The organism is Streptomyces sp. NBC_01214 (assembly GCF_026340975.1).
In the GTDB taxonomy this organism is placed as follows: Bacteria; Actinomycetota; Actinomycetes; order Streptomycetales; family Streptomycetaceae; genus Streptomyces.
In genome coordinates this window covers 1-57671 of sequence record NZ_JAPEOS010000004.1, presented here as the reverse complement: position 1 = coordinate 57671, position 57671 = coordinate 1, and the positions used below count along the sequence as shown (strand labels likewise).

The 57671-nt window shown below is 68.2% G+C and carries 49 protein-coding genes and 2 pseudogenes (1 of these 51 running past the window's edge); 23 read left to right on the top strand and 28 right to left on the bottom strand.

What is annotated here, in order from left to right; genetic code table 11:
• Positions 1-843, bottom strand: partial view of a DEAD/DEAH box helicase gene (locus OG594_RS46595; protein ID WP_266609039.1) — the beginning only. 2331 nt of this gene lie to the left of the window's left edge; 843 of the gene's 3174 nt are visible here — the first part of the coding sequence; its start codon is at positions 841-843; its stop codon lies off the left edge, out of view.
• A gap of 110 nt (positions 844-953) precedes the next feature.
• On the bottom strand, positions 954-1985 hold the full coding sequence (locus tag OG594_RS46590; RefSeq protein ID WP_266609037.1) for a hypothetical protein: 1032 nt from the start codon (positions 1983-1985) through the stop codon (positions 954-956).
• Positions 1986-2872: 887 nt separating this feature from the next.
• On the opposite strand from OG594_RS46590, the gene OG594_RS46585 reads away from it, so the two are divergent.
• Positions 2873-3916, top strand: a complete 1044-nt coding sequence (locus OG594_RS46585; RefSeq protein ID WP_266609035.1) for a hypothetical protein — start codon at positions 2873-2875, stop codon at positions 3914-3916.
• Positions 3917-4062: 146 nt separating this feature from the next.
• On the opposite strand, the gene OG594_RS46580 is transcribed toward OG594_RS46585, so the two are convergent.
• The 9 genes from OG594_RS46580 to OG594_RS46540 form a co-directional block, all read right to left on the bottom strand.
• A complete protein-coding gene (locus tag OG594_RS46580; RefSeq protein WP_266609033.1) occupies positions 4063-4548 on the bottom strand; it encodes a hypothetical protein in 486 nt (161 codons plus the stop codon).
• Positions 4549-4778: 230 nt separating this feature from the next.
• Entirely contained in the window at positions 4779-5864 is a 1086-nt protein-coding gene (locus OG594_RS46575) for a hypothetical protein (RefSeq protein ID WP_266609031.1), read from the bottom strand.
• Complete coding sequence (locus OG594_RS46570) at positions 5861-10507, bottom strand: hypothetical protein (RefSeq protein WP_266609029.1); 4647 nt, start codon at positions 10505-10507, stop codon at positions 5861-5863. The genes OG594_RS46575 and OG594_RS46570 overlap by 4 nt, the downstream gene beginning before the upstream one ends.
• Position 10508: 1 nt before the next feature.
• The gene (locus OG594_RS46565) at positions 10509-11285 is read right to left on the bottom strand and encodes a hypothetical protein (RefSeq protein WP_266609027.1); all 777 of its coding nucleotides are present in this window, start codon (positions 11283-11285) and stop codon (positions 10509-10511) included.
• Positions 11282-12862 (bottom strand): hypothetical protein, encoded by a 1581-nt coding sequence (locus OG594_RS46560; protein WP_266609025.1) that lies wholly within the window; start codon positions 12860-12862, stop codon positions 11282-11284. Before OG594_RS46560 ends, OG594_RS46565 begins: the two co-directional genes overlap by 4 nt.
• A 425-nt stretch (positions 12863-13287) precedes the next feature.
• Complete coding sequence (locus OG594_RS46555) at positions 13288-14373, bottom strand: ATP/GTP-binding protein (protein WP_266609024.1); 1086 nt, start codon at positions 14371-14373, stop codon at positions 13288-13290.
• A 25-nt stretch (positions 14374-14398) separates the two neighbouring features.
• Positions 14399-16570 (bottom strand): Mu transposase C-terminal domain-containing protein, encoded by a 2172-nt coding sequence (locus OG594_RS46550; protein WP_266609022.1) that lies wholly within the window; start codon positions 16568-16570, stop codon positions 14399-14401.
• Between the two features lie 38 nt (positions 16571-16608).
• A complete protein-coding gene (locus OG594_RS46545) occupies positions 16609-17322 on the bottom strand; it encodes a TnsA-like heteromeric transposase endonuclease subunit (RefSeq protein ID WP_266609020.1) in 714 nt (237 codons plus the stop codon).
• 540 nt (positions 17323-17862) lie between these two features.
• Positions 17863-19128, bottom strand: coding sequence for an IS701 family transposase (locus tag OG594_RS46540; protein ID WP_266601835.1), 1266 nt, complete (start codon positions 19126-19128; stop codon positions 17863-17865).
• 183 nt (positions 19129-19311) lie between these two features.
• On the opposite strand from OG594_RS46540, the gene OG594_RS46535 reads away from it, so the two are divergent.
• A complete protein-coding gene (locus OG594_RS46535) occupies positions 19312-19950 on the top strand; it encodes a hypothetical protein (RefSeq protein ID WP_266609018.1) in 639 nt (212 codons plus the stop codon).
• 162 nt (positions 19951-20112) lie between these two features.
• Positions 20113-22308: a transcriptional regulator gene (locus tag OG594_RS46530; RefSeq protein ID WP_266609016.1), complete on the top strand. Its 2196-nt coding sequence runs from the start codon at positions 20113-20115 to the stop codon at positions 22306-22308.
• Here the strand turns inward: OG594_RS46530 and OG594_RS46525 are convergent.
• Positions 22305-23354: a TniQ family protein gene (locus tag OG594_RS46525; protein ID WP_266609014.1), complete on the bottom strand. Its 1050-nt coding sequence runs from the start codon at positions 23352-23354 to the stop codon at positions 22305-22307. The two genes, OG594_RS46530 and OG594_RS46525, sit on opposite strands and share 4 nt — an antisense overlap.
• A gap of 116 nt (positions 23355-23470) precedes the next feature.
• Between OG594_RS46525 and OG594_RS46520 the strand changes: the two genes are divergently transcribed.
• The 5 genes from OG594_RS46520 to OG594_RS46500 all read left to right on the top strand — a co-directional run bounded on the left by OG594_RS46520 (position 23471) and on the right by OG594_RS46500 (position 27297).
• Positions 23471-24028 carry a hypothetical protein gene (locus OG594_RS46520; RefSeq protein WP_266609012.1) on the top strand — a complete coding sequence of 186 codons (558 nt, stop codon included), beginning with the start codon at positions 23471-23473 and terminating at the stop codon, positions 24026-24028.
• A 29-nt stretch (positions 24029-24057) separates the two neighbouring features.
• Positions 24058-25044, top strand: coding sequence for a hypothetical protein (locus OG594_RS46515; protein ID WP_266609011.1), 987 nt, complete (start codon positions 24058-24060; stop codon positions 25042-25044).
• Between the two features lie 118 nt (positions 25045-25162).
• Positions 25163-25618 (top strand): hypothetical protein, encoded by a 456-nt coding sequence (locus OG594_RS46510; protein WP_266609009.1) that lies wholly within the window; start codon positions 25163-25165, stop codon positions 25616-25618.
• Between the two features lie 6 nt (positions 25619-25624).
• Positions 25625-26962 (top strand): hypothetical protein, encoded by a 1338-nt coding sequence (locus OG594_RS46505; protein WP_266609007.1) that lies wholly within the window; start codon positions 25625-25627, stop codon positions 26960-26962.
• Positions 26963-27024: 62 nt separating this feature from the next.
• On the top strand, positions 27025-27297 hold the full coding sequence (locus OG594_RS46500; protein ID WP_266506122.1) for a hypothetical protein: 273 nt from the start codon (positions 27025-27027) through the stop codon (positions 27295-27297).
• Between the two features lie 176 nt (positions 27298-27473).
• Here the strand turns inward: OG594_RS46500 and OG594_RS46495 are convergent, their stop codons facing one another.
• On the bottom strand, positions 27474-28403 hold the full coding sequence (locus tag OG594_RS46495; protein WP_266506119.1) for a hypothetical protein: 930 nt from the start codon (positions 28401-28403) through the stop codon (positions 27474-27476).
• A 292-nt stretch (positions 28404-28695) separates the two neighbouring features.
• Between OG594_RS46495 and OG594_RS46490 the strand changes: the two genes are divergently transcribed.
• The 6 genes and pseudogenes from OG594_RS46490 to istB all read left to right on the top strand — a co-directional run.
• On the top strand, positions 28696-28959 hold the full coding sequence (locus OG594_RS46490) for a helix-turn-helix transcriptional regulator (protein ID WP_266609005.1): 264 nt from the start codon (positions 28696-28698) through the stop codon (positions 28957-28959).
• A 156-nt stretch (positions 28960-29115) separates the two neighbouring features.
• Positions 29116-29502 (top strand): annotated as a pseudogene (locus OG594_RS46485) (DUF6083 domain-containing protein); the annotation flags it as partial.
• Positions 29503-29757: 255 nt separating this feature from the next.
• Positions 29758-29976: a hypothetical protein gene (locus OG594_RS46480; protein WP_266609070.1), complete on the top strand. Its 219-nt coding sequence runs from the start codon at positions 29758-29760 to the stop codon at positions 29974-29976.
• A gap of 165 nt (positions 29977-30141) precedes the next feature.
• The gene (locus tag OG594_RS46475; protein WP_266609003.1) at positions 30142-31557 is read left to right on the top strand and encodes a UvrD-helicase domain-containing protein; all 1416 of its coding nucleotides are present in this window, start codon (positions 30142-30144) and stop codon (positions 31555-31557) included.
• Positions 31558-31615: 58 nt separating this feature from the next.
• A complete protein-coding gene (locus OG594_RS46470; protein WP_266609001.1) occupies positions 31616-31795 on the top strand; it encodes a hypothetical protein in 180 nt (59 codons plus the stop codon).
• Positions 31780-32445 (top strand): annotated as a pseudogene (gene istB / locus OG594_RS46465) (IS21-like element helper ATPase IstB); the annotation flags it as partial. The gene OG594_RS46470 and the pseudogene istB, both read left to right, overlap by 16 nt.
• Here istB and OG594_RS46460 read toward each other — a convergent pair.
• The 8 genes from OG594_RS46460 to OG594_RS46425 all read right to left on the bottom strand — a co-directional run bounded on the left by OG594_RS46460 (position 32433) and on the right by OG594_RS46425 (position 40214).
• Positions 32433-32861 (bottom strand): hypothetical protein, encoded by a 429-nt coding sequence (locus OG594_RS46460; RefSeq protein WP_266609068.1) that lies wholly within the window; start codon positions 32859-32861, stop codon positions 32433-32435. The pseudogene istB and the gene OG594_RS46460 overlap by 13 nt on opposite strands.
• Positions 32862-33737: 876 nt before the next feature.
• Positions 33738-34316, bottom strand: coding sequence for an ATP-binding protein (locus OG594_RS46455; protein WP_266608999.1), 579 nt, complete (start codon positions 34314-34316; stop codon positions 33738-33740).
• Between the two features lie 23 nt (positions 34317-34339).
• Positions 34340-35065 carry a class I SAM-dependent methyltransferase gene (locus tag OG594_RS46450; RefSeq protein WP_266608997.1) on the bottom strand — a complete coding sequence of 242 codons (726 nt, stop codon included), beginning with the start codon at positions 35063-35065 and terminating at the stop codon, positions 34340-34342.
• Positions 35052-36005, bottom strand: coding sequence for a glycosyltransferase family A protein (locus tag OG594_RS46445; RefSeq protein WP_266608996.1), 954 nt, complete (start codon positions 36003-36005; stop codon positions 35052-35054). Before OG594_RS46445 ends, OG594_RS46450 begins: the two co-directional genes overlap by 14 nt.
• Positions 36006-36010: 5 nt before the next feature.
• On the bottom strand, positions 36011-37213 hold the full coding sequence (locus OG594_RS46440; RefSeq protein ID WP_266608994.1) for an arylsulfotransferase family protein: 1203 nt from the start codon (positions 37211-37213) through the stop codon (positions 36011-36013).
• 56 nt (positions 37214-37269) lie between these two features.
• Positions 37270-38031: a creatininase family protein gene (locus OG594_RS46435; RefSeq protein ID WP_266608993.1), complete on the bottom strand. Its 762-nt coding sequence runs from the start codon at positions 38029-38031 to the stop codon at positions 37270-37272.
• A 34-nt stretch (positions 38032-38065) separates the two neighbouring features.
• Positions 38066-39019, bottom strand: a complete 954-nt coding sequence (locus OG594_RS46430) for a radical SAM protein (RefSeq protein WP_266608991.1) — start codon at positions 39017-39019, stop codon at positions 38066-38068.
• 16 nt (positions 39020-39035) lie between these two features.
• A complete protein-coding gene (locus OG594_RS46425; protein ID WP_266608990.1) occupies positions 39036-40214 on the bottom strand; it encodes a radical SAM/SPASM domain-containing protein in 1179 nt (392 codons plus the stop codon).
• Between the two features lie 271 nt (positions 40215-40485).
• On the opposite strand from OG594_RS46425, the gene OG594_RS46420 reads away from it, so the two are divergent.
• On the top strand, positions 40486-41808 hold the full coding sequence (locus OG594_RS46420) for an XRE family transcriptional regulator (RefSeq protein ID WP_266608988.1): 1323 nt from the start codon (positions 40486-40488) through the stop codon (positions 41806-41808).
• Positions 41809-42061: 253 nt separating this feature from the next.
• On the opposite strand, the gene OG594_RS46415 is transcribed toward OG594_RS46420, so the two are convergent.
• Complete coding sequence (locus OG594_RS46415; RefSeq protein ID WP_266608986.1) at positions 42062-42940, bottom strand: hypothetical protein; 879 nt, start codon at positions 42938-42940, stop codon at positions 42062-42064.
• A 20-nt stretch (positions 42941-42960) separates the two neighbouring features.
• On the opposite strand from OG594_RS46415, the gene OG594_RS46410 reads away from it, so the two are divergent.
• Positions 42961-43503: a hypothetical protein gene (locus tag OG594_RS46410; protein ID WP_266608984.1), complete on the top strand. Its 543-nt coding sequence runs from the start codon at positions 42961-42963 to the stop codon at positions 43501-43503.
• A 179-nt stretch (positions 43504-43682) separates the two neighbouring features.
• Here the strand turns inward: OG594_RS46410 and OG594_RS46405 are convergent, their stop codons facing one another.
• Both OG594_RS46405 and OG594_RS46400 read right to left on the bottom strand, forming a co-directional pair.
• Entirely contained in the window at positions 43683-44237 is a 555-nt protein-coding gene (locus OG594_RS46405) for an XRE family transcriptional regulator (RefSeq protein WP_266608982.1), read from the bottom strand.
• 6 nt (positions 44238-44243) lie between these two features.
• Positions 44244-46343: a DNA-binding transcriptional regulator gene (locus OG594_RS46400; RefSeq protein WP_266608981.1), complete on the bottom strand. Its 2100-nt coding sequence runs from the start codon at positions 46341-46343 to the stop codon at positions 44244-44246.
• A gap of 212 nt (positions 46344-46555) precedes the next feature.
• Between OG594_RS46400 and OG594_RS46395 the strand changes: the two genes are divergently transcribed.
• Positions 46556-46699, top strand: a complete 144-nt coding sequence (locus OG594_RS46395; protein ID WP_266608980.1) for a hypothetical protein — start codon at positions 46556-46558, stop codon at positions 46697-46699.
• 185 nt (positions 46700-46884) lie between these two features.
• Here the strand turns inward: OG594_RS46395 and OG594_RS46390 are convergent, their stop codons facing one another.
• From OG594_RS46390 to OG594_RS46380, 3 genes are read right to left on the bottom strand one after another with little or no spacing between them, the layout of a single operon-like run.
• On the bottom strand, positions 46885-48849 hold the full coding sequence (locus tag OG594_RS46390) for a DUF3732 domain-containing protein (RefSeq protein WP_266608979.1): 1965 nt from the start codon (positions 48847-48849) through the stop codon (positions 46885-46887).
• A 4-nt stretch (positions 48850-48853) separates the two neighbouring features.
• On the bottom strand, positions 48854-49333 hold the full coding sequence (locus OG594_RS46385) for a three component ABC system middle component (protein WP_266608978.1): 480 nt from the start codon (positions 49331-49333) through the stop codon (positions 48854-48856).
• Positions 49326-50510 carry an ABC-three component system protein gene (locus OG594_RS46380; protein ID WP_266608977.1) on the bottom strand — a complete coding sequence of 395 codons (1185 nt, stop codon included), beginning with the start codon at positions 50508-50510 and terminating at the stop codon, positions 49326-49328. The genes OG594_RS46385 and OG594_RS46380 overlap by 8 nt, the downstream gene beginning before the upstream one ends.
• A 358-nt stretch (positions 50511-50868) precedes the next feature.
• Between OG594_RS46380 and OG594_RS46375 the strand changes: the two genes are divergently transcribed.
• From OG594_RS46375 to OG594_RS46355, 5 genes are all read left to right on the top strand, one after another.
• Positions 50869-51723: a hypothetical protein gene (locus OG594_RS46375; RefSeq protein ID WP_266608975.1), complete on the top strand. Its 855-nt coding sequence runs from the start codon at positions 50869-50871 to the stop codon at positions 51721-51723.
• A gap of 9 nt (positions 51724-51732) precedes the next feature.
• On the top strand, positions 51733-52113 hold the full coding sequence (locus OG594_RS46370) for a hypothetical protein (protein WP_266608973.1): 381 nt from the start codon (positions 51733-51735) through the stop codon (positions 52111-52113).
• A 15-nt stretch (positions 52114-52128) separates the two neighbouring features.
• Positions 52129-52755 carry a YaaC family protein gene (locus OG594_RS46365; RefSeq protein WP_266608971.1) on the top strand — a complete coding sequence of 209 codons (627 nt, stop codon included), beginning with the start codon at positions 52129-52131 and terminating at the stop codon, positions 52753-52755.
• Between the two features lie 311 nt (positions 52756-53066).
• On the top strand, positions 53067-53426 hold the full coding sequence (locus OG594_RS46360) for a hypothetical protein (RefSeq protein WP_266608970.1): 360 nt from the start codon (positions 53067-53069) through the stop codon (positions 53424-53426).
• A gap of 87 nt (positions 53427-53513) precedes the next feature.
• Positions 53514-54313 (top strand): IS5 family transposase gene (locus OG594_RS46355; RefSeq protein WP_266603152.1). Its coding sequence is split into 2 segments (ribosomal slippage): positions 53514-53849 and positions 53852-54313, totalling 798 coding nucleotides; the frame shifts between segments, so codons are not numbered across the junction.
• A 51-nt stretch (positions 54314-54364) separates the two neighbouring features.
• Here OG594_RS46355 and OG594_RS46350 read toward each other — a convergent pair.
• Positions 54365-56866 (bottom strand): DEAD/DEAH box helicase, encoded by a 2502-nt coding sequence (locus tag OG594_RS46350; protein ID WP_266609066.1) that lies wholly within the window; start codon positions 56864-56866, stop codon positions 54365-54367.
• 337 nt (positions 56867-57203) lie between these two features.
• Here OG594_RS46350 and OG594_RS46345 point away from each other — a divergent pair, with 337 nt between their 5' ends.
• Complete coding sequence (locus OG594_RS46345) at positions 57204-57359, top strand: hypothetical protein (RefSeq protein ID WP_266608968.1); 156 nt, start codon at positions 57204-57206, stop codon at positions 57357-57359.
• Positions 57360-57671 lie beyond the last annotated feature (312 nt).

Sequence of the window (57671 nt, the reverse complement as noted above, 5' to 3'; positions counted from 1 at the left end):
AAGCCGGCGCCCGTCCTCCCTGAACGGTGTGGCAGTGAACAGCAGCACCTGCCGGTCGGAGAAATCCTCGATGACGCTTGCCCACGTGAGGGCGGGAGCGTGATGGGCCTCGTCCACGATCAGATGCGAGAACTGCCCCAGCAGCGCGGCCCTCACCTGCGGCGTGGCCCGGTTCAGGATGTTCGGGGTGGTCACCACGACATTGCACGCCCGCGCGAACCGCTCGGCCTCGGCCGGATCCCTGAAACCTTGCTCGAGCCGGCCCACACACGGCCGCAGCGCGCCAGCGGTCACGATCCGCTCCTGCTGAAGGATGCCGAGCGTTTCGAATTTGCCCGCGATCTGGTCCCGCAGGGCCGCACTGGGTACCAGCACCAACAACCGCTCAGGGCGGGCTGCGACGAGCAGAGCGAGCATGGTCTCCGTCTTGCCCGTCCCGGTGGGCATCACCACGATGCCCGGTTCCCCAAGCCCTGACGCCCAGTGGCCCATGACCGCATGCAGCGCACCGACTTGTGGGCGACGCAAGCTGTTGGGCTCGTCATGGTGGCGGAAACCGATGGCACCCCTGTAGGACTCGACGACCGTCTCCGGGACGTGGGCCTGCAGGCTCCCATGCCAGGCAACGTCGCCGTCTCCTGCCGGCAGTACCGCCGTCAGTGTCTCCGGGCCCGGCTCTTGCCCGGCAGGACAGGCCGACCAGCGGCCGAAGACGCTCGACACCTGCAGGGTCCTGTTCTGCCCGGAAACCTCAAGTCCACCAGCAGGAATCAGCAGCTGGCGAACCTTGTTCGCCTCGAATCTTTGATCATCGGCCCACATTGGGGGAGTGGTCACGTTCATTGGGCACAGCCTTCTGCTACGGGAATGGGGGAAGGGCCGGCTGACAGACCTCAGGGCCCCAGGAGCAGTGGCTGGGCCGCTCCCTAAGGGCAGGGAGCGGCCCGCCAGGGTCAGCGGCGGTATCCGCGGTCGGCAGCACGCGCGGGCACGTTGAGGAAGCCCTCGAACCAGTTGTCGGGCCTGAGCGCATCCGGGACGAGGGGCTGATCGCTGTCCGACGTCGCAGTGTTTTGGTTGTAGCGGCTGCTGAAGAGCCACAGAACGTCATGGTCCTGGAAAAAGAGGTCCGAGCAGGCGTCGAAGTCGTAGTCGTCGCGATGAGTGGGCAGAGCGGCGTGTGCCGGGTCCTCGTCCGCTGTCCCCACGTGATCGGGCGCGTCTTGGAGAGCGAGGTGGAGGACCATTTCCTCAGCCGCGCAGGTGGGCTGAGGCCAGCTTCCGCCCGCAAGGTCGCCGGCAAGGTCGTCGCAGGCGCGGGCCAGCCCGCGTCGCCACTGCATTCCCTGACTCCACGCCACCTTTGGTAGGCGGGAGAAGACTCCCCAGGTGCCGTCATCGTCCTCGGTCACTGGGCGCTCGCCTAACTCGGCTGCATCGTCATACGCCGACTCCGCCAGCCACACCAACGCGCTGTACAGCAGGTCTGCAGATCGTGGTGACAGCTGCCAGTCACACTTCCCGCAGTCCTCCTCGCCGCAGTCACAGGCAAGGGGCAAGGGGAACAGCGCTGCGAAGTCCGGAGACGGGGAATCGGGCCGGGCAGACGGCGCACTGTAGGGGCTTTGAGCCTGCCGAAGCCGCCAGCCGGTGCCGAAGTTGACGCGGATGGCCTCGGTGGACCAGTCGGCGACCTCGTCGCCCCGCGAAGGCAGCAGCAGACTGGCTTCCTGTGCGTCAGTGAGCCAGTCCAGGCCAGGCAGCTCGCCCGTTGTCTCCGCAGCGAACATCACCGCCCCCACGAGGTCCTTCGGATCGTCGTCCCCCAGCTCCTCATCCGGCATGGGCTCCCAGCCGCCGGCCGCAGCAGCTGCCAGGACCCTGTCCTCGTCGTAGATGTGGAACTCCCGCAGCTGGACGACCCGCACGACCGAGCCGGGCAGATCCGCAAGGCGGGCATCCTTCGGGGAACGGACCGCGGACACCGAAAGCTCAGTCCCAGGAGCGCCGTCCGCGCTCCCACCTGCCGACAGAGCGTTCGCCGACCAAGAGGAAAGGGCGTGCGGACTGGTCGGCCACTCCCCGGAACGGGCCCGCTCAAGAGCTTGTCGGAAGGACGAGGCCGGAGCTTCCGGCAGCTCTTCGCTCACTTTCTGTGCGGCGGCCGATTCCCGTGTTGTGAGCGCGCCGTTGGCCGCAGCGGCGGTCAGGAGACGTGCTGCTTGCTGCGCCAGTCCTGCATCTCGGCACGTCAGTACGGCTTGCAGGGACGCGGGGCCGCCGCGGTGGGCAAGCAGGACAAGGACCCGGCTCTTGTTGAGGGTGTGTTCGCAGAGGAAGTCGCGGGGAACGGATGCAACAGATGAAGCCTTCATGGGTACTCCGGTGATGCGCAGCCGACTGTTGGCCGACCACAGACGAAGGAAGGCTGCTGGTGGGCGCGGTGCAGCCGCATCCCCGGACAGCGCATAAAAAGGCCAAGCGGCTGGTGCCGTCGATGCGATCGACAACCCGGATCCGAAACAACGCTAACCGACCTCTGCCCGTGGCATCACACGTTTCGCTCATCTCGCTTCCGGGTGCGCTTCGGCTCGGCCCGCCACGAGGCCCCATAACAGGCTCTGCTGCGTCCCCGAAGCTGCTTGGCAAGGGCGAACGCTGCAGCCAGGGCGGGGCTTTGAGAGGAAGCAGGCTTCCTTCTCTTGCCGACAAGCTGCTTGTGACGAACCGAGATTGCCAGGAGCGCACGATGCGCTGAGAAACTGAACGCAGCGTACTGCTAGATAGACCCCCGCGCGGTGGGTGCGGAAGCTGTCGTGGTGTCTTTCGTAGCGTCTTGTGCATGCCTCGAAGTGAACCCAGCAGGGCTGATATGGAGCTGATGCAGCATGCCCGCGCGCAGGGCTATGCGGTCAGCGCGAGTCAGCTTGAGCGATGGCGTCGGCGCGGCCTGCTGCCGCAACCGACGCGTGTCTATCGCGGTCGGCACGGCACCGCCTCGGCCTACCCGGACGGGACGAGTGACCTTGTCTGCGCACTCGCCCGGCACAGTACCCCTGGACGGAAGAGCGACGATCTGGCACTTCTTGCGTTCTTCGAAGGCGCCGATGTCCCAGAGACGGCGCTCAAGATTGCGATTGCGCGCGCGTACTTCAAAGGCCGTCTCCGTAACGAGAAGGTGGTCGCACGGGCCGCGGCACGTGTTCCTGAAGGGTGGGAGTCAGTTCTCGGGCAGGAGTACGAGGCGGCGGAAGCCGAGGCTCGGACCGAACTGGCCAAGGGCGGCCGATTGGTGCGCCAGATGAGGAGCAACCTGCGACGTCTTCCGGACCTTGCTGGTGCTTCGCAGCGAGAGGTCGACGAGCGGCTCATCGGCGTCCTCGTGGGGCTGAACATGTTTCGCCTGCCCGAGGACGATCACGAGTTCATGGCCGACCTTTCAGCAGTGCTGGCCTTCGACTGCACCCCGTATGACGGGGACGTCCTTGCGGTATGGGAGTACGCGGCCATCTCTCACTCATCCCAGATGGGCCGCCATGAGGAGACCTCTCCCGAGAAGCGTTTCGAACTGCTTCTCGGGACGAGCCAGGAAGAGCTTCGCGACCTGCGTAAAGAGGTGCGGACAGCCGTCGATCAGATGTGGCACCGTGCGACCGGTGGGCTGGAGTCTGAAGCAGACCTTTCCCGTCCCTGGATGGCCCGCCACGCGGCCGCCATGTTGATGGAATGGATGAGTGCACGACAAGTGCAGCCAGGGAAAGTCTCCCTGGCCGACCGCTACTTCCTGAGCCTTGGCCTTCTCCAGCTGCGCTGTCTGGCTGCCGAGCGCAGCGCGGGTGACGCATGGCAGCATCCCGTCGGGGAAGGCCGTGCAGGATTCATCGCCCGCACCACGGGATCCCAGCACACATCCTGAGTGACGACCCCCGCCGACGGGCCGCCAGACACTGTTGCGGCGCCACAATCGAGATCCGCCCGCGACGACCCTGCCGGCGCGGAGGCCATGCCCGGTTCGATCCCGCGGCTGATCGACCAGATGCCTCACAGCGCGTGCATCCGAGTTCAGGCTGCCATGAGCCCGTCTGGGGCGCCGAAGACATCGTCGAATACCGAGGCGCGCGTGGCGGGGACGAGGAAGTAGGGCGTCCCGGAGCCGGCGGTGGTTCGAGGGCCTTCCTGCCCCAGGCCGAGGACGTCATACGGGGTGAGAAGGTCGAGGTTGTCGAAGACGTAGTAGAGGGGGAGCTCGGTCCAGGCGACGAGCTGGAGGTGGGCGGTGACCGCGGCGCGTTCCACGGCGTGCCGCCGGCTGGTCCGGCTGGTCATGCGGCTCTTGCAGTCGATCAGGACGACCTGTCGGCCCTGTGCGGCGATGAGGTCGGGCGTCCAGCGCAGCGAGCTGGTGGTGTGATGCAGGGCGAGCCGTACGGGTTCGCCCATGACTCCCTGTCCCCAGGGGTTGACGTGCCATCCGCGTCGGTTGAGTTCCTGGGTGACGCGCTGTTCGTGGGCGTCACCGATCGCCTTCCTTCTCTGAAAGCTCGGCATACGGGGGAGTGTGACGCACGCGAGCCCCGACGAAACAGCAACCGTCCTCGGGCCCGCACGCTTCGGCCACTGCCTTCCACCGTCCGTGGTTGTCCGTGAACGTCCGGCGGTATCCGGGCGAGTCTCATGGTGTCTCGCCGTGTCCCACTCTGTCTCGCTCGAAGTTGGCCGAATACAGGCGCCTCATCGAAGTAGTAGGAGCCCCATGTTCGGGGAGGCGCCTGGGCCTGTCAGCGGGGTGTGGGAAGGCTTTGCTGCTGCCGCAGCTGGGGAAGCAGCGTCTGGTCGAGGCACAGCAGCTGTTCCAGCCGGGGCCTCGGCAGGGCCTCCTGCCGGAGAACTTCCCCTTGCGGAAGAAGCTCGCAGGCCCTCGCTGCCAGAGGCTCGGGAAGCCAGGCCGCCGCTGCTCGGACGCGGCCTGCGTCCGCGACCGGAACAGCGCGGGGCGGCCGGGTCAGGAGCGGGCCATACAGGCCGGCGGCCGGAACAAGCGGCGGCAGGCCAGCTTCACGGGCGCGTTCGGCTGCCTGCTGGGCGCATTCCAGGCCGTCGAGGTCGAGGTCGGTGTACAGCAGCAGGTCCTCGATAGGGTGCTCGCGTTCTTCGAAGGTCTCCAGGCAGGTGGCGAGGGAGGCGACGAGGTGGTCGCCTCCGCCGTAGGCCAGCCAGCCCACTTCCTGGCGTCTGGGCCAGCCTTTGAGGATGCGGCGCAGGCTGGTGAACGCGGCGCTGTTCTCGACGATCAGCATCCAGGGCGCGGGCCCGAGTTCGTACATCGCCAGGGGTGCGGGGGAGGGGAAGGCCCGCAGGTGGCCGCTGATGCTCAGCATGCCTGCGGTGACGAGGCGGTGGGAGGTGATGCGGGCGAGTCGTTTCTCGTCGCCGTACAGCTCGTAGGAGCGCTCGGGGATCGGGACGGGTTCGGCGTCGGGGTGGTCGCGGAGGTGGTCGTTGATGGGGGAGAGGAGTTCGAGGTCTGCCTGGCTCAGTGGGAGATGTGTGGCGAAGGCGAGGGGTTCGACCCAGGCCCGGGGGCCCGGCCGTTGGGTGCGGGCCCGGCGGGGGGTGAGCCGGTCCACCCACAAGGGGAGTGGAGGTTCGGCGCTGTGGTCCCAGCCCCGGCCGCCGGCGGCGGGGAGCCGGACGGCGCCGGCGCCGACGAGCTGTGCTGCGGCGCCAGCGAGGATCCGACGCCGCAGCGGAGAGGTGGACAGGCTGGAGTCGCCCGCGTCAGCAGCTTGGGCCAGTAGATCGAAGCCGACCCGGCTGCGGGTCTGGCCAGCGAGGAAGACGGTCATGTGCTCGGCCGGCGTCACTCATCGCTCCCGGCGTCGCCGGTTTCGGTCTCACCGCTCTGGTGCGGGATGCCCGGGCCGGTGTCTTCCGGTCCGGTGTCCTGGGCACTGTGGCGGTGCAGGCGCGCGGAGGTGATGTGGTCGTCGTAGGCGTGCTGCAGGCCGCGGCTGACTGCATCCCCGTAGCGGTCGGCGATCTGCACGTACTGCGAGCGGGTACGGGCGTCGATTCCGTTGCGTAGGCGGATGATGAGGGGGAAGCGTTCCAAGGCGGGCAGGTCGTTGGAGCCCGTGGTGTAGACGAGCTGGATGCCATGGGCCGCAGCGACCTTGCGCTGCAGACCGATGAACGGCGCGTAGTTCGCCTTCCCGAACGGGTTGTCCAGGACCAGGGTGCCCACACCTCCCGACGCCTTGCGGCCCTGCTTGGCTGCGCGCAGCCGGGCCAGGGTGCAGTACAGCAGGACCGACACGGTGAGCAGTTCACCGCCGCTGAACTTCTGGATCTGAGTGACCGAGTTGCGCTGGACGATGTCGAGGGACTGCGTCGGCTTGATGATCTTCGCGACGACGTTGCCGCGTCCGCCGAGAGCGGCCAGGACCAGTTCCTTGGTCAGGGTCATGGCGTCCGGCAAGGCCGTTGCCTTGGCTGAGGTGCTTCCGTCGACGGTGGCGGTCATGCGGTCGATCTCGGTCGACAGCCTGCGGGCGAGGACCTCGTCGTCGGGCAGGTGGCGGATCTCCAGGCTGAGAAACTGCTGCCCCGACCAGCTTCCCAAGCCCTGCGGCAGCCGGGAATGGCGGGCCACCTGCTGTACGTCGTCCAGGACTGTCTTCACCAGCCCAAGGCAGGTCTGCACGACCATCAGCTGGTCGTCAGCGAGCTCGGCCAGCTCGCCGAGGACGACCTTCTCCCGCAGATCGATCTCCTCGATCAGCTCTGCCAGCCGCGCCGGGTGGCTCAGATCGTTCAGCAGCCGTTCCAGTAGCTGGCCTTCGACCACGTCGCGGTGCGCCTGGTCCTGCGCCAGGCCGTGAACCTTGCGCACCGCCTTCTCCAGCTTCTTGCGGGCGTCGTCGTGGGCTTTCGCCGCGGCGTCGACCAGGCTGGTCACCGCCTGCTCCAAGGCCTCGGCCTGTTCGGGCGAGAGAGAGTCCAGCGACGAAGCACTGATCTGCAACTGCTCGACAAGGCCGAACAGCTGGGCGTCGAGCTGCGCGGCACCGGCGTTGTCCGGCGCCGCATTGTGCACCGTGTCACGGTGACGGCCGACTGTGTCCTTCATCCCTTGTGCGCATCGGGCCACCCGGTGCGCTGCGCCCTTCGCCTTCTCGGCGGCGATGTGCAGGTCTCTCACCTTCAGCTGGTGTTCCTGGGCCGCCGCGTGCGCCCGGTCTACAGATCTCCGGACCTCCGTCTGGGCCTTGAAGGCGCTGGCAGCCGTGTGGAACGGGCCTGCCTGGTCGTCACGCGCGTCGTAGGGAGGGTCGAGCGCCTCCACCGCAGCCGATGCCTCCTCCCAGGCGGTGTCGGCCCGGAGTTTCGCCTCCTTGGCAACGCCCCGACGCTCGATGGCCGTCTCCTTGGCTGCCTCGGCTTCGGCCCGCTTCGTGGAGCGATCCTCTGCATCGCCCGCGTGGGGGGAACGCGCGAGCTGCTCGGCCTTGGCGCAGACTTCCTCGGGCTTGGCACCGAGAGTCCGGGTGAGCTCGGTGATCCGCTTGGCGCAGATTTCGGCCCGCGCCCGCAGGCCTGCGTCCCCGATCTCTCCTTCCCAGTCCCGCCGGGCCTGATCGAAACGGCTGCGCAGGGTCTCCACCGCGGTTGCGGCCAGCTCGGCCCTGCTCAGCGCGTGACCGCAGCCGGCGGGGAGGTCAGCGTCGAGCCGCTTGATCTCCGAGGCATGGCGCCGCTGCCGCTCCTCAAGCCGCCGCAGCAGGTCACGAGCCTCGCTCTGCCGGGCTTCGGTCTTCTGGCGGGCTTCCGCGTGCCGGCGCAGGTCGCCTGTGTGTACTGGTAGTGCTTGGCGAGCCTGTTCCATCTCCGCCCGGCAGACAGGCATCACTCGCTCATACGCCTGTGCCAGTTCCCGCACTAGGGGAAGAAGATCCGTCAGCGTCACCAGTCGCTCGGTGAGGGCATCAATCTCCGGCCCGAGCGCGTCCGCGTCCTCACGTGCACGCCGCGCCTGCTCCTTCAGCAGACGGTGTTTCTCGTGAAGAGTGTCGGCCTCGTGTTCCAGACGGGCAACGGCTGCCTCGAGTCCCTCGCGCGGACCGGCACCGAAGACATCCATGTGGGCCTGGAGCCGGCGTGCGAGAGCAGCATCCGTCTCCCGCTGGCGGACCAGATCCCCGACGCGTTCTTCCAGCCCCTCCAGCCGGTGTTCCAGCCGCAACTGCTCCCGCTCAGCGGCGTCCGGTTCCAGCAGCCCTGGGTGAACGGGCAGTACCACCGTGCCTGCGCTGGCAGCCGCGATCGCCTGACGCGCCTGATGGTCCTCACCTAGCGCGATCACAGACGCCGTGACACCCGCGCGCTGTGCGAGCGTAGCCAGGTCCTCTCCCTCAGGAAGCGGCCCGCACACCACCACACCGCCGATCAGGTGAGGCGCGGCGGCCACCACTGCGGCGTGTTCGTCAGCACGGAATGCCTCCCGCAGGAACTGCAGTCCCGACACGGCAGGAGCGCCCAGAGCCCGCAGACGTTCCACCGCCCGCTCGACCTCCACCGGAGCTGGCAGGAAGCCGACATCTTGAAGTGCTGTTACCGTACGCCGGTCGTCGACGGCATCCACCTGCTCCTGCAGCATCAGCGCATCGCTCTGCTGCCCAGCCGCTGCCAGCAGACTTAGAAGGTCCCCAGCCACCTTGTCCAGATCCAGCACTGTCCCAGGCTCGGCGCAGGCCAGCTCCAGCAGACGCCCTGCGGACGCGAGCTCGCGTCTGTCGGCCTGCAGAGAACTCAACCGGTCCCACTGCGCGCTGTGACGCTCCTGGGCCGCCGCGAGCTGTACGGCGCAGGCCGCCTGCTGCTCTGCCAGACCAGAGAGCATCGACAGCGCATCGGCTTGCCGTGCGCGGCGGCCCTGCAGACGTTGGCCTACGGCAGTGTGTTCGTCCTTGTAGCGGGTCAGTGCGTCGCCCGGACTCTCCAGGGGGCCGATCAGCCCGTCCCGGCGGGCGGTCTTGACAGCCTCTTCGGCAGTTGCCAGCCGCTCAGAGGCCCGGCGCAGCTGATCCTTCGCCTGCCACTGAGCCTTCGCTGCCTGCGCGTGGCCGTCCTCCGCCGCCTGACGTTCGGCAGCCGCTTCCTCGCCCTCCTGGTGGGCCTGTGTCACCTCACCGGCCAGCTCCTCGGCGGCACCAGACAGCCTGTCCCGCAGCGCCGCTCCTGCGGCCTGCATCGCCTCGCGCAACGGGGCCTGCTGTACGTCCTGGTGTTCCAACATTTCTCTGAGATGCTGCTCCTCCTGTCGCTGGGCATCGAGTTCGAGCACCGTGTCCACCAGCTCCCAGGCTTGATGGGCCAGCTGGGCCTCGGCCGCCTTTTCCTCGCACTGTTTCAGCTGAGTGCTGGCGTCGTCGGCGGCCCATTGCTCGGCATGTTGAGTCAGCACGGTCAGGCGCCGTTCCTCCTGCTCGGCATGCTTCCTGGCCTCGGCTTCTGCCTCCTGCTCCGTGGCGGCCTGTGCAGCGGCCGTGGCCGCCGTGCTTCCCAACTTCTGAGCCCGGCCGGACAAGTGCTCTGCCGCGCGCAGGGCCACCAACACCTGTTGTGTGAGCGTCTCCTGCTGCACGGTCGCCAGGAGGCTGTGCTCGGTGACAGGCTTCAGCGCCAGCAGTGCCGAGGCCAGGAAACTCTGCTCCCTCTCCCGGCCGGGTCGTCGTGCCAGCTTTGCTGCCGTCTCCTCCAAAGACGCGCGGACCACACCGGGATCCCGCGGGTCGCAGACCAGGTCGATGAGGAAGTCGACGAAGTCCTCGCAGGTGGAGAACTGGAACAGCTCCGTGATCCCGCCCTCCTCCCGGTTCATGTCCCGCTGGATCCGCAGCACAGCCGGGTCGAGCCTGAGATCGGACAGCAGCGCGCGCCATTCGGTCTGGTCCTTGGCGATACGCAGATGCAGCCCGCGCTGTGCCTTGCCCGCGTCGGCCAGCTTCTTGAGGAACGCGCTCTGCGTCAGCTGCCCACCCTCGGAACGCACCGGAAGGCAGTCCAGGTCGAGGAGCCCCGGGAGCGGCCGGAAGGCGTACCAGCGGCGTACCAGCAGTTCCCATCCGGTCTCCACGTCAGCGGGCCGGTGCCCGTCTTGCCACTGGTAGGTCCCTCCGGTGATCAGGGCAGGGCCCCCGCGGGGCAGGGAGGTGTCCTCCCACTCGGCGATGACATGGGAGACCTTCTGGTCGGGCACGTAGTCGGCCAGTGACTTGCCCCTCTTGTGGCCGATGAAATCGTTCTTCGCCGGCAGGAAGAGGCTGAAGATCAATGACAGCAGGCTCGACTTGCCGCCGCCATTGCGCAGCCACAAGATCACGTCGACGGCCGGCATCACCCTGCCATCCACATGAGCCACACCGCCCGTCAGGTCCAGGACCAGCGACTTGAACCCCGCAGCCGCATGCCCGATGTTCACCAGCCGCAGACGTCGCAGACGGTGCATGTCACATCTCCTCGCTGTCGGTGCGGGTGTCAGTGTTGGGAGCGGAGTCTGCGTCCTGGGCCCGCCGGATGTCGCGCAAGGTCTCGAACGCAGGCATCGCCGCAGCTTCACCTACCTGAAGCCGGAACCTATGCAGCAGCCGGTAGTGCCCGGCGCCGAACTCCGACGCCGGCATCGCCATGCCCTGGTGCACCAGCCAGTCCAGCGCTTCGCGGATCACACTCTGCGTGCTCGACTGGGTGACCCCACGCCCTCCCGCGGTCGGCTTCGCCGGCGGGCGCCTCTCGTACATCCGCCACACGGCATCGACGGCCGGCTCAGGGACCGGCAGCCCGTCCGCCCCCCTCGACGCCGTCCTCAGCTGCTCCACCAGGTGCCGCAGGAAGGCGTCCACCTCACCGACACTGATCCGCTTGACCGTCTCGTCCTCCAGGTCGTGCTCGGTCGGATACACACGAGCCGCAATCGCGACGTGCACCAGCCCAAGCACCAGGCGCTGCTCCGCCGACCGCTTCAGATCGTCCTTGAGCCGATAGGTGAACAGTCCTCCGTCCTGGGCATGCAGGACCAGGCCTTCCTGGGGGTGTGCGGCGATCACCTGCACACCCAGCCCCTGGGAGATAGCTTCGACTCGGTCCCGGAAGGCCTTGTCCATCCGGTAGCGCTGCAGCAGATCCCGATAGCGCGCGTCGGCCAGCGGACGCAGCTTGGGCCGGCACCCGTACCGCACCAGCTCCGCCGCGTCCTGGAGATCCTCCAGAACCGCAACTGTGCTCATGCCACAGCCTCCTCGAGCAGACGCTCAACGATCAGAGAGTGAGCTGGTACGACGAGCAGGTCGCTGCCGCCGTAGAGGCCGTTGTCGAAGCACGCGCCGTCGTCCAGGACCACCAGTTGCTCGCCCAGCAGATCCGACAGGTCGTGCACGCCAGCCCCGTCTTCGCCCTCGGGATCCGGAGCGAACGCCGCCAGCACCGTCAGCGCGAGAACGTCGGCCACCGCCGGACCGAAGGGCAGGGCGTCGGCCAGCAACTGCGACAGCCGCACCGGCCCGGCCAGAGCGTGCGCCAGCACTCTGCGGGCCTGCGCGTAGTCGAGGTCACTGTGACCAGCAGCGTCCGCCGTTAGATCGTCATTCGTCAGCTCGACGACCTCGTCGTCCTCGAACGTCCCACTGCCCTCCCGCGCCGGTGCCAGCAACAGGCTCCACCAGTCCCGAAGCCGCGGCAGACGCGCCACGACAGGCCCGCTCAGCGCATCGGTGAACACCTCAGTCACCTCAGCAGCCTCAGCCGCGCCCAGCTCCAGCAACGGCAGCAGCACATCGCCCTGCAGAGCCACCCTCGACAGCTGAGGGATCGGCCGGAAGCGCTGTTGGGCCTGCGACTGCAGGAACGTCGACCGGGCCCCCAGTACCTCTTTGAGTAGTTGTGAATGCCGGTGATGTGCTCGCTGCAGCAGCTGCAGGATGCGCATACAGGTCAGCAGCACATCGCTTTCCTTGATCCCGTCGCGTGCCGTGCGCATCAGCTCGATCAGCCCTTGCTCAGCCCGCTGCCGCTCCAGTAGGTGGCCGCGCGCCGAGTCAAGGAGATCCGGCACCTGACGTCCCCAGTCCACGGCCCGCACATCGCGCTCGGTCTCCCGCAGCACCACCCGGATTCGCTCCGCGTACGCCAGCGACAACTTCAGGCTCTCCCCGGCACTCTCTTCCGCCCGGCCCCACCGCCCGCTGCGTACCTGGCGGCGTAGGATCTCGTCCTTCGCCGCCTGGTGATCCTCCACATCGACATCCATCCCGGCCAGCAGCAGATTGATCGCCGGCACACTCGCCCGCAGCACCGCCCGCCCGCTCCGCCCGATCTCCTCGCTCAGCAGTCGCACCCCCAGCTCCTGTCGGCAGTGCCCCTGCCGGTAATCGCTGTAGGCAACGGCGAAGTCCAGGCCGCCCTGCTGGTCATTGAGGAGCTCCCGCAGCACGAACCGAGCCACGGCCTCGTGCTCGTCACCGTCCCGGGCTGGTGCAGCATCACAGGCCAGATCCACCAGGAACTCCACCACAGCCTCAGTGGTCGCCTCCTGGTCCAGGCCCTGCTGGTGCATCACCGCCTCCAGCGCCGCCAGTGCCAGGGTCCGAGGGTCATACACATCAGCAGGAAACTGCTGCCACGCCTGCCGCAGATCCAGGCGGTGCAACGGGCTCGAGCGGGCCAGGACCGTACTGCGCCGAACAAAACCGGGATCGGACACCAGCGACTTCCACCCGCCCGTGTCACTGGGTCCGGGAGCCGCGGCCAGCAGCTGCCGCTCCTCGCTGTCCAGCAGCCGATCTGCACTGCCGAAATCGTCATCCAAGAGAAGAACCACCTTTACCTGGCAAAGCGCGCTCTTAGGTCGTGGCGAAGAGTGCAGCACCTGCTTATGACAATCCAGGCGAAAAAGGGGTAACGCTCTCATCACGGTGGCGGACGGCCACACGGGTGATCTTCCAGCGTCCATTCGCTCCTGAGTGGGACTTCAGGCCAGCAACCCTTGCCGCCAGCCCCAGATCTCAGCGGCACGCCGGTAACCGTTGCGATGCTCCGGCATCCATCCACGAGTACGCCTGACCGGCTTCATTCGCAGGGTGCTGGTGCCCGGATCCGGGAGCTGCCTCCAGCTGGTGCCCGTGTCCAGCAGCCAGCAGCACCTTTGGAGCGAGTGTGCGCAGAGTGTTGACACACCAGGCCGTAGACGGAGGCGGGCTGTGAGGTGCAGTGACGGCGCAGTGATGGGATGAGTCAGAACTGCAAGATGGGATCTTCTTCGAAGACGCCGACCAGCTGATTGTCAAGAAGTTCGCTGGTGATGGCCTCGATTCCCGTCTCGATGGCTTCCTGCGCACTCTGGCAGATGAGATGGGACAGGGGCTTCATGTATCCGCCGGTGCGCCGGTGCAGGTGTGCGGCGAGGTTGAGAAGGTCACCTGGCGTGTGCTGGCGCAGACGCAGGCCTTGGTCGAATGCCTTGATCACTTCGTGGAACAGTTCGTAGTCGTCGGTGCTGTAGGGGAGGGGTTGCACGGCGAGGGTGGGGACACCGCCCGAACCGGGGCCGGCCGGGCCGGGCCGTTTGCCCCGGCGTGCCTCGTTGACGACTTCGCGGGAACCGGGCCCGCAGTACACGAAGGACACGTTGCATTCGGCTGCCAGGTAGCCGAAGTAGTCGAAGGCTGTCTTCAGTTCGGAGTTGTCCAGCCGGTCGATGCCGTCGACCAGGACCAGGCGTGTCCCACAGGCCTTTATTACGTGGCAGACGGGCCCGGTCATGTCAGTGCTGCGCTGCCCGCTCTCCGGATCCTTGGTGTGCCTGTGCCCGAGGAACTCGGCGAAGGGGATCGACATGTCCAGCTTGCTCCCCGGGGCGAGTGGGGTATTGATGTGGATGACCGGGATGCGCTTCTGTGTGCCGGGCGGCAACTGGGCACGGACGATCCCTTCGTAGATCCGGCCGATCTGCCGCAGCACGGTGGTCATGCCGGTTTCGCCGGGACCGTCGATGGCCAGATCCAGAGGGCCTTCGCTGCGAGGGCTGCTGGCCAGCCACAGACGCCGGGCCACAGCGACCGCTCTTTTCAGAACGGGGGTCTGCACCGTGTGCATGGTGGCGTGGTAGCGGATGCGTACGTCGTCGGGCCCGAGGTGGGAGCCGGCTGGAGGGCAGGTGTCCAGATCGGGAGGGACGACGACACGGTCAAGCAGGGCTTGCCAGCCCTGCAGGGTCGTAGCGGGCAGCATCAGCCCGGCGCCGCCGGACGGCTCGGGAAAAGACATGGCACAACGCTCCAGGGACACAAGGCTGCAACGTCCGGTGAGGAACCAGCCCACCGGCCGGATCGTGCGCAGATGCGGACTACGCCTCGGCGGAACCGGACGGCGGCTGAGGGCGCGGGTCGCTGCCCGGCTGCTGACTTTCCTGCCCCGAGGCCTGGCACATCCGTTGCAGGTCGGAATCCATGATCGGCAGGCTTGCGACACTGTCGTAGTCGGGTACGGGGATGCCACGGTAGGGATCCTCGCCCGGCAGTGGTCCGACGTACATGCCGCGGTCGACGGGTGCCGGCTTTCTCGGTTCGTTGCGGGCGGGGCCTCGGCCGGCACGTTCCAGAAGCGAGCGCACGGTGCGGGCGATGGCGAGCTCGTCGCGGGTGCTGCCGCCCTGCTCGAGGTGGTCGGCGGTGGCCTGGTCCCACACGTGCTCGCTCCACGCGTCGCCGATCAGCCGCTGGTAGACGTAGTCCGCCTCCACCCAGGCGCCCGCTCGGTGGTCCTCGAGCCACACCTTCTCCGGCTGGTAGGGGTGGTAGCGCACCGGCCATCGCTGCCCCTTGCCCGGCCAGCCGGAGGTGGCATTGCGATACGGGCCGAGACCGCGATGGTCGTAAGTGCGGTTGTTCAGGCGGATGCCCTTCTCGGTCACCCTCACCCACGCGGTCGGCAGGAGCCGCAGCCGGTCCTCAGCGCTCAATGCCAGCGGCACGTAGCCGCTGCTGGCGACGTGGGCGGCGAACACCTGGTTCGGTGTGCGCGGCGGCATCGACGGCAGGAACGGATTGCGCAGCTCGTCGTGCGGCCGCTGTTGCCAGCCGATGGCGATCCACTGCTGCAGGAAGTCGTTGATCTGGTCGATCCGCCACAGCCGCTCGCCGGCGACCTTCTTACCGCGGTGGTGGAGGTCCTTGCCGGTGTAGCCGGGCAGGAACTGGCTGAAGAGCGATTTGACCGACCCGAAGGTCCGCTCGGTGATCGCTTTGTGCGTGGGGGAGTTGTAACAGGCCGGGCGGACAGAGATGCCCAGCTGGGCGCAGGCGTCCATGAATGCCCGCCCGGCGAACACCTTGCCGTTGTCCATGACGATCATCTCCGGGATGATCACCGGCCGGGCGGCCGCGCCCTGCATCCGTTCATCGGCCTGGACCAGCCCCGCGTAGGGCAGACCGGATCCTTTCGCACGGGCCTTGAGGGACCAGTGCGGGCGCATCGGCTGCGGGGTACACATCTCGGCCAGCAACATCAGGGCGTCCACCGCCTTGGTGGCCCGGCCGCCGTGACGGCGTGAGGAGCGGCCGGTCTTGACACCGCTGGACTTGGGCCGGATGACTGCGGCAAGAACGCTCCGGCTGGCCACCTCGATCGCCGCGGTCAGCTCCAGTGGGACGGCCCGGCCGGTCTCATCCAGGCCCAACAGGTCCAGGGAGGTGGTGTCGATCTGCACCTGCTCGCCGAGAGTCGTTGGCATGGACAGCGTGAACGGAGGTTCGGCACGAAGCTCGTCGCGTCCTCGGTGGCTGGTTTCCTTGGCGCAGAGGATGTTGAGCCGATCCAGCAGCCGGTAGAACGTTGCCCGGGACGGCATCAGCTTTTCCGCCTCCTTCTTGAACTTCTTCACACACGCTCTCCTCAGGAACTCGAACAACCGCGACCTCGTACCAACAGAGCGGTTCTTATGCCGCTCGTGCACCTTCCACAGCAGCTGCACGACCTTCTCGTCGACCCGCCCCTGCCGGCTCGGGCTGCGCACCCGGCGTTTGTCGACCAGCCCCCACACGCCCTGCTCCAGCCAGGCCAGCCGCTTGCGCTCCACCGTCGCCGCCGATACCGGGTGATGCGCCGCACGCAGCTCGGCAGCCTTGACCTCGTAGCGATCCCGCAAGGTGGTGTGCTGCGGGTCGTAGCAGGCGCGTGGCGTGGTGCCCGGAGCGGCGAACCCCGGCAGTCCCGTGTGGACCTCCAGCACATGGTCCAGCCAGAACTCGACCTCCTCACGGGCCTTGCCTGGTAGCCCGTCCAGCAACCCAGCCCCTCCCAGGCCGCGTCCTGCGGCCGACGCCTGTCGGGCCGTGACGGTACTGTCGGGCACTGCACCTGGCTCAGTCAGCACGCGGAAACCGGGTGAGTTCTGCAGCGCCTCCACCAGGACGACAGCGTCCTCGCCGTCGGCAGCCTGACTGAGCAGGTGAGCACTGGTGCCCTGCAGCGCTGTCACCAGATAGGGCTGTCCCTGCCAGTGGACGACCTGGCCCACTGCAACTGTGCTCGGTCGTGCCGGCGCACGCACCGCCATCAGCGTGCCCCCATCGACCACACCAGGGAATGGGCGGGAACGAAAGGCTGGGTCCAGTCGATGAGCAGCCCCCGGGACCAGATCAGGTGCAGGGCCCGGGCGACGGTGGGCAGTTCGGGCAGGCCGCTGGCCCGGATCCCCTCGGCGAAGGGCTGCGGCCTGGCAAAGACCTGTTGCAGAATCCGCTCAGTCTCCGCATCCCGCAACCGCGTATGCCGCCACCGTGACAGCCGCTGCCGGTTCCGGCCTACCACCGCATCCTCCACACCATCGTGCACACGTACCCGCCAACCGGCCTGCCGGCCCGCGGCCTGCAGCAACTCCTGTGCCTGCGCCCAGCGACCCGTGCCGTCACCAGGCCGGCACATCAGCAGCATCGCCTGCCCGTCAGCCATCCGAACAAAGAAGTCCGGTACACAGCTCGGGGCGCTGCCTGCCCAGCTCAGCCGCACCGGCCACGCCGCGAACGTCACGACCTGCGGATCGAACTCCAGCGACAATGCTGCTTCCCGGACCTGGAGTGTGCCGCACCCGACAAGCCGAGCCTGATCGGCAAGCCGCCACCAGGTCGCGATCGCCCGCCTGCCCCGGTACCGCTCCGGCTGCCACACCGGCTCATGCCGCTCCAGCCGTACCTGACGCAGCTCACTCACCGGCCGATCCACCAGCCGTCCGGCATCGGAGCGCACCTGCGCCCACACGACGTCGCCCACACCACACTCCACGAGAACACAGGTCATCGCCCCTGATCGCTGGGGTCGTGGGGACACCTTGGCGGGCGGCATGCGGCCAGAGAAGCCTTTTCGGTCGAACGCGCTCGAACGGGCGATGCGATCAATAGCCCGCACTTCTCGAACGGGTGTATCCGTCAGTGTGTTCATGCAGGTCATCGATGCAGAACCGTTCACCTGTAGGTGCGAGGACTTGTTCGAGGTGGGCACCCTGCGGTGCGAAACGCGGCGGATGCCTGGCCGCGGTCCTGGAGGGGGACAACCATGAGTTCCGCACCGCCGGCACGCAGATCGGCCATCGCACGTGCCGCCCGTCAGTACTGACGGCACCTGCCCCAGCGCAGGGTGATGAAGGCCGCGCACCGTATTCGCTGGGCCTCACCTTTGGCCCCTCGCGGCCCCGATGCCTAGTAGTGCTTGGTCAGGTTGGTGTTGGTGTGGGTATGCCGCGGTGGCAGGTGGGGCAGACGCCGGTCCATGTCGCGAGGAGGGTCTGTAGCTCGCGAACGATGCGGTAGAGGCTCAGGCCGGCGCCGTGTCTTTTGGGGCTCTGGCCAGTCGTTGCAAGGTGCAGAAGGCGTGCGCGACGGAGACGAGGGTGACGTGGTGGTGCCAGCCGTTGAAGGTGCGGCCCTCGAAGTGGGCCAGGCCCAGGGCCTGTTTCATCTCGCGGTAGTCGTGCTCGATGCGCCAGCGGAGCTTGGCCAGGCGGACCAGGGTGGTCAGCGGGGTGTCGGCGGGCAGGTCGGACAGCCAGAACTGGACGGGTTCGGCCTGGTCGGCGGGCCATTCGGCCAGGAGCCAGCACTCGGGCAGCTCCGGGCCGTCGGCCGCCTGGCGGACCTCGCGGCCGGCGGGCCGGATCCGCAGGGTCACGAACCGCGAGTAGATCCGCTTGAAGCCGCTGCGGCCGGTGCCGGGCCGGGAGCCCTCACGCCATTGCACCGGCTTCGCTGTTTTCCGGCCGGCCGCGATGACCAGCTGTTTCACCGACTGCGACTTGTCCGGGTACTTCGCCACCGGCCGGCGCCCGATCCCGGAGTACGGGTCAGCCACGGGCACCGCGTGGCCGGGCTGGGCCGAGAGGGTGGTGGAGATTCCCACGACGTAGTTCAGGCTCCGGGCCTGCAGGCCGTGCCGGAAGGCGGCCGCGTCTCCGTAACCGGCGTCCGCAATGGCCACCGGCACCTCGATGCCCCAGGAACGGGTCTCGTCGAGCATGTCGAGTGCGAGCTGCCATTTCTCCACGTGCCCGATGTCGTCGGGGATCTGGCAGGCGGTGCGTCGGGCGACCTTGTCGGGGTCTGCCTTCGGCGAGGCGGGGTCCCAGGTCTCGGGCTGGAACAGCCGCCAGTCGACCGCCGCCGAGGCGTGATCCGAGGCCAGGTGCAGCGAGACTCCCACCTGGCAGTTGGTGACCTTGCCCGCGGTGCCGGTGTACTGCCGCGACACACACGCCGAGGCATTGCCGTCTTTGAGGAAGCCGGTGTCATCGAAGACCAGCACGGTGGGCCGGATCGCCTTTTCCATCTTCCAGGCCAGCCGGGCCCGCACATGCGCCGGATCCCACGGGCTGGTGGTGATGAAGTGGGCCAGGGCCTGACGGTTCCCGTCCTCGCCCAGCCTGGCGGCCATCGGCTCGACCGACTTGCGCTGCCCGTCCGTGAGCAGGCCCCGCAGGTAAACCCGCCCCCACCGACGCTGATCCTTCCGCGCGAACGGCTCGAAAACCTCCGCCGCAAAGTCCTCCAACTCGCCACGTACAGATGCAATTTCCTCCGGCGTCACACGTCTAGAACGACACACCGAGCCCTTAGGACACGCAACGCCAGCCCCAACCTGACCAAGCCCTACTAGTGCCAGACCCCGGAACTGGCCTGCCTGCCCGAAGGACGCACAGCCCCTCGGGCATCAAGTGATCGTCTGCACCTCAGCTGCCCTCCCCTCCCCATCCATCGTGAGGAGACCAGAGTGACCACCCTGAGCTTCGCCACAAGCCCCCAATGCGACCTCGCCGCACCCCCACACCTGACCGAGCCCTTGTACCGACTCGCCGCCCTGATGCGCAGCATCAACCGGCCCCTCGATGCCACGGAACTCGAGACGACGGCGGCGGCGCAGTCTGTCCTGGACACGTCCTACGCTCGGCTGGCTCATTTCCAGGACCTGAGTCTGAACCCGCCCCGGGGCATGACCCGCAGGCAGTGGGGCGAGGTGAGGCACCGTACGCGTGAGGCAGGGGCCGGCGTCGACTGGCTTCACGAACACTCGTCTCTGCCCAACGCCGACGCTCTGCTCGTCAACGGTGCGGTCGCGGTGCTGCGGACCGCCGCACAAGGTGAACAGTCCATTCGGCTGGTCCAGGAAGTCGGCACGGTTCTGTACGGCCTCGGCTCCCACTGCGCCGCCATCGCCCTCGCAGAACAGGATCCGATCCAGGAAGACCGGTGGACGGACGCACCGACCGCGACCAGCGCCCGTATCGCCCGTGCCGCGCTGCACATCCTCATCCAGGCCAGCCGCATCAGAGGCTGGGACGACGCAGAGGAACAGTGCCGCATCGGCCTTATCGAGCAGGCATGTCACCTGACACAGCGGATGGCGGCGTGACGATGAAACTCCCGCAACACGTGCAATCCATCATCGACTCCCCAACCAGCAACGCACACGTGCTTGCCGGCGCCGGCCTCAGCCGGTGCTTACGCCACCACACCCCGCCGCGCCGAAAGTCCCACACCCGTGAGCGATGCCATGCAAGCCACCGAAGCCCTCATGACTCGCGGCCCCCGACCGCCCGGCCTTCCTGCCCCGGTCGAACGACGCCGCCTGCGTGAGGTGTGGGGAGCCACGCTGGAAGAGTTCGCCAGCGCCCTCGGCAAGGACGTGCCGGACATGGAGGCATGGGAAGCCGGTCAGGCCCAAACCGAACCCCCCGACGACATTGCCTACGCCCGCCTGCTCCAGCGCATCCGTGAACACCTGCCCGTCACCTACGAGCCGGACTGGGCGGCCCTGCGCCGCACCGTGCACAACACACCGAGCGGGAAGCCACACGTGCTGTGCGACGGCTGCGCCCAGGAAATCGGCCCGTGCGAGCGCTGCGGCCTGCCCACCACGAGCAGACCAGGCGGACGCTGGCTGCACCGCGGCACGACCTGCACCCTTAGCGGCCCCCTCCCCTCAGGCCAGTCCGACCCCTTGATGTGCCCGCCCCTGCAACTGCCGCCCCGACGACTGGACTTCCCGGCAGGGCCCGTGGCCGTGATCGACTACCGCGACGGCGCGCTACTCGCCCACCTCAGCAAGGACCGCACCAGCGACTGCCCCCAAACCCTGGCCGAACTGCTGGTCTGGACCCACACCGAGGGCCTAGGCGCCGTGCGGCTGCACAGCAGAGGACACCACCAGTACCCTCTGCTCGTCCTCACCGGCGCGGCCACCCCTGTCGTCGGTCTTCCGCTGACGCTCAACGACCCGATCGGCCGCCTGCTGCCATCCGGCCATCCGGCCCTGCACACCCTCAACGCCAAAGGATGGCAACCCGTTGGACGCGGCATGGGCCCCTGGAGCCGCCTCCAGGCCCGCACCGCCCCCCGCGGTCGCGTCACCGTGCACCTGGCCGTGCAGCCCTGGGTAGCCCTATCCGACGCCGGCTGGGAACTGGACGCACTCACCCCTGAGCACCTCACCAAGCTCCTGGCCAGGTACGCGGATACAGTCATCGTTCCGCAGGGTTCCACAGCCACCTGCGGAAGCCGGCTCATGACAGCACTGCGTCCGCCCAAGCAATGGACCGGCGACGTCGCCACCAGCAAGCGCATCCTCGCTCCCCCCGTGCGCGGAGCATTGACCGAACCACGCGCCCCAGCACCTCCCGAAGCACCGCCCGCCCATCCCGTGGCCCGGGGATGGGACCCGGTCGACGTGCAGTGCGAGGAGCCCTTCGACTGGTGCCGCGACCCCACTGCCCAGGAACTCGGCGACTTCGACTACGTCGTCGGACTGGACACCAACTTCGCCTTCGCCAACGCGGCAGGCCGCATCAGGGTCGGCTACGGCCCCGTCAGCCCCACACCAGAAGACCTGCCCGACTTCGACGCCTCCATCCCGGGCTGCTGGTACGCCGACCTCTCGCACATCGCCACCGACCCCCGACTGCCATCCCCCTTCACCCCCACCGGTGCCCCGCCCACCGGCCCCGCCTGGTACGCCACACCCACACTCGCCTACGCCCAGCGACAGCTCAGAGCCACCATCAAACCGATCAAGGCCTACCTGAGACGCGACCCCAGCGGCCCCTACCTGGAGGACTGGAACGCCCGCCTGCGCCAGGCCTACAACACGGGGCTCCACCGTCTCGGCATCGACCCCACAGCCACCGGCCAAGCCTTCTTCCACGCCCGCGACCAGGCACTGGTACTGGGCGACCCGCTGGACTGGGACCTCCTGCGCCTGATCAAAGCCACCGCCAACGGAGGCATCGGCAAACTCGCCGAAGGCCCCACCGACCTCGAACGGGACCCCTACGAGCCCTGGCCGGCGCTGCGCAGAGTGAACTGGCGCCCCGACATCCGCGCCGCGATCATCGCCGCAGCCCGGACCGAACTGCACCGCAAAATGCACCTCATGGCCGCCACTACAGGCCGCTACCCCCTGGCCGTCCTGACCGACTGCGTCGTCTACCCCGCCACCCGGCCCACCCCTTTCGACCTCCTGCCCCCCGGAGACCCCGCGAGCGAGAACACGCTGCGTAGCTTCACCTTCGGCGCTCGCTTCGGCCACGTAAAGCTCGAAGGGACCGCCTCCATGGCCTGGGCAGCCCGAGCGACACAGGCCGGACTCAACCCGGCCAGCTGGATCAAAGACCCCACCGCCGCTTTCGACGACCCCACAGAAGAAGGCCCCTCGCCATGCGACGCGAACCTCACCGCCCCGCCCGAACCCGACACCTCCTGGAGATTGTTCTAAGCAGGAAAACCTTCACCGTCCCACGTCACACTCGTCATCGGCTCGCCCAGCCGCCACGGCAGGCACGACATCTGCTCCCACGGGGCCTCCACCAGGCGCTGGTGCGGCGCCAGCGCCCGCATCTGCATTGCCCGGTATCCGGGCGGAGGAGGCGAACCGGTCAAACGCGCCACCACGGGAACGCTGTTGCGATGGGCCATCAGCCACAGATGCAGCGCACGCTCACCCCCGGCTGCCAACTCCTGCGACAGCCCCAGCCGCTCACCCACCCACCGGCTCCACCGACCCGTGTGCCAGCGCGTCGTCTGCCCGTCGAAGCCCCTTCCATAGCAGCGCTGCCTCTCACGTACCGCCATCGCTTCCGCCAGCGTCACCACCTCCGGGTACACCACGATCGGTACCGCCCACAGACGCCGCCGGGTCAGACCGAGCACTGCTTCACGCCGCGCCCAACCGTCCGTGGAGGCCATCTGGAAACAGCTCCACCAGTACACCGACACCTGAAACGCATCGGCCAAAAGAGCCTGTCCGTAGGGACCTACCCGTCGCTCGAAGCGCCGGCGCCGCTCATGGGCCAGGACCACCTCAGGCAGCCCCTCCAGACTCATCTGCGAGCGGCTTCCCGCGCAGCCCAGCCAGCGGGCGTGGCGTCGGCACACATCAAACGCCTGCACTGCCACCAGCCACGCCGGCGGTCCATCGCCCACCGCCCGGCAGCAGAGTTCGCACTGCTGGACCACCCCCTGCCCCTGCGGCCACACCACCACGCGCACCGCGCTCCCGCGCACCGGCCGCCGTGCCGTCGGTAGCGCCCGGCGCAACTGATCCACCGTTCGCCCCGCCAAGACGGACAAATCCTCGACCGCTGCCTCCCCGAGCCGGACCTCCACCGCCTGCGGATCGATCTCCCGCCGAGTACCGCCCACATATCCCACAACGTCCGCAGCCCGAAGCCCGTTGGCCGCCGCAAGCCGTCCAATGAACGAAGCCACCGACTCGCCCGCAACCAGCCTCACCGACAGCGGTAACGCCCCCACCGCGCCCACTTCAGCCTCCGTCCCGCACTCCTAACCACATCCGGGAACCCTCCTACTCCATACCGGACATAAAGAGATATCGAACGTCGAAGTAACCACTCCAACGAGCCCGCCAAGGAGGCGGCATGAGCGTCCTCACGCAATCCATCAGCGAAGCCCTCGACATCGCCGACCAGCGGCACTGGACCAGAACCCCACCCCGGTCCCACACCGACCGCCTGGACTACCTCATCGCCCAACTCGGCACACGCCAGACCGCTGCCCGCTTACAACTCCAAGAGCCCTTAGTCAGCGCCGGACCATCCAGCCTCACCGACGAGACATGCCAGGCGATCGACAGAGAAGTACGTCGCATCTGGCAGCTCACGGAACGCCAAGCCCTCCACGGCACTCTCGTACGCAACAACGCGCAGGTCATTGTGCGCTTCCGGGCCCGGTTCGGGTTCAGTGCCGCACGAGGCTCCTCGAACGACAGCCGGCTGCGCTTCCTCGCCCCCCAGCTGCTCCCGCAGCACGCTGCAGACCTCTTCGCCGCCCGCCACCGCGACGCTGAGGAAGCCGAACTCTGCCGCATCCTCGGCGACGCAATTGGCGCTGCCTACTTCTTCCGCCGCCTCGGCCCTCACCAGACCCAGGCCGCCGCAGCCATCACCGACCTCGACTTCGTCGAATTCCGCTACTGACAGCGCCACTTAAGGAACCATCCTCAATCATGCTGATCTATGCCTTCCGCGACGCCCACGGAACCTGGCACGGAGACCCGCACGCCGAGATCTACGAAACCCAGCCCGGACGAGGCGCCCTCACCCTCCCTCCCACTCCACCGGGCGGGACCCCCGGCCTCTTCGATGGCCAACGCCTCGACGTTCTGTACGCAGCCTGCGACCTGGAAGCCAGCCAAGACAGCTACCGACTTGATGACGGCGGCGCCTTTCTGGCCACCTGGCACGTCCACGAACTCCTCTCCCCGGCCTACCTGCCTCCGCACACCGAACCCACTCGTGCCTCACCTGCGCCCCAGAGGACGTCCAGCGTGAAACTGGAACTCCGAAGCGAAGACCGTAGGTACAGCCTCTCCGCCGACTTCCTCGGGGAGGGCCGCATGGAGCTCACCGCCATCGTCTGCACCCTCGACGGCATCGTCCAGGGCGAACTCACCGGAGAGCTGGACACCTGCGACCTTGGCGAAATCGGTCGCCTCATCGCCTCAGTACCCGCTACCGCGCCAGGCCGAAGCGGCGCCCCGGACATCCCTGCCTCGACCGTCAAAGCCACCCGCCACGGAGACGCCTGGACGGCTGAAACACACGACTACCTGAAAGACCACTACCAGGCAGGCAAGACCCCCCAAGAGCTGGCCCAAGACCTGGGACGCAGCGAGAAATCCATTCGCTGGAAGCTCCACAGCCTCGGCCTGGCCCCCTTCCCCGCCGACCTCGCGCCCAGCCAGCGAACCTCCCCCCAACCCAAAGCGCCCAAGGCCTACACCGTGGAAGAGAAGCGGCAAACCCATCCCAACGCCTATAAGCCGTGGACCCCCGACGACGAGCAGCAGCTCGGAGAACGGTGCGCCCAGGGCGCCTCCCTCGAAGACCTGGCCCAGGAGTTCGGCCGGGACCTGGGAGCGATCGCCACCCGCCTGCTGAAGATCAACGCTGAAGGTCCAGCAGTCGACGAGGTAGCCGGGTTCGGCGCCTGACGGGCTGGTTTCGGCCGTCAGTTCGATCAGAGTGGATCGGCGGTTGCAGCATCCGGCAGGATGGAGATCGCGAAGCGCATGTCGCACTCATCGCCGCGACCGCAGGGGGGCGGAAGCTGTGTCGTTTGCAGAGGAATGGGCCGAACAGAAAGCCATCGTCGTCGCCCGCCAGCAGGAGTTACCGCAGATGCGGTTGAACACCGCCGAAGCAGGTGGCGACCACCTTGGCGTGCCACCCGGTCAAGGCGATGGATTTGCGGTGAATGCTTCATCCATCGACGGGAGCTCGCACCTGCTCATGGAGGTTGCAGGCCTTCTCTACGAAGGCCGGATGGACGGCGAGAACGCGACGACCTGCCGCGCGCCGCGCGCACACGCAGACGTTGCATCGAACGTCGAGGTCTTCGCCCGCTTCGCCCAGGACCAGTACAACGACATGGTCCTGCTCCTTGCTGCACTGTCCACAAAGCTCAGCTCCGCCGGCAACGCCTACACCGTCGTCGATCAAGGGGTGCAGGCACAGATGAACGGGATGCTCGACTGCGGACGCTATCTCTCGCCCGAGAGCCGGTGACCGGTCGTGGCATACCGCAAAGAGGTCGCGTTCCTCGAAGAGGTCAATCCGGCACTCATCGGCCGTAACGCGGCCGAGTTCCGGCGCCTTCACACGCTCATCGAATCCGCCGACGACGCGTTCCGCAAGGCAGCCAAGGTCGAGTGGGAGAGCGATGCCCGCGACCGCTACACAGCACGGCTCGGCGAAACCAAGACCATCGCAGACGCCCTGGCAGGAGCATTCCGCACCGCCGGGTCGGCCCTCACTCTGTACGCCGAGGCCGTCACCACCGCCAAGTGGCACTATAAAAGCGGGAAATACACGGAGAAGAAGCTCTCCGAGGTCATGGCACGGGAGAGCGACGCGACCACCCCGACGTGGCGCGCTGCGGAGCCCCTGCGACAGTGGGAGGACATGCGGGCCACCACCGGCGCGCTCGACTTCCTCGCCGAGCTGGCGGTCGACGTCGACGCGATCCGCGAGGAGGCCGACAGCTTCTACAACCAGACCAGGAACCACTACGGCGATGCCCTCCGAGTGGAGTCCGAAGCGAGGGAGAAGTGCATCGCGGACATCAAGGCCGCGCATAAGTCCATACCCGAGTTCCAAGGAACCCTCCCGGACCCTGGAGCGTTCCTGAAAAGCCTCAGACCGTTGCGGACCGAGGCACGACAGGCGAGCGACAACCCCTATGTCCGGCTGCCCGGGGCTGGGGTCAAAGTCGATGCGATCCCCAGCACCGGGAGCGACGTAGTCGTCTCCGAAACCCTCATGCGCATCTCGAACCTCGTTGACGGGCTACCAAACGCCCACGGAAACAACTACTGGCTTCCCTCCAAGTCCGACGAGGGTCGACGCGATTACATCTTCCATAACAGCGAACTCATCAAGGCTGCAGCGACCGAGTCCGGGCTTCCGCCCGAAATGGTCGCGGGCATCGCCTGGCAGGAAGTCGAAGGAGATCCGGGAGTCCTGGACGACTTTGCCCGCGCGGGACGCAGCATCATTCCCGGCAGCGAAGACCCCGACCGAACCTCGATGGGCCCCTTGTCCATCCAGGTCCGCCGTGCCGCCGAAGTCCTGGGTTACGACCCCCAGCACCTCACGGAGACGCAGCGCGAGGTTGTGGTGGCCGCTGTGAGAGACCCTGCGAAGAACATCTTCATCGCCTCCGAGTACCTTGCCCAGCTCAAGGCCGAGAGCGGCTTCGCCGACGTGCTGCCGGAGGAGATGACACGCGAACAGATGCGGGAGCTCGCGGCCCGCTACAACGGCGGCCCCTACTACGAAAGCAGCGGCGCACAGGCCTACGGTCGTCTGTTCGACGGCAATCTGGACGACGCCGGGAGAGCGCTGCAGTGAACGAGACGAGGACCATGACCCAGCAGCACCCCAGAAGCGCCTCGCATCAGATAGGCGCTGCCGTGTGCACCCTTTTCCTGACCCTGGGCAACCTGGCGACCGGATACCTCCTCCTGCTCGCCTATGCTGCGGAACCTGCCGGCCCCTGGGACAGTGAAAGCGTCGCCCACTCCAATTTCGCGGCCGGCCTGGCCCTGGCCTTCTCCGCCGTGATCGCACTCCTCACATGGGTGTTCGTGAAGGCCGAGTGGCTGCGTAGATGGTGGTTCACCCTGCCGGCACTGCTGGCCTTCGCCGCGGTCCTGCGCCTGACCCTCCTCGTGCCTGAGCTCTGACGCCTGGACAAGTTGATCCTGGTCGTGTGCTGAGGATCTCGGAGGCTGAGCAGAGGGGGAGGAGGTCCGGTGCTGGATTGTGGCGAGGTTCGTTCGGGTCTGGGCGATCGCTCCGTGTCCACCCCCGGTCTCCTCGTCCTCAGCGAGGCGCGCTCCATCCCATCGATCCCTGCCTCTCATGGCTGGACCATTCCCCCGGGCGAAGCCCGGGGGGTGCCTGCGCCAGCCGGCCGCCAGTGCAGTTCTGCTGCCGAGAAATGCAGCGACCAGGGAGACAGCGGACCGGTGGCGCAGAGCACCTCCACGGTCTCCCGGAGACGGTCCTCGGGCAGGGCGCAGATACGGGCGAAGTCCGCGACGTCGACGCTTCCGCAGACGGCGCCGGGAGGTAGAAACGCGTTCAGCGCGACTGCTGTCAGCCGCACTGTGGCCGACTGCGCGCGGGTCGCGGGGGAGTAGGCCGCACGCAGGGCCAGACCGGCCGCCTGTGCGCGCAGAGCCCGCCCTGGCGCCTGGGTGAGGACCGTCGCGTCCAGCAACTGTGCCTGGTGGCCTCCCGAAGGGCTCCGTGTGTGATGTAGCCAGCGGGCCTCCACCAGTTCCTGCCACGCCCCGGTCGCTTGGCCGGCCAGGAGCATGCCGCGCAGGAGACCGTTGGGCATGCGCACGCGCCCGTGCCGGTCCGCGCGCAGTGCGCACTGCAGGGCGAGCAGGCGGGCCTGCGGGCCGGTGGACGGGGGTAGGGCAGCCGCGAGGTACGAGAGCATGTCGCGAATCCGCTCGTGGGGGCCGAGACCCGGAGGCGCGGGGGAGCGGCGCGGCCTGCTCCGTACGGGCGGGGTGCCGGCCGGTGTCTCGGGGACGACGGCGGCGTCGTGGGTTGCAGCGGCGCAGTTGGTGCAGACGTCGGCCAGCCGCCACAGGCGGCCGCCGCGTTCGCGGGCGAGGACCAGGGCGATCGGTCCGCCGCAGCCGCGGTGGCGGGGGTGCCAGCGGCAGCCCCGTTCGTGACACTGGCAGGTCCGCAGATGCCGCGGCAGAGCATCGAGCCTGGCATGCCCGGCCAGGTGAGCCAGCGCGGCCGAGCGGGCTGTCGCACCACGCACGCGTGCGGCCGCCGGACCGCACTGAGGGCAGGCGAGTTGAGGGCCGTGGGGCTGCGGTCGCAGTTCCACGGTCCACGTGCGCCGCACTGCCAGGTGGGGCGTCCAGAGCCTCATCGGCCGGCCTTCCTCATCGACCGCCAGGCCTCAGCCGTAGACGGGCCGCCACCGGGGAGTCGGGGCGACGGCCGCACCGTAGTGCAGACCTCTGCCCTACGCGAGGCCGGTGTCACCTGCGGAAATAGGGCAGAGGTCTGCACTGACAGGGCAGGGGTCTGCACCGTCCGATGGTGTGGTGACGATCTTGCCGCCCGAACCGAACCTCGACGCGCTACGCCAGGAACTCGCGCACCTGAGGGGCGAGCGCGGCTGGAGCTACGACGAACTGGCCAGCCGGACTGGCTTGTCCAGGCGCACCCTCATCGAAATCGAGCAGGGTCGCACCACTGGCTCCCTGCCCACCTGGCATGCCCTCGGCCACGCCTTCGACGTCCCCCTCGGCGGCCTTTTCGCGGCACTTTGCGACGGCCACGAACCGCCCGGCGGCGAGAGCCGCTAGGCGCCGACTGCTCCTACCCGCAGACCACCCGAACCGGTGACGCGGAGGGAACGAACGAGCGATGCCCGAATGCGCGCCCACCATGGTTGAGCCAGCCGGGCGACAGCAGCGGTGCGGCCCCACGATCGCAGCGTGTCGGCTGGAATCTTCCCGGTCATGTGCTCCACCCACGCCCGATCGGGCCGCCTCCGGAACAGCAGCTCACCCCGGCACCGCCACCGCGCTCTGTGCGTCGCCACGGGCAGCCCCAGCCACCTGCTCCGCACGGCGCAGGGCGGCCCGTGTGCCGACTGCGGCAACCAGGTCCACTGGTACCTAGGCGTCGAACATCAGCCCGTCTGCCTCCACCCGCACGAACTGCCCACCGCAGCCGTCCCAGAGGTCCACCGCTGGCACATCGGCGCAGGAATCGCCTACCCGGCGGGCGACGGAAGCCCCTGGTGCCGCATCGCCCACCGCACCCTCTGCCCAGCACGCGACACCCCAGAGTCCCTGACACAGCACCTCGTCAGGCTGCGCCAGCACCTCGCCCTGCAGACCCGGCGCCTCCTCGACGACGGTGCCTTCACGCCACCTAGCCGACGTACCACTGCCGGATCTCGACCCACGCCACCGTGCCAGCCCGCCAGGCCGGTCGTGGACCTTCTCGGCAGCCGCTACCTCGCTACACAGCCCATCGCGGAAATCCGATGCGTTGCCCGGACCCACAGAGGCACCCGCTGCCTGAACCGTGTCCTCGCGCTGCGGAAGCCACGCGGCACCTGGAGGCTCACCACCCTCCTGCTTGGCCGCCCACCGGTGCTGCCCGCAGTCGAAATCGCCGTCTACGACCTCGGGCACCTGGCCCGCGCCGAACAGCACCGCTGGCGCGCCCAGCGCTGCCCCGCCCACGCCCTGGTTCCCGAAGCCGCAGACATGGCGCCGGAGGACTGGGAGATCTTCGATCCCCTGCTCCACCACCAGCACATCGCCACCCGGCTGCCCATGGGCCAGGCCCGGCATCGAGGACGAGCGTGAAGGCCACCCCAAGGCCGTGCACCATAGCCAGCGGAAAAGCCCCCGACGTGCGGTGAGAATCCCCGTCAGCCGGTGCCGCGCTCTCGATGCCGCACTGATCCGGCCGGCTCACCACGTGCAACAACCCATCCCACCGCCCCCCTGCCCACGCGACGGAGCGACCACGTGCTGAACCCCACGGATGAACAGGCCCACGCCGCCGACCGCTTCCGCGCCGGCGACCACATCGCTCTCCAAGCAGGGGCGGGCACCGGCAAGACCACCACCCTGGCCCTGCTCGCCACAGGAACCAGACGCCGCGGCCGCTACCTTGCCTTCAACAAGGCCATCGCGCTGGACGCCGCCAGCCGCTTCCCCGGCCACGTCACGTGCAAGACCGCACACTCCCTCGCCTACGCCGCAGTAGGCCACCGATACCGGTCCCGCCTGGGCAGCGCCCGCCAGCCCAGCTGGAAGACCGGACAAGCCCTCGGCATCACCAAACCCGTCCGTGTCGGAGAAAACGACCTCTCGGTCAAAGTCCTCTCCCACACCGTTCTGAAGACCCTCACCCGGTTCTGCTACTCAGCAGACCCTGCCATCACCAGCCGACACATCCCGCACCTGCGCGGCCTGGACAACGCCGACCACCACAAACAACTCGCCTCCGCCGTACTCCCGTTCGCCCGCAAGGCTTGGAAAGACCTCCAGTGCCCCGAACGGGGGGTCGTCCGCTTCGAACACGATCACTACCTGAAAATGTGGGCCCTGTCCGAGCCGAAGATCGACGCCGACTTTCTCCTCCTGGACGAGGCGCAGGACACCAACCCCGTCGTCGAGCAGGTCTTCACGGCCCAGCGCGGACACGCCCAGCTCGTCATGGTCGGAGACTCCGCCCAGGCCATCTACGGCTGGCGCGGCGCCACCGACGTCATGACCCGCTTCGACGGCATCCCCCTGGCCCTGACGCAGTCCTTCCGCTTCGGTCCGCACCTCGCCCGCGAAGCCAACCGATGGCTCGCTCTCGCCGGAGCACCCATCCGCCTCCAGGGCACGGACACCATCCCCACCCGGCTCGACACCGTCGAGACCCCCGACGCCGTCCTGTGCCGTACCAACATCGGCGCCATGACCCAGGTTCTCACCCACCTCCAGGCCGGCCGCCGCGTCGCCCTCACCGGCGGAGGGGAAAGCCTGTGCAGCCTCGCGCTCGCCGCCCGAGACCTCAAGAACGGCCGTCCCACCAGCCATCCCGAGCTCCTTCTCTTCTCCTCCTGGGGTGAACTCCAGGACTACGCCGCCTACGACCCGGCCGGCGCCGACCTCCAGCCCTTCGTCGACCTGATCGACACCCACACCCCCGAGGCACTCCTCGCCGCAGTCAGCCAACTCGTCGACGAACAACTCGCGCAGGTCACCGTCTCCACGGCCCACAAGGCCAAGGGCCGTGAATGGCCAACGGTCCAGATCGGCAACGACTTCAGGCCGCCCAAGGACGCCGCGGAACCCGACGCCTGGCTTTATTCACGGGTTGTGAAGTCAGTTGTTCACGGGTTTGGGAGGCGCCCAGATCCACGGTCGGGTGATGTTCACGAGTTTTGAAGTCACTGGGGTGCTTGCCAGGGCAGCATCGGGATGCTCCTGGTGAAAGGTCCTGGTCATGCCGCAGATGTCGAAGGTCGAGCTGTACACGGCGATCCGGCGCGACCACCGTGGCGGCATGAAGATCCGGGAGATCGAGCGCAAGTACAACGTGTCGTGGCGGACGGTCCGTAAGGCTGTGGACTTGGTCTGGCCGGAGCCGAGGAAGCAGCTGCCGCCGCGGCCGACCGGGCGATGAAAGACCAGATGACCTACCGCGGCTTCCTCGCCGAGCTCCTGATGGCCGAGTGCGACGACCGGTCCCGACGCCGGTCGGAACGACGGATCAAGGCAGCCGGCTTCCCCCGGGACAAGTCGTTGCGGACCTTCGACTTCGACGCGGCCGCCATCCATACCCTCGCCAGCTGAGAGTGGATCAAGAAGAGCCAGCCGCTCTGCCTGATCGGCGACTCCGGGACCGGCAAGTCTCACATGCTGATCGCCCTGGGAACCGAGGCCGCGATGGCCGGCTACCGGGTCAAGTACGTGCTGGCGACGAAGCTGGTCAACGAACTTGTCGAGGCCGCCGACGAGAAGCAGCTGACCAAGACGATCGCCCGCTACGGCCGCGTGGATCTTTAGTGCATCGACGAACTCGGCTACATGGAACTCGACCGCCGCGGCGCCGAACTCCTCTTCCAGGTCCTGGCCGAACGCGAGGAGAAGAATAGCGTCGCCATCGCCTCCAACGAGTCCTTCGGCGGCTGGACCAAGACGTTCACCGACCCCCGCCTCTGCGCGGCCATCGTCGACCGTCTCACCTTCAACGGCACCATCATCGAGACCGGCACCGACTCCTACCGCCTCGCCAGCACCCGAGCCCGAGCCGAACAGGTTCAAGCCGGCTGACGAGACACGGCCGCAGAGGCCGTCGCCTGCTGCCGATTGAGCTTCTCCAAGACGCTGTCGCGGAGAAGCTCGTACTCCTGCCGGAGCCTGCGCCATTCGGTCAGGGGTGGGCGGAGAATCACGATGCCTCCGGTGACGATCTCCTCCGGCCCAAACTGGTCGCGGGTCAGGTCGATCTCGATGCCCATGCCCAGGCGGTTCCACCAGTGGTAGTCCACACGCTCTCCGTTGACGTGGACCTCTCCCCGGATCAACTCACCTCCCAGCAGGTCATTGAGCACCATGGCGGTCACCCCGCACTGATCCCGGGCCGGGTTGTCCTTGGTCCAGCGCGATCGGAACTCAGGCGTGCACGTCTCAGCACTCCAGCTGCTGCGAACGGCTCGTTCGATGTCGGTGAGAAGCAACGGTGTCATGACGGTGATCTTGTCAGCAAGCACTGACAACGGCCGGACGCTGGCAGCCACGCAGCCGGCTGCTGCCTTCAAAACTGACGAACATCTCCCGCCTCCTCGGCCACCGACTGCCTCCCCAACTCATCGACAAACGCTGTCGGTGGACGGGTTCTGGCACAACTTCTGTGGTGCGGCGCCGTCGCCCGGCAGAGCCCGGTCGGTGGGAGAGGGAATCGCCACGTCGGCGGCTTGGGCGACGTCGGGCGACCGGCCCACGTGACGCAACACCACAGAAGTTGAGCCAGAACCGGTGGACGTGAACAAAGCCACGACGCCCAAGGCCGCCCCGTACCCGGCCCCATCGACGATGCAGAGGCGCGCTTGGCCTACGTTGCGGTGACCCGGGCCAGGGGCTGCCTCGACCTCGGCGGCCTGGCCTGGATCCATGACCACCCCGGCGGCAATCCTGTGTGACACGGTCTCGGTCCTCGCGGATCCAAGACCACGTGCATCCGCCCCTTCAGCGCCCGAAGAGGACAGCCGAGCAGAGACCGAACGAAGGACTGCTGTGCGTTGAACGACCTTGCCCGGCCCGGTGAGCGGCCGTACTCGGGCTGTAATGCCCTCGCCGTTCACCGCACGGAACGCGAACCCGGACAGCACCATCGGTAGCGCCCGCACTGTTGGGGGCTCCCTGAATTTCCCTACCGTGCTTGCCTGCACCCGGACCTGCTCGCCCTGATTCCCCGCTTGTCGCGGCGCGGCCAGGGAACCTCCCCAAGCCCTGTGTGGGTTGCCGATCGAGTGGAGGTCAGGCACACGGGTCGCACGGATCTCCAGCTTTCAGGTCCGTCGGGGCCGTCGGCGTAGCCCGTACGGACTCATCCTGGCGAGGGTCTATCGCCGAGGGTTGAGTGACGGTTGTGGTGTTCGCAGGAATGCCTGAATCTCGGAGGTTCCGGGCGTGTAGCCGTCCGATGTGTCCACGACCAAGGTCGGGACGTCGAGGCTGATGGCCTTGAACTGCTCGGGGTCGTAAGTGCCGGCTTCCATGTCGGCGAGCAGGGCCTCATCGCCGTGGGCCGCCCGGTGGCTGTCGGTGCGGGCGCGCTCGGTGATGCGTTCGGTGATTGTCGAGGTGGGTGTGGTGCACCGGATGATGCGCAGGTCGGCGAGGCCCAGGAGGGGCTCCAGGCCTGGTCGCCAGAGCCGGTCCTGGAAGGCCGCCTCCGCGACGAGGGTGACCCCTGCCTGAAGGAGGACGGTGATGGTCTTGAAGAAGACGTCCAGCGTGGGGATGTTGAGAGGGTCGTCGCCAGCGGTCTGGTGATTTGGGGTGCTCATGACCATGCCCTGTTTGATCTCGTCGCGGATGACCGCCGGGCAGCCCAGCTGCTGGGCGAGGGCGCGGGCGAGCGTGGTCTTCCCAGTGGCGGGAGGGCCGCTGACTACGACGAGGGTCGGGCGGTTTTGCATGGGCGGCACTCCGATGCAGGCAATCACGACTGGTCAGGACGGAGATTAGGGGCGCCTGGCGGCTTGTGGAGCTGGAAGGCGATGAACCCGGGCTGGTGGGCCAGTTTCTCGTACACGGTCGGGTGGTGGAGGACCATCGAGTGGGCGGGTCGGTGTTCGACTAGACGGTCGACGGCGAGGCCTGCGGCGGTGAACTCGTCGAACCATGCCTGGAGGGGCTGACGCCAGTAGCGGTGGGTCATGCCGTCGGACCAAGATTCCTCGACGTGGCGGGCGTCGAAGTAGCTGCCGCCGTCTGCGAGCCAGTCCGCGGTGGGGTGGCTGGTGGAGATGATGATCCTCCCGTCGGGCCGTAGGACGCGTGTGAGCTCGGTCAGGGTGCGGACGCGGTCGTGGGCGTAGTGGAGGACCAGGGCGAGCAGGACGATGTCGAAGCTGGAGTCGGCGGCCCAGGTGAGGGGCGCGTCGAGGTCATGCTGGCGGATCTGGGCGAGCGAACCGAGGCGCTCGCGGGCGAGGCGGACCATGTCCGCGCTCTGGTCGATGCCGACGGTGTCGGCTCCGCGCGCGGCGAGCTCGGAGAGATACAGGCCCGGGCCGCAGCCGCCGTCCAGGATGCGCAGGCCGTTCACGTCGCCGAGGAGACCGAGGACGGTGGGGCGGTCGTAGTGCGCGTTGTAAGGGCTGACGGCGGTCTCGCGGGCAAAGGTGTCGGCGAAGCCGTCGTACGGTGCGTCAGCGGGATCCATGCACAGCCCCCTTCAGCGAGATGTCGGCCTCGGCACTCTGCCTCGGCCAGGAGGCGAGGCTGTGGGGGAGTAGACCCTCGAGGAGGGCAGGGTCGGGCGGGCGGTGCGCGGTGAACGTGGCGTGCAGGCCGCGGACGGCGTGTTCGTAGACGTGGGCCGAGGCGGGCAGGCCCAGGGCGATGCGGGCATCGAGTCGCTGGTCGAAGTCGCGGAACCACTGCCGGTACTCCTCCGCGAGGCCTCCGACGGCCGGCCAGCGTCGGTAGAGGGTGTCACGGGCGAGGGTGAAGGGGGTGGGGCTCGTCCGGTAGGCGGAGGCGACCGCGCCGGGGCGGGGGACCTGGTGGTAGACGCTGGTGATGCTGTCGAGGCGGGCGAAGCGATGGCCGGCGGTGTGGTGGAGGGCGAGGAGGAAGTCCCAGTCCTCGCAGTGCTGCAGCGTCTCGTCGAAGCGAACCGGTCCGGCGGCAGGATTGCGGGCGACGATCGACCCGGTGTGAATGGTGTTCGCGACCCCGAGGAACGTGGCGTCGAAGGGGTAGTCCTTGCGTGGCAGGCCATGGGTGCCGCGGGGCAGGTCCTCGATCCAGGTGGGGCTGACGAGGGCCTGGCCGTAGACGGTATCGGCCCGGCCGGTGCGCAGGGCGTCGTCGGCGGCCAGGAGGTGGTGGGGCAGGAACACGTCGTCGTCGTCCAGGAGCGCGACGTTCTCGCCCTGGGCCACGGCCAGAGCGCGGTTGCGGGCATGGGAGACCCCATGCGGGGTGTCGCCGTCGAGGAGGGTGATGGGCATCTCGCGCTGCCAGCGGGCGATGACCTGCTCGACGGGCATGCCGCCGTCGCGGGCGACGATGACCTCGAAGCGGCGGTAGGTCTGGCGGGCGAGGCTGCGCAGGGCGCGGTGCAGCGGCCCGGGGCGGTCCCGCGTCGGGACGATCACGCTGATCACAGGGCACCCTGGACGCTCTGGCCGACGTGGCAGCTGACCTGGGACTCGGCCAGGGTGCGGGCCGGCCGGTCACCGGCACCCAAGAAGCGGGCGGCGCGGCGGGGTATCGCGGAGAGGCGGTAGAACTCCGCGCGGGAACGTCCGGCGGACGTGGCGCGGGTGGAGACATGAATCGTCCACCGCTCGCGGCCGTCGCGGTCGACGATCAGGGCGCGGCCGGCCTGAGCGTCACTGATGAGGACAGTTCCGTCGTCCAGACGCTCGCAGCCGCCGGCCATCTCGCAAAACAGGCCCAGCTCGTACTGCCAGGTGATGCCCTGGGCGAGCGGGTCGATCTCCAGGACGCGGGATCGGCCGAGGCCCCGGCCATTGTCGAAGACCAGGATCGTGCCGTCGGGCTGCACGGAGGGCTGGTGCTGGCCGGACAGTTCGCCGGGCCCCCACCACCAGCGCACCGCGCGGGCGCCGAGGTCCAGAACGGCGATCAGGTTCAGGTTGCGCAGCGAGACCAAGACGTTCCCGGCCGCCCACAGCCCGGCGGGGTGGCCGGTGGTGAGGATCTCGACGGTGTTGGTGTGGAGGATGTCGCTGGGCGATCCGGGCCGGGCCCGCAGCAGGCGGGAGATATCGCGGCCCCGCCTCCAGCCGTTCGCTCCTTCCAGCCGCGGGGCGAGGGCGGCAGGGTCCGCGGTCCGTCCGGCCGCGCGATGCTCGTCGATCACGCCGGTGATCAGAGTCTCCAGCCGGGGGTCGGTGGTCAGGATCTCGTACAGGGAGTGCGCGGCCCGCAGCTGCCCGTCCGGACCGAGGACGGTGACGGAATTGTCCAGCAGGACGTGGGAGCCGCCGGTGCAGGGCACAGGACGGGGTTCCTCGGTCAGGACGTAGATCTCACCGGCGGGGCTGAGGGCGAGGTCGTGATGGGCGGGGAGATCGGCCCGCCAGGTGAGGGCGGAGTCCGGGACGAGCTTGAGCAGGGCGTGCAGCGGCACCATCGCGTACAGGCTGCCGTCGGGCCCGACCTCGACGTGGTTCCAGCCCCGCAGGTAGGACGGCGGGCTGGTCTCGATGTCGGGCTGGCCGATGGGGCTGGACCAGGCGTGGACGAGCCGCGCCCGGTCGTCGATGACGCACGCGAACGGGCGGGGATAGGAAGCTGATGGGGAGAACACGTACAGCTGGTCGCTGGAAGACGGCATCGAAGTGGCTCTCCTTCTGTGAGACGTTCCCGGGCGGGCCCGGGCGGTGTCCGGGGTCATGACGGAAGGGGTGCGGCGAACTCGCGGCGCACGGCGTCGGCGAGCTGCCGGGCGACCTGGTAGGCCACCCGATCGCCGAGCTCGGCGCCCGCCCCGGCTGCGGAGTAGACGATGCCGCTGCTGGTCGTGGTGTCGGCTGGCTGCGGGTAGAGGTGGTAGCTGATCCGGCGGGGCTGCTCCATGCCGCCGTCGACGGGCAGCCGGTCGGTGCGGACGGTGCGCGGGCTGATGTGCATGACGAGGCTGGACTCGACCATCCCGGCATGGTGGTCATCCCGGCGGGCAGTGCCGCTCTCGCGGGCGAGGGCGTCACGGAAGTCCTCGCCGACGACGTCCCACCAGTTCACGACCATCACCCGCACGCCGGGGGTCCGTTCGGTCAGGTCGCGGGCGGCCTCGCACAGGAAGCTGATGTTGTCGATGGCTGAGTTGACCAGGACCATGCGGCGGTAGCCGTGACGCGCCAGAGAGGCCAGGACCTCGGTGACCACCGCCGTGAAGGTGGCGCCGCTGATGCTGATGACGCCGGGGAACGTGCCGCCGAGCCGCTGGGAGGGTGTGGCCACGCCGTAGCCGAGGGTGGGGGCGACGTGACCGCCGATGTCGTGGGCGAGCTGGTGGGCGAAGTGGTCGCTGATCATGGTGTCGGAGCCGAGCGGCAGGTGCGGGCCGTGCGGTTCAAGGGCGCCGATGGGCACGATGACGTGGTCTTCGGGTCCGGGTTGCAGGTCGGGCCAGGCCAGGTCGCTGATGAGCACGAGAGCGGATTCCCTTCCAGAGCAGTGCGGTGGATCAGGCGTCGGTCCAGCCGAGGCTGGGGACCGTCTCGGGGCGCAGCGGGGCGGCGATCTGGAGGTTGAGGAAGTCCTCCTTATTGCCGCAGCCGCCGGCGGCCGCGCACGGAGCCCAGGGGCCGGGACGCAGCGGCAGCTCGAAGCCGTCGGTCAGGACGCTGCCCAGCGGCGGGCGCTGCTGGGCTGAATAGTTGGAGCAGCGGTAGGCCTGGCCATGGATGTCGATGAACACCGCGTCGTGGCCGGCCCTGCAGGGCATGCCCTGGCAGGACGTCAGTGCGATCAGGGCGGTCTCGGCGAGCGCCCGGTTTCCGCCGAGGCGGGCCAGGGTTTCCAGGGCACTGCCGGCCTTGAGGGCGGGAACCGCATGGGACGGATCTTGCGCGTCGGTGGGGGCGGTCGGGTCGTAGCCGAGGTCGACGTTGAACCGCAGCCCGGCTGCGCGGGCGGCCTCCTCGGCGCGGGCCACAGCGTCCACGTTGTCCTCGAACAGCAGGGCGTTGACGACGACGAAGCAGCCGAAGGTCTCCTGTGCGAAGGACGCGGCGGCGATGAACCGGCCAAGGTCGGCTTGGCCATCGTGCCAGGTCAGCCACAGAGAGAGCTTGCCCAAGTTGGCCGCTGCCTCCAGCCTGGGCAGCCGACGGGGCAGCAGGACCGCGTTGGAGACCAGCTCGACATGCTCGACGCCGCTCTGCCGGGTCAGCCAGGCTGCCTTCTCCAGAAAGAGGGGGCTCGCGAACGGCTCGCCGAGGGTGCCGAGCCGGACCTTCACCGGGTAGGGGCGCGTCCCGATCCAGGTCACCACCCTGTCGTAGACCTCGCGGTCCTCAGGCTTCTTCCAGTCGTGGCGACGGCTCTTGGCCCAGTCGCCGATGGACACGCAGTAGTCGCAGGCCAGATTGCACAGCCGCTGGCTGGCCACGTACCAGATCCGCACCGGATCATGCATAGGAGCCTCCCCCTTCCTATCCGAAGGTCGCGATCGGCCTGAAGTCCCGGCCGGGGAAGTCGCGCAGCTGGTTGTGGCAGCGCCGACACAGGAAGTCCTCCGGAGCCTCGTCGACGCCGAACACCTTGCGGCGCAACGCGACCGCCCGCTCGCCGGACATCAGCTCGTCGATCGAACCGTCCCCGACGTGCCCGAACACCTCCCGCTGGTAGTAGTCGTTGCAGCACAGGAACAGGGCCCCGGTCACAGAGATGTTCACGTGTTGCACCGGCCAGCCGCAGCCGGTCAGCCGCCCTTCCACCCGGACGCCCTGGGCGTACTCGCCGCCCAGCTCACCGGCCCGATCACACGTCAGGCTCGGGTACACCTGCGCGCCCAGCGGAACGAAGTGCCGCTCGACCCCTTCGAGGTTGCGCTCCCCACGCGCGCCGACCCCGTTGACGACGACCTGCACCGGCAGCCCGGCGCGCAGGGCAGCCTCGGTGTTGCCCACCGTGTGCTGGTAGCTCCGTGACCCGGTGAGCCCGGCGAACTCGGCCTCGTCGACCGAGGGGATGTTCACGATCAGATCCTTCAGCACCCCGCTTTGCTTCAGATCCTCGATCTTCGCCGTGGTCAGCGCGGAGGCGTTCGAGTACAGAGCCAACGGCATCCCGTGACGGGACAGGACCTCCAAGCGGCGGGAGAAGTACCGGTCCAGGGTCGGCTCGTTGAAGAACTGGAACGTCACGTACGAGGCGTCGGCCGCGGCGAGCTTGCCGACGATCTCCTCGAACAGGCCCATCGGCATGGTCCGGCGCGGCTTGGGGTCGGCCGCCACCGGGCAGGAGACGCACCCCCAGTTGCAGTGGGCCGTCACCTCGATCTCCCCGGACTCGACCCGGTACGACCGGCACAGCTCGACAGGATCCTGCAGCCACCCTCGCGCCACCGCCGCCTCCACGCGGCCGGACCCGAACCGGGCCGAGAGCTCACCGCTGTCGTGGGGACGTTCGGAGGCGTACCGCAGCAGCTCAAGGACCGCGGCATCGTCCTGCCACACGATCACCCGGTCCAGCCCTACAACCCCGAACACGGTGCTCCCCAGGGGCGGGGCGCCGACGGGGGCCTGGGGCCCGCTGCTGTCCGACAGGTACACCAGGTCCGGGCCGGTGCCCGGACGGACGCTGGAGAGGTACGGCGAGGTTTGCAGCATCACGGCCGCCGCAATCCCGGACCGACAACCTCCGTAGGTGCGCGGCAAGCCGTCTGGGCGGGCAACGGTGGAAAACGGCATGAGATGTCCCTTCAATGGCGAGGGGGACAGGCGCCAATACCAGGCACCGGCCGAGCCGACTGGTCCGATCGCTCGGAAGATCGAGCTTCGGTCAGCTGTACGTCCAACGCGATGGTCCGGCGGGGGTCCCGCGGGGGTCCCGCCTCGGGAACCACACCCTGCGGAAGACAGAGAGTGCTTGACTGACTACGTGACCGAGCACTCGCATCCGCTGGCCTACCGGCGCGCGCTCAAGAATCTGACCCGGGTCGACTTGGCGAACCTCATCGGCGCGGCGGCGCAGCGGCGAGGCCTGCGCTCGGGCACAGACAAGCACCGGGTACGCAAATGGGAGGTCCTGGCGGTCACCCCAGAAGCCGAAACGCAGGTCTACATCGCGGAAGCGCTGGGGCTGCCCGTCGAGCTGGTCGACCCCGACAACTGGCCGAACTGGCTGCCCGGAAGCGACGGAGGCGTCGTCCCCCTCGGCCCGTCCAGCACCGTCACAGCCCTGCGAGAGGCCCTCAACACAGCCATGGAACGCCTGGAACGCCGCACCTTCCTCACCATCTCCGGCACCGCCCTCACCACCCTGGCCGCCGCCTGGGCCACCAGCGGAGGGATCGCGCTCGCCGCGCAGTCGGAGGGCGGCAGACTAGTCGGCCAGGACACGGTCACCCTGCTGGAGAACACCAGCCGGCAGCTCAACAGCCTGGTCACCGAACAACGCCAACACGTATCAGCCCTGTTGGATGCCCACCTCGTCACCGTCACAGAACTGATCGCCCACAGTCGCTACGACCGCACCACCGGCCTGCGCCTCCACACTCTGGCCGCGACCCTCGCCCAGACCGTCGCCTGGCACCGCTTCGACCACGGCCACCACGCCGCCGCCAGCAAACTCTGGATCGCCGGACTCCACAGCGCCCACGCCACCGACGACCCCGACCTCGGCGCCGCCATGCTCGGTGACCTCGCGTATCAGGCCGCATGGCGCAAGGACCACGCCACCGCCGCCGGAATCCTCCAGCACGCGCTCAAACGCACCCAGCACCCCGCTGCCCGGTCCCTCCTCCACCTCCGCCTCGCCCGCACCCTCGCTGCCCAGCAGGAGAAGCAGCCCGCCCTGCGCGCCCTGGCGGCAGCTGAGCACCACCTCGGAGCATCGTCCGGCCGGCCTCTGCCAGCATGGTGCGCGTGGATGTCCGAAGCCGACCTCGCGGTCGACTCCGGCCAGGCCCTCCTCGACCTCGGCGACGCCGCCCGCGCTCACCAACTCATCGGAGAAGGCCAAGTTCTCCTGCCGGCTGCCCGTGACAAGACCCGAGGCATCTTCCTTGCCTACCAGGCGGCCAGCCACCTGAAGCTCAAGCAACCTGAACTGGCAGCCCACGCCGCCGGAGAGGCCCTCGGGCTCTCCCGCCGAATCGGTGCCCCGCGCTGCGAACGACTCGTCCAAGAACTCGTGCCCGAATTCCGGCCCTACCGCACCGCGGCCGGTGTCCCGGAACTCCTGGCCCTTGCCGCTGCCTGACGACGCGCCCGGCCGCGAACACAGGCCATCAGCCGGAACAGCCTGCTCCTGGCACTGGGGTGTCGGGGCTTCGCAGGTGTCCAACGAAAGCTGCCACAGGCGTGACGCGAAGACCTCGCGACGCGCTCACGAGGGGCCCGCCATGTCCTCTTCTGATACGGCCGGGACCGGAGGAGGCGGCCCCTGGGTCGGCGGTCGGTGGTGACACTCGGGGCGGGGCCAGTGCAGCGGCTCGGCCCGGATCTCGCACATGTCAGCTGGGCTGGTCTGGGGCGGGCTGCAGTTTCCGGCGGCGCCGGTGTTCGCGCTGGGCTTGGGCGCGGGCGCATTCGCGTGTGCAGTACTTGACGCCGGTGGTGCGGTTCTGTCCGTACTCGGCACGGCCGCGCTGCCGGACGAAGGGCCGCCGGCAGTTCTCGTTGGCGCATTCGCGGATGGTGGCGTTCTCGGCGAGGTGGTTGTAGAGCTGGAGGAACGCCACGGCGAGGAGTGTGGGGTAGCGGTCTTCGAGGCCGCCGATGCCGATACTGAAGGGCTCCAGAGCCGCGTTGAGGGTGCTGGCCAGGTCGCTGACCTTCAGCGCCAGCAGCTCCTCGCGCATGTGGTTGAGGTCGCGCGGCCACGTCTCCGCCTTGTCGCTGTTGGCGGCCTGCCACCGGGCGAGCTCTTCTTCGGTGGCCTCGGCTTCGACGAGTGCGTCCAGTCCGCCCTCGTGACGCAGAGCCAGCCAGGTGGCGATGGCGTCCTGAGCCTCGGAGACGAACAGCGTCGCCAGCTCGCCGTGAAGGGCGAACGGGCCGCGCTCGGGGTGGAGGCTGTCCGCCAGCGCGGTGAAGTGATCGTGTTCCTCGACGTCGAGGCTCAACGACCCGACGCGGCCTCCCAGATGCCCGTAGGCGCGCATCATGGCGGCGACCGCCTCGAGGTCGGCGGGGTCGAGCTCCATGAATTCGCGCAGGTAGAAGTCCTCGGGCAGCGACACCGTGCCATCGCCGGGGGAGCGGAGCCGGGGGCTCCAGACGATCCACTCGCCCTCTGCCCGCGCGTCGGTGAGGGGGCTCAACTGCGGTGCGGGAACGGGTGTTCCGGGCCACAGCGTGGGACGAAAGCGTGGGTCAACGTATGCCTCCATGTGCGGCATCATAGCCAGAGATGAGGGAATACGAAAAGAAGGCAGTTCGTATCACGCATGCAGAACTCGTCGAAGGGGGAACCACCGTGACGCAGTGGCAGCACCGCAAGGCTGTCGGGGACCTGCACGAACAGCGAGTCGCCGCCGCCTTGCGCGCCAGAGGCTGGACCGTCCACCCCTGCGGACAGGGCACCTACCCCCATGCTGTCCGCGAAGCCCTGCGCTGTACCCGCTCCGCCCTGAGGCAGTTCCCCGACCTGATTGCCGCCCGCGGTGCCGACGTCGTCACCATCGACGCGAAAGACCGCATGCCCAGCACCGACACGAGCCGCTACTCGATCAGTGCCACGACCATCAACGCCGGCCTCCACTTCACCGCCATCCATGCCCCCACCCCGCTCTACTACGTCTTCGGCGACCTCAAAGTCCTCACCCCCGCCGAAGTCCTCCACTACACCGACCACGCCCTGCGCCACTCAAGCGGCGCCTACCACCTCGTCAGCACACACCGCGCCCACCCCTTCGACGACGTCTTCGGCTCAGCCGCTGCCCAAGCTGCTTGAACGGGCAGGTTCCGGCAGGGCCGCGGTCACGTAGAGACGGCGTCAAGGAGGGCAGCCGTGCGCGGCGCGCTTCGGGGCGCATCAAGCGCGCGGCGATGGCCGTGGTGGCGGTGGCGGCGCCGGCCGCCCCCACCGCCACGGCGGCCCCGGCTTACAAGTGCGCCGGCCACCCCTTCCTCTCAGAACGACACGTCGATGTAGTCGATGTCGGTGAATTCGACTTCGAGCTGGTCGGCGCGGGTTCCGCCGTCCTTGAAGTAGACGTCTTGGAGGCCTTCGGCGACGATCGCACGCAGTTCCGGATCGGCGGCGCCGTGCTGCTGGGCGTCGAAGAGCCGCTGCGCGTAGGCGGGCGGGAGGTGGACAGTGAGGCGGCGCATGCGGCCGTCGTCGGTGGTGCCGATGGGTGCGGTGTAGCCGAACCGCGCGCGGGTCTCGACAGTGATCCCGGTGCTGACGGCGGCCTGCTTGCGCCGCCGGTTGCGCACGACCGGCTGCCACCGGGAGCGCACAGCCGTGTCGATGCGGTCCGTGATCGTCTTGGGCGGGGTCTTGCGCTCGCCGGTGCGGTAGCGCTCCACCGACCGCTGGCTCACGCCCAGCTCCCGCGCGACGGCCTTAGTCGTCTTCAGCTTGCCCATGAGGAAGTTGATGCGGCCCTTCAGCGTTTTGGGCGGTTCCCGTGTGAAGGCCTCGCGGTCGGCGCGTTCCAGGGCGTCGTCGATGTCCCCCACAGCCCGTCACTCTCCTTCGTCGGTGACGGCGTCGCCGCCCTTGATGTGCCGAGCCGGATTCAGCCCCTTCTCCATCAGGTCGACGGCCCACGCCATCTCCTGGACACCCTCGACCTTCGCCAGTCCCGGCGTCGTCCCGAGGCGGAAGGCGCCCGGAAGGGCCTTGCCGGAGGTGGTGTAGGGGAGGAAGTCGAGCGGGCTCGGTCCGGGGGAGGCATAGACGACGCAGTCGGAGAGCACGCCGAGCGGGTACTGGCCGGTGGCCTTCGCGGTGTTGGCCATCTTGCGGTGCATGTTGACCCGGGCTTTGGAGATGACCGCGGCCCTGATGTCGGGCCGCCAGGTCGGCCGCTCCAGGGCGGGCCAGCGTTCCCCGTCGCGGTAGTGGCGGCCCTGCGGTCGCTCGCGGAGCTTGCCGATGCCGCCCTTGACGGTGGCCTTGATCGCTGCGAGGACGGCCGCCATCGCGGGATCCACCTTCTTGTGGTGTTCCATCGCGGCGAGGAACTGCCGGTCGTCCAGATCGGGGGTGACGCCGAGGTCGGCGAGGGTGTCGGCGTAGGCGGTCTTCAGGCGGTCGTGCCACGGGTCCAGGTACGCACCTGTCTCCCTGCGCAGGAAGGCTTCGATCGGTGCGATGTCGTAGCCGAGTTCCTGGGCGTAGGCGACGGTGTGGGTCTGGTACCAGGCCGGACCGTCGGGCCGTACGCCGGTCGGTGTGAACGGCGAGGGCAGGCGCGGGTCCAGTTCGATGCCGGAGAGGTCGACGAGCCAGGAACCGGGGATCTTCTTGTTGAACTTCGGGCGGTGGAAGTGGTCGGGTGCGGACAGGCCGACGACCAGGCGCGCGGAGGCGGCGAGGAATGCGGTGTTCATGTCCAGGCCGACCGCGTACGGGAGCAGGCACTCCTCGTCCGTGAGCAGGTCCACGGGCCGCACCCACTGGAACGCTTCCTCGTCGATGAACCCGCCGGTCCAGCCCTGCGCGACCGGATGCTCCTGGGGCGCCTCAGGGGGAGCGGGATCCATCGGCTCGGTGCCGAGCGAGCCCGGGTTGTAGGCGGACTCCCACTCGCCGGTGCTCTCGCTCTTCACGGCCCGGGTGGGCGGCCGGAGCGCGGTCATCAGCTCCAGCCCGGAGATGGCCGTGCTGCCGCGCGGGGTGATGACCCGCCGTGCGTACGTGCCCAGCACGCGGGCGATCTCGGCCGGCTCCATCCCGGCGACGCCCGGCCAGGACCGGGAGTCGAGCGCGTCCCACGACAGGACCGCGAGCTGCACGCACTGCCGCTGCCCGGCCTTCGCCGGCCGGTAGACGCGCGCCCAGGGGCCGAAGCCGCGCTTGGTCAGCTTCCACTTCGCCCTGGTGATCTGCTTGACGACGGGGTGGTCCTCCGCCAGGCGCAGGGAACGGCGTTCCTCGTGGCCTTCCAGACGCTCCGGAAGCCCGAGCTTCACCGCGGCGGCCGCGGTCAGCACGACCAGGGGATCGGCATCCTTCCCGGCACGGTTCAGCCGCACCGCGCCGAGTCCCGACTCGGCCAGTGTCCACTCGACCAGCTGCGCCACGGTGGTGGCGGGGCAGTCGAGCACGATGCCGTCCACGCCGTACGCGGTCCCGTCGCCGTCGAGCACTGCCAACGGGCCGTGCGGGAAACGCGGATCGGCGGCGCCCGCTACGGCGGCCTTCCGCACCGGACGGCGCGACGATGTCGCCGGGCATGCGGCGGTCACCGTGGCCGGACCCACGTCTGGGACCGGTACGGGGGCGGGGGCCGGCGGGGGCTCGGCGGGCTGCTCCACGCGGCCGGTGGAGGTCTTCGTGACCGGCACGGGTGCAGGCGCGAGTGCGGTCGGTGCGGGGTACTTCGCCGCCCAGCCGTCAAGCAGTCGCAGGTATGCCTGGAGCCGCGGCGGGCGCGGTTCGGAGCGGCCGTTCTCCCAGTTCTTCACCGTCTGCGCCGTCGACTTCAACGCGGCCGCGAGCCGGGCCTGCGTGACACCCGCGGCCTCACGCAGTCGCGCCCGTTCCGCCGGAGAGGGCAATTGCGGCTCGCCCTCCAGCAGCGCGTCCACCGCATCGAACAGCTCTTCCTGACTCGGCATGACTTCACCTCCACCCCGAACCTAGCAGATTTAGCCTTCTCGATGTGTTGGATTTAACCTTGTCTGGACGTGTCATTGCTTTCGAATATGTCGCTCGTTCGGGGCTAGGCGTCCAACGACAGGTGTTGTTTGTGGCCGCCCAGGAGTGGGCGGGGGCAGGGTCGCGGGCGGGATCCGGCGGGCCTGTCGGCCGGGACGCGTGTGAGGGTGGTGTGCTGGTGGAGGGGGACTGGTGGACGGTGGAGTTCGGGGACGCGCACGCGGGCGCGGTGGGTGTCCTCGTCGGCGGTGGCGAGCCGGGTCCGGTGTACTTCGATGTCGGGAGCGGTCCGAACGTGCCGTCGACCAAGCACTAGACGGCCTACGACGGCCGGTCGCCGCCCCCGCGCTGAGGCCGTCCGGGCCGTGTGCGCGTGTGGATGGCGGGGCGCTGCCGAGTACCCGCTGGACTGGGACACGATCGGCGATCAGCCCCTGTAGTGGCCGCCCGCAACAGCCTCTGGCCTGTGTAGACCTACTAGGGCACGAAAGGCGATTCCGGTTACGGGGTGGGCTGCTCTTCGAGCCAGGTCGGGGGGATCAGTTTTTCGCCGTTGCGCCAGTTGTAGCGGACGGATGCCTGGTACCAGTCATGGGGCAGGTCGGCGTGGTCGCTGACGATCATCTGGAAGTCGGGCGCCAGTTCGTTGACGACCTGGTGCATGAGCTTGAAGAGGCGGGTCACGGTTGTGCGGTCCTCGTCCAGGGCGAGGTCTTCCAGCCGTCCCCGCTGTTTGGCCATGTCGGAGGGGTAGTACGGCTGGGTCGGCTGGTCGAGCATGAGGAAACGGGGTACCGGCCGGCTGTTCGCGACGAAGTACTGGTGGAGCGCGAGGTGAGCGACCAGGTGGTAGCCGACGTGGTTCTTGCCGCTGCCGATGCGGAGCAGTTCGGTGACGCCCTCAAGGGTGTCGGCGACCACAGTGAGCTTCTTGATGTCGAGGCGGACCAAACGGTCGCCGTGTTCGAGTTTCAGGGCTCGGGCGTGGCTGGTCATTTTGCCGCTGATGTAGCTGAGGCCATGGGTGAGCTTGTCGTCGATGGTTTCGGTGTCGAGCTGTTCTTCGAGACCTTGGACGAGCTGCTGGGCGACGGCGACGTCCGACTCCAGACGCTGGAGGTGTCCGCCGTCGGTCGTGGTGTTGATCTGACTCAGGACGGCGCTGATCCTGCCGCGGGTGTAGGCCTGGGATTCGGCCTGTCCTAGAAGCCCTGCCTGCTGGGAGCGCTGCTCGGCGATGATGCTGAGGGCGCCTTCGATGCCGCGGAGCTGTTCGCGTAGGCGGGTCGCGTGCAGCTCGATCTCACGCAGGGCCTGCTCGCGGCGCGGCTGGACGGTCTGCACACTGTCGAGCTGGCCTCGGAGGTCTGTGAGCGTGGTGTGCATGTCGGCGACGGTGGGGTCGGGCTCGGCCAGTTCGTTGCCACACAGGGGGCAGCTGTGCTCTCCGGGGAAGCCGTCGGGCACAAGGTTGAGGGCGGACAGGCGGGACATGCCACGGGCGACCGCTCCGCTGTAGCCGGCCGCCTGGGTCTCCAGGTCGTTCAGGAGCTGGCGCTCTTCTGCGAGGGAGCGCAGCTGCCGACGCAGGGCTGCGGATTCTTCGGTGAGGAGGAGCTCTTGGCGACGCTGCTCCTCGTCTGCGTCGAGCGGGGTGGGCCGGAAGGAGGAGGCCTGCTGGAGTGCCTCGATGACCGCGGCCCTGTCCGAGCTGCCGATGCTGTCATCGGCGAGGAGCCCGTGGACGCGGGCTTCAGCGAGGAGGGACTGCAGGCGGGATTCCACGCCTTGGTTTGCCTCCTGGGCGGCCTTGAAGTCGTTCTCGGTGCGACGCAGGGCTCGTTTGGCTTGGAGAAGCTGCTGCTGGAGTGCGGCCTGGTCTTCGGGGACCGCCCCGAGGAAATAGGGGATCGTGGCCTTGAGGCTCTCCGGTATGCCGCTCTCGTTCTGACGGTGGAAGAGACTCCGTTTGGACGCGACTTCGTCCTGGTTCTGCAGGCAGAGCAGGACGGCATGGCCGAGGTTGGCGCTGAGTGGGGACAGCAGGGTTCCCGGCGCCGGTTCGCTGCGGGTGTCGCCGATACCGATGCGGCGTCCGATTTGCTGGCGCAGCTGTGCGGAGTCGGTGTTGATGCGAAGGTCTGACAGTTCGGGGATTCCGAGGTCGTTGCCGACTTCGAGCATGGCGTTGGTGACGGACTTGGCGCCGGGGCGGGGTGCCGGCCGTGCGGCGAGGATCCGGGTGTCGGGCAGCTGCAGAATCACCGCGTACCAGGCGACCGTGCTGAAGATCGGGCTGATCGGGAGCGTGGCTTTGTCTCTGCCGAGGCAGTAGTCGACGATGTCGAGGAGTGCGCTCTTGCCTGTCTGTGAGGTGCCGGTGACGATGTTGAGCTCGCCGAGCCGGAAGTCCAGGACGCGCTTCTCGCCGCTCTTGCTGTAGAGGATGATCGACCGGATCTGCACCCGCTCAGGGTCTCACGCCAAGCAGTGCAAATACGGTGGAAGGGTTGTCGGACTTCGCGGTCCAGCGGCCTATCAGGGAAGCGGCCTTGATGAGGTCGGCCAGTTCGCCCTCAATGCGGGACTTCGACGGGATGGTCCCCGTGAGGTGGCCCTGCTCGACGGCGATCATCTGGTGGCGGAGCCCGAAGCGCAGGCCCTCGCGTACGGCTGGCGCCAGTGAGACGCCTCGGGCAGGAAGTCCCGCAACGAGTGCCGGGTGTTCGGCGACCCAGTTCGTCAGATGGGTGCGCGTCGAGGAGGGCAGTGCCTGCCGCGTGGGCCGGTGCAGGACCAGCGGGGCCACGACGAAAGCCATCGGCCATGGCATCCGCCTGCCGGATGCCTCCCGCTCGTAGTCGCGTGCCGCGGTGGCGGTCACCGCGGCGACAAGGGCGGGGTTGAGGAAGGCGGCGCTGGCTTGCGGCCGCTGTGTCCAGCTAGACACGTGCGGCCTGGATCAGGTTCTTCACCCGGGTCTCGAAGTCGGGGTGCCATCCGACCTTGCCCTGATCGGCCAGTTCGTGATGCTTGCCCCGGGAGAAGAACGCCTCGTCGTACGCCTCCCGGATCCGGTAGCGCGTCTGGTCCAAGGTCTTGCGCAGCAGCGCCCTGCCAGCCTGTTCCTGCTCCCGTTCCGTGGCGTCATCACCGAGGTCGTCGAGCATCCAGTCGAACTCACGCCGCCACTCGTCGGCGAGGTCGCCCTCGAATCGTGCCAGCTCGTCGAGGTCGACCAAGTCGTCTTCGAGCCAGGCCACGGTCTGGGTGTAGGCGCGGTAGTAGTCCACCATCGCCTTGTTCAGCTGGCGTCCCGCGCCGACCCAGTGCAATTGGTGGACAAAACGGGCATCGGCCAGCTCAGTCTCTGCAGCTGTCGGGAAATCCTCACGATCCACCAGCGTAGGCAGCCGGTCGGCCGTGTAGTCGTCGCGGATGCGGCTGATGCGCTGCATCAGCCGGGTCACGGACACGCTGGTGTGCCGCTTCTGCAGCATCTCTACGGTCTGCTCATACCACCACGCCCATAGCTGCCGCATGAAGGAGTCGGCGTGGCCGTCGGGGAGTGCCGCCCTCAGCTTCCGCCGGACCTGCGCGTCGAGGTCATCGATGGAAGGCGTGCCATCGATGACCCGCATCCGCCGTACGAACACAGCGCGCTGCGGCGGCGGCAGGGACAGGAAGGCCGCTCGCGCGTCCTTTGTTCCCTTGGCCTCCGACTCCTGCGCAGCGACGACGAGCAGTTCAAGAGCCTTGGCGGGCTCCGGCTGGGGTGCCCTCAGCGCTGCCATGGCTGATCCCGGCCGGGCCTGCTGAGTGGTGACCAGAGTCAGCATGGGGCCGTGTTCATCGCCGGGGGCGTGGGTGTCCATCCAGGACTGGATGGTCCGCCACACGTCGTCGTCCTTGTCACCGAGCGCGCGCACACTGCGGATGTGGTGTTTGACCTGCAGTAGATCAACGGGTCGACCGTCCTGCTCCCAGGCGACATCGTCGTGGAGCTCCAGGCTGATCGCCCCGTCCGGCCGCTCCTCTTGCCCGCGCAGCAGCTCAAAAAGGGCGAGCTGCGCCTGGAAGAGATAGCCCAGGGCGGACGCCGATGCCTCATGCGCGGAGGACGCCATGCCCTCAGTCTCCCGATGTAGATACAGACCTGTCCAGGACATCACACTAATCGAACATAATTCCGCAGCGCAGTCGAGTTCAAGGTTCCGGAGCTCCTGCAGTAGCCCAACTCGTATCTGGTGCCAGGCATGGCTGCCAGCTTTGGATAGGAGTGGGGGCTTTGCTGCTCAGCAGACAAGCTCCAGAGCGGCGTCACGATGATGACCGAGATCGGGCAGTCCGGCGCCGGTGGCCGGGGCCATGTACGACCCGAACTCCGGCGCGGCACCTCTGGACTGGTCCGGCGAAACCTCCTGACTCCCGCTCGTACGGTAAAAGCCTCGTTGGCGGGGCCGTCGCTGCCCTAGCGTCACTGGCATGAAGCAGAAAAGGGCGGTGGAGTTGGCGCCGGACGAGCTCCGGGCGGAGGCTGCGGTCAACGAGGTTCTCGGGACCTGCCGGTTCGATTACGACGACCAGGCCGAGCCGGGCAAGGCGGACTTTCTCCTTGACCCGTTCGATGGGGCTGGGCCGAAGGTCGCGCTCGAGGTATCTTCCATGACCGACCCCGGCCGCCAGGGTCTCTGGAAGGGCCTTGACCGGCACTACGACGGACCGGTCCCCGGCCTGAAAGGGGATTGGCTGGTCCAGTTCACCCCTGGAGTGCATGTCAGGAAGTCGGCCACGCCGCTGGTCGAACTTCTCCAACACCTGGAGAGGGAAGGCGTGGACAGGATCGGCCGGGACGGCTGGCCCGACAGCACCCCACCCGGTGAGTTCCCCACACCGGAGCACGCGGAGAATCTCCGCACGCTATACACCCTCAAGATCGTGAGTGCCCAACGCGTCCGGAGTGATAGGGCTTCAGGCCGGATCTTCCCCTTCGAAGTGACTGGTGGTATTGCCCGTCACACGGCCGACACGATCTCCCCCTACATCAATGCCTTCCTCGGTTCCGACCAAGGGGCGAACAAGGTCAAGAAGCTCGCCCGGTACACCGACCGCGAAGGCCATCTCTTCGTCTGGGCCGACCGTGGCCAGCTCGACGTCACCATGGCGCTCCGGCAAGGATTCGTGCCAGTCGACAGCCCCGACGTGCCGGACAGCCTCCACACCGTCTGGTTCGGCTCCCTGAACGCAGACCAGGCCGTGTACCGCTGGACGCGTTCCGGCTGGACCATCGCCGTGGTCACCTCCTGGGTACCGACTCTCGATGTCAGGGTCGAGGGATAGCGTCGGCCCATGTATATGAAGGCGGAGCCTGACGAGGCGTGGGAGAAGTTGCGGGCGAGCCGGGCGAACCCACCCGGTAAAGCGGGTGGGGGCGCGCGCCGGAAGACGTACGCGGCGGCATTGGAACAAGCCGAGCAGATGTTCCGCGCGGCCGCTGTGGTAGGCCCGGCCACTCGACCCCTGCAGGCTTTCTACGGCTTGAGCCAGGCCGGCCGTGCCATCGCCGCAGTGGCAGTCGATCTCAAGGGCGAGGACTGGCGCCTGGACGGGCACGGCATCCGAGCCAGCGGCTTCGACAAGCCCTTCGCCGACATCGAGATCCGTACCGACCCCGCGACATCGCGGGGCAGTTTCGTGCGGCTGAGCCAGCTTCTCGACTCCCCGGTCTGAGGCAAGGACGATCCGGTGCGGCTCGAGGATGTCTGGGACATGCTGCCGGTCAACCTCGAGTACCCACTCACGGACCGGAACCGCTACACCGCCCTGTACACAGACGATCGCGGCATTCACAGCGATCCCCATCCCCTACTGCATGTGCCAGTCTGCGACATACCCGATTGGGTCATCGACAATGGCGGCCGGGAGACAGCGGACGCGTTCTTCGCGAAGTACCCGGGCCTCGCCCAGCACCACGAGTACGTTCGCCGGACACCCCAGCCCGATGGGCCACCTGACTTCACCCGCTACGACCACGGCGGGGGAGAACTCCGGGTGAGCTGGCTTATGCCCCAGGGTCACGCGCTCGTCGATGAGCGACGGGAACACCTGCGCGGCCTCACACGGAGCCACGGACGGTCGCGATGGTTCTTGCCAGCGATCCCACCAACGGGCCGGGAACCGCACCTGCTGATGGCCTGGTGGTCGATCATCTACACGCTCTCTATGCTGGCCCGCTACGAGCCAGCCGGATGGGCCGGACTCATCAGCGTGGACAACAACCACCTTGCCGTCCCCATCGAAAGTCTGCTCAAGCGCGCCATCGACTTCCTCCCGGCCCTCATCGCATCTACCCTCGAAGAGGTCTCAGGCTGACGCCTGCCTGAGGATCGGGGACGGACAGGAGCACCCTCCCGGCCCCGACGCTTGTCCCCGGATGCGACCGAGGTTCATCAGCTGCTTGCCTGCCAGCAGGTACCGGCCGTGCGAGGCGCTTGCCGCCGGGCCCGTACGCGCGCCGCGGCTCCTCCATGCGCCGCTGGGTCGGCTGGCGTTCCGGACCGCTCCACGCCACAGAAGGCAACGTCACCCGCCACGATCGAGTCAAAGTTCCACGTAACCCGCCCGGTCCGCCCCGCTCCCCGCCTAGCGTCAGGCCGGGATCAATGGGTCGGCGGTGCTCTGGTGTGAGCGCTGCTGAGGCTGTACTCGAACGAATGGACCGGACTGCGATGGTGACAGCGCTGGGCGTGACAGCCGCACCGGAACTGGCAGTGCTGCGTGCTCTGGAGCGAGCGGGAAACCGGATGTTCCCACGCTCCGAGCGGGCCAGACTCAAAGGCGTCCCGCCGTGGGAGATCTACATCCACCTGCCGGCGGACCCCAGTCGCCTCGACGAGCTGCTCACCGCTGCCTGGGAGCTACCCGCGGTGGCGGGGTTTTCGGAAGAGCTCATCTCTGCTCTGGACGCCTACACCCGAACTCTGCTGGTCTCCGGCCACGCATTCGACCGAGACGACCTGCAGCGAGTCCTGGCACGCCTTTAAAGGTCTTTCACAAGGATCGAGCCCTGGGCGAGCTGCTTAGAAGTCATCTCATTTGGATGGTTGGGTAGACTGACGGTCGTGGCGGGGATTGTTGACCGGCTGGTGCCGGATGAGTTGTGGGTGCTGTTCCAGCGGGTCGTGCCGGAGGCCCCGTCGCGACCGCAGGGCGGTGGTCGGCGTCGGCATGGCGACCGGGAAGTACTCGCCGCGATCGTGTTCGTTGCCACGTCGGGCTGTACGTGGCAACAGTTGCCGACGGCGTCGTTCGGGCCGTCAGGAGCGACGGCGCACCGGCGTTTTGCCGAGTGGAGCAAGGCCCGGGTGTGGGCCAAGCTCCACCGCCTGGTCCTCGATGAGCTCGGCGCCCGCGGCGATCTGGACTGGTCCCGCTGCGCGATCGACTCGGTGAACATGCGGGCCCTGAAAAGGGGGACCTGACAGGTCCGAATCCTGTCGATCGGGGCAAGTTCGGATCGAAGATCCACTTGATCACCGAGCGGACCGGTCTGCCCCTGTCCGTCGGAATCTCGGGCGCGAACCTGCACGACAGCCAGGCCCTCGAACCCCTCGTCCGCGGCATACCGCCCATCCGCTCCCGCCGTGGCCGCCGACGGCGCAAGCCCGGCAAGCTCCACGCTGACAAGGGCTACGACTACGCCCACCTGCGGAAATGGTTACGTCAGCGCGGCATCAAGCACCGCATAGCCCGCAGAGGCATCGAGTCCTCACAGCGACTGGGCCGCCACCGCTGGACCATCGAACGCACCATGGCCTGGCTCGCGGGCTGCCGCCGACTCCACCGCCGCTACGAATGCAAAGCCGACCACTTCCTCGCCTTCGCCAGCATCGCCTGCACCCTCATCTGCTACCGAAGACTCACCAAATGAGATGACCTCTTAAGTGAGGCCGTGCGGGGCGGCTCGTGGGCCGCCCCACCATCATCCGGCAGCCCAGTGGACGCCGAGTTCGGCGAGAGCGGTGAGCTGTGCCTGGTCGAGCCGGTCGCGGCGTTGTTTCTGGTTGGCGATCCAGATGCCAACCCGGTGAGGACCGTCAGCGAGCTGTTCGATGGCGCCGCGCCCTGGCATTCCGCCTTCCCGTGCAACGTATTGCGTGAGGGCTTGGAGGCCTTTCTGGAAGGCCTTCCCGCCCGTGCGCGGCCCGGCGGCCGTGGTCGTCTTCGTCGCCGCCCTACGTGCCCGTGGGGCCTTCTGGGGCCCTACGCCGAGTTCGGCGAGCCGGTGCTGCTGCTCGTCGTTCAGCCGTTCCCAGCCCCGCCGTTGCGAAGCGAGCCACCGTCCGACGTCCTCACCGTGCCGTGTCACCCCTGGCACGATCGCGGTCAGTCGCGCACCGGAGGCGAGGAGCTGGGTGAGGTAGGCGTAGTGCCGCTGCCAGTCCACCGTCCACCCACGAGTCCCCGGGTTCCAGTCCGGATCGATCGCGGCGAGCGCGGCGGCCCGCCGCTGCGCCCGGCCGGGGTCCTTGCCCAGCCCGCCGGGGCGGCGGACGTTCGTGAGCCACTGCCCGACCTGGACGTCCAGGATGGCTGCGCCCCGGGGTGCGGCGAGGGTGCCGTGGAGGTCGTAGTAGGCCCGTGCTGCGCCGAGGTTGGCCTCGAAGCCGGCGTCGGCGGTGTCCCAGATGATCCCCAGCTCCTCCAGCTCGGCCGCCCGCTCCCCGGTCATGGCCCCGGCCCGGTACGCCCGCCGCTGATCGGACAGCCACCGTCCGAGCGGGAACGCCCCCTCGGTCTCCACGTGCTCGTAGGGGACGTCGAGGTGCCCCTCCCTCTGCCGGTAGCGGTGCGCGGCTTCCGCGCCCCGACGCCAGTCCTGCCGCTCGGTGTTGATCACCTGGTAGGTGATCCACTTCGCGATCAGCGCCGGGTCCCGTGGGGCCGCGAACCGGAGCAGGAGCCGTGACTCCTCCTCACCTTCCTCCGGCGCCTTCCCGACCGGCCGATACGGGTTCACGACCCTTTTCTGGTTCTCCTGTGGAATAGCAAGCATTTCCACAGCCTTTTCATCGTGCGCCCGAAGCCCCGCCAAGACTCGAACTAGCGGCCGGTATGAATTCGATGAAAGCATGTCCTCAGGCTTTTCGCCCTCCCGTAGAAACACGGGCACGATCAGGGTGGCCATCTTCCCTTCACCGGGTTTCTGCCGCAAAGCCCGACCGATCGCCTGCACGATGTCGACGGCCGACCCCTTGGGATCGATCAGGGCCACACTGTCCGTCGCCCGGATATCGACCCCTTCGCCCAGAACCCGGCAGTTACTGAGCACCGCCCGCCCGGCCCTGCGCCCGAAGTCCGCGAGCACGGACTGCCGGTGGGCGCCTTCGTGTTCCCCGCATAGCCAGCCCGACCACACCCGCTCCGGATGCCGGGCCGGATCCACCGTATGCAGCCTGGATGCGACCCCGTCCAGCCCCGCGGCGAAGGCCTCGGCCTCCACGGTGCGGTGGTGGAAGGTGATGGTGGTCTGCAGCCCGTGTTCGGCCATGGTCTCCAGGAGGGCGGTCTGCGTCGCGGCGAGTCGCTGTCCGCGCAGTTGCTCCTCGTACCGCTCCTCACTGTTCAGCCGGTCCGGGGTGACGACGGGGTCGGTGAGCTCCGCGACGACAATTTGATACTTCGCCAGAAGCCCTCGGGAAATGGCCGAAGCGAGCGACAGTTCATAAACGACCGGCCCGAACACTCGCTCGTCGTCCATCGAGCACGCGAGTTCCTTCGGCAGCCGGTCCCACCGCGGCCGCGCCACGTAGACCCGCCCCTCGGCTTCCGCCTCCTCACGCTCCCTGCTCTCCGCCTCCTCGGCACGCCGGCGGGCCTCCTCCTGCGCCCGGGACCGCGGGGGCCGTTCCATCCAGATCCGCGGCGTCGCGGTCATGTAGAGCCGGCGCATGGCGGGGATGACCTCCTGGCGGTGGACATCGACCCAAGCCTTCCCGGCCGACCCCGATGTACGGTGCGCCTCGTCGACAACCATCAGGTCGAACACGTCCATGGGTAGCCCGTACGCGCCTTCGTGGGCTTCGGCGATGACGGGCAGGGAGGCGTAGGTGGCGTAGACGGTGACGGGGCCGTGCCCGTGCCACAGCCCCAGCTGCGGGGCCGAGGTCGTGGTCCGGACGTCGAGCTGCCACAGCTGCGGGTCGTCCTCGAGAGAGCAGACCGCGACCGCGGGCCCGGTGTGCCCGGCGAGCCGCCACTCCCGCACAGTCTGCGTCAGGAGATCCAGGGTCGGCAGGAGCACCAGGACCCGCCCGTGCCGCGCCAGCCGGAGCGCCGCCGCGGCCGCCATGAACGTCTTCCCCGTCCCGCACGCTGCCACCACCGTCGCCCGTAGACCCGCCTCCGGAATCCGCTTCCCCGGCGGAGTATCCAGCCCCCGGACAATGGCCTCCACCGCCTCCTCCTGATGAGGACGCAGCACGATGTCACCAGACTTCTGCACTCGGCACTCCGCTGAACTCGAAGAGGCGGACAGACCCGCCGGGGAGGGGATAGCGATGTTCTCGGGATCCTACACAGCTACACACATCAGATCCGACGTGATGCACACTGACGACTGTACCGCGCTTACACCCACGACGGCGTCCGGAACAAGACATCACCAGATTCCGTACCGGAAACGAGCGGTCTCTACCGCACCTGCGGGTCACCCGTGGACGATGAAAGCGCCGACACACGGATGGGGGAGTGCCATGCAACGCAGTGCACAGGACACGACACGCCTTCTGCATCTGGTAGAGGAAGCAGCCAGAATCCGCATGGTGTGGGAGGAAGTAGCGACAATCCGCTGCTGCCAGCCGTCCGAAGAGGTGGAGGCCGCATACGCCGAGGCCGCCGCCCGCTGGGACGTCCAGGTCGACGAACGGACCGCGACCCGGTCGAGCATCCACATCAGCGGCTGCTACTGGGACTGACGAGCACAGCGACAAGCCAGCTCACCTGTCACCACTGCCAGCCGGCCCGCGGCAGCGGGCCTGGTCCTGGAGGCGGAGCCGGAAGGACCTGAAGGGGTGGGAGCGTCAGCGGACACCCCTTCGATGTCCGCGCTTGCGCGGGCATCTGGTGACGCGTCAGCGGCACCAGCCCGCCGCTTGCGGCGGGCCCTCCCACGACGGGCCGCTTGCGGCCCGCCAGATTCCCGCGCTTGCGCGGGAATCTGGCGGTGCGTTAGCACCGTGTCGCCTCCGCTTGCGGAGGCGGTTCACTATGACGCGACTTGTCGCGGC

Excerpts from the sequence above, each read along its gene's own strand:
- OG594_RS46520 (WP_266609012.1), top strand. The coding sequence starts at position 23,471 with ATGAGCGTCCTCACGCAATCCATCAGCGAAGCCCTCGACATCGCCGAC.
- OG594_RS46415 (WP_266608986.1), bottom strand. The coding sequence starts at position 42,940 with ATGGAGGCATACGTTGACCCACGCTTTCGTCCCACGCTGTGGCCCGGA.
- OG594_RS46370 (WP_266608973.1), top strand. The coding sequence starts at position 51,733 with ATGTATATGAAGGCGGAGCCTGACGAGGCGTGGGAGAAGTTGCGGGCG.
- OG594_RS46400 (WP_266608981.1), bottom strand. The coding sequence starts at position 46,343 with ATGCCGAGTCAGGAAGAGCTGTTCGATGCGGTGGACGCGCTGCTGGAG.
- OG594_RS46375 (WP_266608975.1), top strand. The coding sequence starts at position 50,869 with ATGAAGCAGAAAAGGGCGGTGGAGTTGGCGCCGGACGAGCTCCGGGCG.
- OG594_RS46380 (WP_266608977.1), bottom strand. The coding sequence starts at position 50,510 with ATGGCGTCCTCCGCGCATGAGGCATCGGCGTCCGCCCTGGGCTATCTC.
- OG594_RS46410 (WP_266608984.1), top strand. The coding sequence starts at position 42,961 with ATGAGGGAATACGAAAAGAAGGCAGTTCGTATCACGCATGCAGAACTC.
- OG594_RS46450 (WP_266608997.1), bottom strand. The coding sequence starts at position 35,065 with ATGGATCCCGCTGACGCACCGTACGACGGCTTCGCCGACACCTTTGCC.
- OG594_RS46565 (WP_266609027.1), bottom strand. The coding sequence starts at position 11,285 with ATGAGCACAGTTGCGGTTCTGGAGGATCTCCAGGACGCGGCGGAGCTG.
- OG594_RS46345 (WP_266608968.1), top strand. The coding sequence starts at position 57,204 with ATGGTGTGGGAGGAAGTAGCGACAATCCGCTGCTGCCAGCCGTCCGAA.
- OG594_RS46440 (WP_266608994.1), bottom strand. The coding sequence starts at position 37,213 with ATGCCGTCTTCCAGCGACCAGCTGTACGTGTTCTCCCCATCAGCTTCC.
- OG594_RS46455 (WP_266608999.1), bottom strand. The coding sequence starts at position 34,316 with ATGCAAAACCGCCCGACCCTCGTCGTAGTCAGCGGCCCTCCCGCCACT.
- OG594_RS46470 (WP_266609001.1), top strand. The coding sequence starts at position 31,616 with ATGCCGCAGATGTCGAAGGTCGAGCTGTACACGGCGATCCGGCGCGAC.
- OG594_RS46460 (WP_266609068.1), bottom strand. The coding sequence starts at position 32,861 with ATGACACCGTTGCTTCTCACCGACATCGAACGAGCCGTTCGCAGCAGC.
- OG594_RS46430 (WP_266608991.1), bottom strand. The coding sequence starts at position 39,019 with ATGCATGATCCGGTGCGGATCTGGTACGTGGCCAGCCAGCGGCTGTGC.
- OG594_RS46570 (WP_266609029.1), bottom strand. The coding sequence starts at position 10,507 with ATGCACCGTCTGCGACGTCTGCGGCTGGTGAACATCGGGCATGCGGCT.
- OG594_RS46515 (WP_266609011.1), top strand. The coding sequence starts at position 24,058 with ATGCTGATCTATGCCTTCCGCGACGCCCACGGAACCTGGCACGGAGAC.
- OG594_RS46580 (WP_266609033.1), bottom strand. The coding sequence starts at position 4,548 with ATGCCGAGCTTTCAGAGAAGGAAGGCGATCGGTGACGCCCACGAACAG.
- OG594_RS46425 (WP_266608990.1), bottom strand. The coding sequence starts at position 40,214 with ATGCTGCAAACCTCGCCGTACCTCTCCAGCGTCCGTCCGGGCACCGGC.
- OG594_RS46585 (WP_266609035.1), top strand. The coding sequence starts at position 2,873 with ATGGAGCTGATGCAGCATGCCCGCGCGCAGGGCTATGCGGTCAGCGCG.
- OG594_RS46530 (WP_266609016.1), top strand. The coding sequence starts at position 20,113 with ATGACTCGCGGCCCCCGACCGCCCGGCCTTCCTGCCCCGGTCGAACGA.